Source organism: Pseudomonas sp., from assembly GCF_049653025.1.
In the GTDB taxonomy this organism is placed as follows: domain Bacteria; phylum Pseudomonadota; class Gammaproteobacteria; order Pseudomonadales; family Pseudomonadaceae; genus Aquipseudomonas.
Window position 1 is genome coordinate 170,305 of record NZ_JBASFM010000016.1, and the last position, 57,531, is coordinate 227,835.

50 protein-coding genes and 2 pseudogenes (1 of these 52 only partly in view) are annotated in these 57,531 nt (G+C 60.7%); 35 read left to right on the forward strand and 17 right to left on the reverse strand.

Annotation, left to right across the window (positions count from 1 at the left end; all coding sequences use genetic code 11):
• Both clpA and clpS read right to left on the reverse strand, forming a co-directional pair.
• Positions 1-798, reverse strand: the 5' end (the start) of a protein-coding gene (gene clpA, locus WBK23_RS12605; RefSeq protein ID WP_424484285.1) for an ATP-dependent Clp protease ATP-binding subunit ClpA. The gene continues 1,473 nt to the left of window position 1, outside the view; only the first 798 of its 2,271 coding nucleotides appear in the window; it begins with the start codon at positions 796-798; its stop codon lies beyond the left edge, outside the window.
• A 29-nt stretch (positions 799-827) separates the two neighbouring features.
• Entirely contained in the window at positions 828-1,190 is a 363-nt protein-coding gene (gene clpS, locus WBK23_RS12610) for an ATP-dependent Clp protease adapter ClpS (RefSeq protein WP_424484286.1), read from the reverse strand.
• A 228-nt stretch (positions 1,191-1,418) separates the two neighbouring features.
• On the opposite strand from clpS, the gene cspD reads away from it, so the two are divergent.
• Positions 1,419-1,682: a cold shock domain-containing protein CspD gene (gene cspD / locus WBK23_RS12615; protein ID WP_424484287.1), complete on the forward strand. Its 264-nt coding sequence runs from the start codon at positions 1,419-1,421 to the stop codon at positions 1,680-1,682.
• A gap of 147 nt (positions 1,683-1,829) precedes the next feature.
• Here the strand turns inward: cspD and icd are convergent, their stop codons facing one another.
• The gene (gene icd / locus WBK23_RS12620) at positions 1,830-3,086 is read right to left on the reverse strand and encodes an NADP-dependent isocitrate dehydrogenase (protein WP_424484288.1); all 1,257 of its coding nucleotides are present in this window, start codon (positions 3,084-3,086) and stop codon (positions 1,830-1,832) included.
• 324 nt (positions 3,087-3,410) lie between these two features.
• Between icd and WBK23_RS12625 the strand changes: the two genes are divergently transcribed.
• From WBK23_RS12625 to WBK23_RS12685, 13 genes are all read left to right on the forward strand, one after another.
• The gene (locus tag WBK23_RS12625) at positions 3,411-3,851 is read left to right on the forward strand and encodes an NUDIX hydrolase (RefSeq protein ID WP_424484289.1); all 441 of its coding nucleotides are present in this window, start codon (positions 3,411-3,413) and stop codon (positions 3,849-3,851) included.
• A gap of 60 nt (positions 3,852-3,911) precedes the next feature.
• A complete protein-coding gene (mnmA, locus tag WBK23_RS12630) occupies positions 3,912-5,030 on the forward strand; it encodes a tRNA 2-thiouridine(34) synthase MnmA (RefSeq protein ID WP_424484290.1) in 1,119 nt (372 codons plus the stop codon).
• Positions 5,027-5,647 (forward strand): high frequency lysogenization protein HflD, encoded by a 621-nt coding sequence (gene hflD / locus WBK23_RS12635; protein WP_424484291.1) that lies wholly within the window; start codon positions 5,027-5,029, stop codon positions 5,645-5,647. The genes mnmA and hflD overlap by 4 nt, the downstream gene beginning before the upstream one ends.
• Positions 5,648-5,650: 3 nt before the next feature.
• Complete coding sequence (locus WBK23_RS12640; protein WP_424484292.1) at positions 5,651-6,505, forward strand: DMT family transporter; 855 nt, start codon at positions 5,651-5,653, stop codon at positions 6,503-6,505.
• Between the two features lie 86 nt (positions 6,506-6,591).
• The gene (gene purB, locus WBK23_RS12645; RefSeq protein WP_424484293.1) at positions 6,592-7,962 is read left to right on the forward strand and encodes an adenylosuccinate lyase; all 1,371 of its coding nucleotides are present in this window, start codon (positions 6,592-6,594) and stop codon (positions 7,960-7,962) included.
• 78 nt (positions 7,963-8,040) lie between these two features.
• On the forward strand, positions 8,041-9,207 hold the full coding sequence (locus tag WBK23_RS12650; protein WP_424484294.1) for a JmjC domain-containing protein: 1,167 nt from the start codon (positions 8,041-8,043) through the stop codon (positions 9,205-9,207).
• Positions 9,200-9,625 (forward strand): GNAT family N-acetyltransferase, encoded by a 426-nt coding sequence (locus WBK23_RS12655; RefSeq protein WP_424484295.1) that lies wholly within the window; start codon positions 9,200-9,202, stop codon positions 9,623-9,625. Before WBK23_RS12650 ends, WBK23_RS12655 begins: the two co-directional genes overlap by 8 nt.
• An 8-nt stretch (positions 9,626-9,633) precedes the next feature.
• On the forward strand, positions 9,634-10,275 hold the full coding sequence (locus tag WBK23_RS12660) for a histone acetyltransferase HPA2 (RefSeq protein WP_424484296.1): 642 nt from the start codon (positions 9,634-9,636) through the stop codon (positions 10,273-10,275).
• Positions 10,272-11,081 (forward strand): secretin N-terminal domain-containing protein, encoded by an 810-nt coding sequence (locus WBK23_RS12665; protein WP_424484297.1) that lies wholly within the window; start codon positions 10,272-10,274, stop codon positions 11,079-11,081. The genes WBK23_RS12660 and WBK23_RS12665 overlap by 4 nt, the downstream gene beginning before the upstream one ends.
• A 649-nt stretch (positions 11,082-11,730) precedes the next feature.
• On the forward strand, positions 11,731-13,326 hold the full coding sequence (locus tag WBK23_RS12670) for an isocitrate lyase (RefSeq protein WP_424484298.1): 1,596 nt from the start codon (positions 11,731-11,733) through the stop codon (positions 13,324-13,326).
• A gap of 268 nt (positions 13,327-13,594) precedes the next feature.
• Positions 13,595-15,586 carry a PhoX family protein gene (locus WBK23_RS12675; protein ID WP_424484299.1) on the forward strand — a complete coding sequence of 664 codons (1,992 nt, stop codon included), beginning with the start codon at positions 13,595-13,597 and terminating at the stop codon, positions 15,584-15,586.
• A gap of 261 nt (positions 15,587-15,847) precedes the next feature.
• Positions 15,848-16,336 (forward strand): DUF4442 domain-containing protein, encoded by a 489-nt coding sequence (locus tag WBK23_RS12680; RefSeq protein WP_424484300.1) that lies wholly within the window; start codon positions 15,848-15,850, stop codon positions 16,334-16,336.
• A gap of 68 nt (positions 16,337-16,404) precedes the next feature.
• Positions 16,405-17,031 carry a hypothetical protein gene (locus WBK23_RS12685; RefSeq protein WP_424484301.1) on the forward strand — a complete coding sequence of 209 codons (627 nt, stop codon included), beginning with the start codon at positions 16,405-16,407 and terminating at the stop codon, positions 17,029-17,031.
• 39 nt (positions 17,032-17,070) lie between these two features.
• Here WBK23_RS12685 and WBK23_RS12690 read toward each other — a convergent pair whose 3' ends face one another.
• From WBK23_RS12690 to WBK23_RS12700, 3 genes are all read right to left on the reverse strand, one after another.
• The gene (locus WBK23_RS12690) at positions 17,071-18,465 is read right to left on the reverse strand and encodes a pectin acetylesterase-family hydrolase (protein ID WP_424484302.1); all 1,395 of its coding nucleotides are present in this window, start codon (positions 18,463-18,465) and stop codon (positions 17,071-17,073) included.
• 363 nt (positions 18,466-18,828) lie between these two features.
• A complete protein-coding gene (locus tag WBK23_RS12695; RefSeq protein WP_424484303.1) occupies positions 18,829-20,511 on the reverse strand; it encodes a methyl-accepting chemotaxis protein in 1,683 nt (560 codons plus the stop codon).
• Positions 20,512-20,632: 121 nt separating this feature from the next.
• Positions 20,633-21,952: a Na+/H+ antiporter family protein gene (locus WBK23_RS12700; protein WP_424484304.1), complete on the reverse strand. Its 1,320-nt coding sequence runs from the start codon at positions 21,950-21,952 to the stop codon at positions 20,633-20,635.
• A gap of 496 nt (positions 21,953-22,448) precedes the next feature.
• Here WBK23_RS12700 and WBK23_RS12705 point away from each other — a divergent pair.
• From WBK23_RS12705 to WBK23_RS12715, 3 genes and pseudogenes are all read left to right on the forward strand, one after another.
• Positions 22,449-23,516: pseudogene (locus tag WBK23_RS12705) on the forward strand (HAMP domain-containing protein); the annotation flags it as partial.
• Between the two features lie 345 nt (positions 23,517-23,861).
• Positions 23,862-24,374: pseudogene (locus tag WBK23_RS12710) on the forward strand (methyl-accepting chemotaxis protein); the annotation flags it as partial.
• A gap of 119 nt (positions 24,375-24,493) precedes the next feature.
• Entirely contained in the window at positions 24,494-25,090 is a 597-nt protein-coding gene (locus WBK23_RS12715) for an NADPH-dependent FMN reductase (RefSeq protein WP_424484305.1), read from the forward strand.
• 29 nt (positions 25,091-25,119) lie between these two features.
• Here the strand turns inward: WBK23_RS12715 and WBK23_RS12720 are convergent, their stop codons facing one another.
• The 4 genes from WBK23_RS12720 to WBK23_RS12735 are packed head-to-tail and all read right to left on the reverse strand — an operon-like array spanning position 25,120 to position 27,730.
• Positions 25,120-26,439, reverse strand: a complete 1,320-nt coding sequence (locus WBK23_RS12720; protein ID WP_424484306.1) for a sensor histidine kinase — start codon at positions 26,437-26,439, stop codon at positions 25,120-25,122.
• Positions 26,436-27,104: a response regulator transcription factor gene (locus WBK23_RS12725; protein ID WP_424484307.1), complete on the reverse strand. Its 669-nt coding sequence runs from the start codon at positions 27,102-27,104 to the stop codon at positions 26,436-26,438. The genes WBK23_RS12720 and WBK23_RS12725 overlap by 4 nt, the downstream gene beginning before the upstream one ends.
• Positions 27,105-27,422 (reverse strand): PepSY domain-containing protein, encoded by a 318-nt coding sequence (locus tag WBK23_RS12730; protein ID WP_424484308.1) that lies wholly within the window; start codon positions 27,420-27,422, stop codon positions 27,105-27,107.
• Positions 27,422-27,730 (reverse strand): PepSY domain-containing protein, encoded by a 309-nt coding sequence (locus tag WBK23_RS12735; RefSeq protein ID WP_424484309.1) that lies wholly within the window; start codon positions 27,728-27,730, stop codon positions 27,422-27,424. The genes WBK23_RS12730 and WBK23_RS12735 overlap by 1 nt, the downstream gene beginning before the upstream one ends.
• 193 nt (positions 27,731-27,923) lie before the next feature.
• On the opposite strand from WBK23_RS12735, the gene WBK23_RS12740 reads away from it, so the two are divergent.
• The 5 genes from WBK23_RS12740 (at position 27,924) to WBK23_RS12760 (ending at position 31,082) form a co-directional block, all read left to right on the forward strand.
• The gene (locus tag WBK23_RS12740) at positions 27,924-29,003 is read left to right on the forward strand and encodes a patatin-like phospholipase family protein (protein ID WP_424484310.1); all 1,080 of its coding nucleotides are present in this window, start codon (positions 27,924-27,926) and stop codon (positions 29,001-29,003) included.
• Between the two features lie 49 nt (positions 29,004-29,052).
• A complete protein-coding gene (locus WBK23_RS12745) occupies positions 29,053-29,892 on the forward strand; it encodes a hypothetical protein (RefSeq protein WP_424484311.1) in 840 nt (279 codons plus the stop codon).
• A 189-nt stretch (positions 29,893-30,081) separates the two neighbouring features.
• Entirely contained in the window at positions 30,082-30,351 is a 270-nt protein-coding gene (locus WBK23_RS12750; protein WP_424484312.1) for a hypothetical protein, read from the forward strand.
• A 178-nt stretch (positions 30,352-30,529) separates the two neighbouring features.
• Complete coding sequence (locus tag WBK23_RS12755) at positions 30,530-30,778, forward strand: DUF1272 domain-containing protein (RefSeq protein ID WP_424484313.1); 249 nt, start codon at positions 30,530-30,532, stop codon at positions 30,776-30,778.
• Between the two features lie 88 nt (positions 30,779-30,866).
• Positions 30,867-31,082 (forward strand): DUF2970 domain-containing protein, encoded by a 216-nt coding sequence (locus WBK23_RS12760; RefSeq protein ID WP_424484314.1) that lies wholly within the window; start codon positions 30,867-30,869, stop codon positions 31,080-31,082.
• A 1-nt stretch (position 31,083) separates the two neighbouring features.
• On the opposite strand, the gene WBK23_RS12765 is transcribed toward WBK23_RS12760, so the two are convergent.
• Positions 31,084-32,196: an ABC transporter substrate-binding protein gene (locus tag WBK23_RS12765; protein ID WP_424484315.1), complete on the reverse strand. Its 1,113-nt coding sequence runs from the start codon at positions 32,194-32,196 to the stop codon at positions 31,084-31,086.
• A gap of 115 nt (positions 32,197-32,311) precedes the next feature.
• Here WBK23_RS12765 and pnuC point away from each other — a divergent pair, with 115 nt between their 5' ends.
• The 6 genes from pnuC (at position 32,312) to WBK23_RS12795 (ending at position 37,625) form a co-directional block, all read left to right on the forward strand.
• On the forward strand, positions 32,312-32,878 hold the full coding sequence (pnuC, locus tag WBK23_RS12770; RefSeq protein WP_424484316.1) for a nicotinamide riboside transporter PnuC: 567 nt from the start codon (positions 32,312-32,314) through the stop codon (positions 32,876-32,878).
• A complete protein-coding gene (locus WBK23_RS12775; RefSeq protein ID WP_424484317.1) occupies positions 32,875-33,402 on the forward strand; it encodes an AAA family ATPase in 528 nt (175 codons plus the stop codon). The genes pnuC and WBK23_RS12775 overlap by 4 nt, the downstream gene beginning before the upstream one ends.
• A gap of 163 nt (positions 33,403-33,565) precedes the next feature.
• The gene (locus WBK23_RS12780; protein ID WP_424484318.1) at positions 33,566-35,440 is read left to right on the forward strand and encodes a di-heme-cytochrome C peroxidase; all 1,875 of its coding nucleotides are present in this window, start codon (positions 33,566-33,568) and stop codon (positions 35,438-35,440) included.
• A gap of 58 nt (positions 35,441-35,498) precedes the next feature.
• On the forward strand, positions 35,499-36,632 hold the full coding sequence (locus WBK23_RS12785) for a catalase family protein (protein ID WP_424484319.1): 1,134 nt from the start codon (positions 35,499-35,501) through the stop codon (positions 36,630-36,632).
• 104 nt (positions 36,633-36,736) lie between these two features.
• Positions 36,737-37,093 carry a 6-carboxytetrahydropterin synthase QueD gene (queD, locus tag WBK23_RS12790; RefSeq protein WP_424484320.1) on the forward strand — a complete coding sequence of 119 codons (357 nt, stop codon included), beginning with the start codon at positions 36,737-36,739 and terminating at the stop codon, positions 37,091-37,093.
• Between the two features lie 223 nt (positions 37,094-37,316).
• Positions 37,317-37,625 (forward strand): TRL-like family protein, encoded by a 309-nt coding sequence (locus WBK23_RS12795; protein WP_424484321.1) that lies wholly within the window; start codon positions 37,317-37,319, stop codon positions 37,623-37,625.
• A 54-nt stretch (positions 37,626-37,679) separates the two neighbouring features.
• On the opposite strand, the gene ligA is transcribed toward WBK23_RS12795, so the two are convergent.
• The 4 genes from ligA to WBK23_RS12815 all read right to left on the reverse strand — a co-directional run bounded on the left by ligA (position 37,680) and on the right by WBK23_RS12815 (position 45,277).
• Entirely contained in the window at positions 37,680-40,046 is a 2,367-nt protein-coding gene (ligA, locus tag WBK23_RS12800; protein WP_424484322.1) for an NAD-dependent DNA ligase LigA, read from the reverse strand.
• A gap of 61 nt (positions 40,047-40,107) precedes the next feature.
• Complete coding sequence (zipA, locus tag WBK23_RS12805) at positions 40,108-40,935, reverse strand: cell division protein ZipA (RefSeq protein ID WP_424484323.1); 828 nt, start codon at positions 40,933-40,935, stop codon at positions 40,108-40,110.
• A gap of 181 nt (positions 40,936-41,116) precedes the next feature.
• Positions 41,117-44,605, reverse strand: a complete 3,489-nt coding sequence (smc, locus tag WBK23_RS12810) for a chromosome segregation protein SMC (protein WP_424484324.1) — start codon at positions 44,603-44,605, stop codon at positions 41,117-41,119.
• Between the two features lie 12 nt (positions 44,606-44,617).
• The gene (locus tag WBK23_RS12815) at positions 44,618-45,277 is read right to left on the reverse strand and encodes a GntR family transcriptional regulator (protein ID WP_424484325.1); all 660 of its coding nucleotides are present in this window, start codon (positions 45,275-45,277) and stop codon (positions 44,618-44,620) included.
• Between the two features lie 238 nt (positions 45,278-45,515).
• Here WBK23_RS12815 and WBK23_RS12820 point away from each other — a divergent pair, with 238 nt between their 5' ends.
• The 5 genes from WBK23_RS12820 (at position 45,516) to guaD (ending at position 53,191) form a co-directional block, all read left to right on the forward strand.
• On the forward strand, positions 45,516-46,655 hold the full coding sequence (locus tag WBK23_RS12820) for an alkane 1-monooxygenase (RefSeq protein WP_424484326.1): 1,140 nt from the start codon (positions 45,516-45,518) through the stop codon (positions 46,653-46,655).
• Positions 46,656-46,966: 311 nt separating this feature from the next.
• Complete coding sequence (gene xdhA, locus WBK23_RS12825; protein WP_424484327.1) at positions 46,967-48,406, forward strand: xanthine dehydrogenase small subunit; 1,440 nt, start codon at positions 46,967-46,969, stop codon at positions 48,404-48,406.
• A complete protein-coding gene (gene xdhB / locus WBK23_RS12830; RefSeq protein ID WP_424484328.1) occupies positions 48,399-50,795 on the forward strand; it encodes a xanthine dehydrogenase molybdopterin binding subunit in 2,397 nt (798 codons plus the stop codon). Before xdhA ends, xdhB begins: the two co-directional genes overlap by 8 nt.
• A 199-nt stretch (positions 50,796-50,994) precedes the next feature.
• Positions 50,995-51,831 carry a xanthine dehydrogenase accessory protein XdhC gene (gene xdhC / locus WBK23_RS12835; protein WP_424484329.1) on the forward strand — a complete coding sequence of 279 codons (837 nt, stop codon included), beginning with the start codon at positions 50,995-50,997 and terminating at the stop codon, positions 51,829-51,831.
• A gap of 52 nt (positions 51,832-51,883) precedes the next feature.
• Positions 51,884-53,191 (forward strand): guanine deaminase, encoded by a 1,308-nt coding sequence (guaD, locus tag WBK23_RS12840; RefSeq protein ID WP_424484330.1) that lies wholly within the window; start codon positions 51,884-51,886, stop codon positions 53,189-53,191.
• Positions 53,192-53,267: 76 nt separating this feature from the next.
• On the opposite strand, the gene WBK23_RS12845 is transcribed toward guaD, so the two are convergent.
• Positions 53,268-54,041 (reverse strand): GntR family transcriptional regulator, encoded by a 774-nt coding sequence (locus tag WBK23_RS12845; protein ID WP_424484331.1) that lies wholly within the window; start codon positions 54,039-54,041, stop codon positions 53,268-53,270.
• A 628-nt stretch (positions 54,042-54,669) separates the two neighbouring features.
• On the opposite strand from WBK23_RS12845, the gene WBK23_RS12850 reads away from it, so the two are divergent.
• Entirely contained in the window at positions 54,670-56,019 is a 1,350-nt protein-coding gene (locus WBK23_RS12850) for an NCS2 family permease (RefSeq protein ID WP_424484332.1), read from the forward strand.
• Between the two features lie 69 nt (positions 56,020-56,088).
• Entirely contained in the window at positions 56,089-56,715 is a 627-nt protein-coding gene (locus WBK23_RS12855) for a LysE family translocator (RefSeq protein WP_424484333.1), read from the forward strand.
• A 178-nt stretch (positions 56,716-56,893) separates the two neighbouring features.
• Here WBK23_RS12855 and uraH read toward each other — a convergent pair whose 3' ends face one another.
• Positions 56,894-57,247, reverse strand: coding sequence for a hydroxyisourate hydrolase (uraH, locus tag WBK23_RS12860; RefSeq protein WP_424484334.1), 354 nt, complete (start codon positions 57,245-57,247; stop codon positions 56,894-56,896).
• Between the last annotated feature and the right edge of the window lie 284 nt (positions 57,248-57,531).

Here is a 57,531-nt window from a genome sequence, read left to right on the forward strand (position 1 = left end):
GTCGCCGCGGTATTTGGTACCCGCCAGCAGCGCGCCAAGGTCAAGGGAATAGACCACGCTGTCAGCCAGCAAGTCCGGCACCTGATTATCGACGATGCGCTTGGCCAGGCCTTCGGCAATGGCCGTTTTACCGACACCTGCCTCACCCACCAATAGCGGATTGTTCTTACGCCGACGCGCCAGAATCTGCGCCACCCGCTCGACTTCAAGTTCGCGACCGACCAACGGGTCGATACGGCCCTGGCGAGCCAGTTCGTTCAGATTACTGGCATAAGCATCCAGCGGGTTGCTGGAGCTGGAGGATTCCCCCCCCTCCTCGTCCTGCATCTCCTGTTCGGTTTCCGAGTGGCCGCCGTGGCCCGGCACCTTGGAGATGCCATGGGCGATAAAGTTGACCACATCGATACGCGCGACGCTCTGCTGCTTGAGCAGAAACACCGCCTGACTTTCCTGCTCGCTGAAAATCGCCACCAGCACGTTGGCACCGGTGACTTCACGCTTACCGGAACTCTGTACGTGGAATACCGCGCGCTGTAGAACCCGCTGAAAACCCAGGGTTGGTTGGGTTTCGCGCTCTTCATCATGTTGCGGAATCAGTGGCGTGGTGGAGTCGATAAACTCCTGAAGATCATGGCGCAGCTTGTCCAGATTAGCGCCACAAGCGCGCAACACGCTGGCGGCGGCCTCATTATCCAGTAGCGCCAGTAACAGATGCTCAACCGTCATAAACTCATGACGCTTGGTGCGAGCCTCCTTGAAAGCCAGATTGAGGGTGACTTCGAGCTCTCGATTTAACATAGCTTCACCTCATGCCCAAGCGGCCGGCGTTAACCGTCCTTCTCTATTTCACAGAGTAGCGGATGCTGGCTCTCTCTCGCATATTGATTCACCTGCGTTGCTTTGGTTTCAGCGACATCGCGGGTGAACACTCCGCACACTGCCCGCCCCTCTGTATGGACGGTCAGCATGACTTTGGTCGCAAGCTCTCGGTTCAGGCTGAAAAACACCTCGAGCACTTCGACCACAAAATCCATGGGCGTGTAGTCATCATTAAATAAAACCACTTTATACATAGGCGGGGCCTGCAGAGTGGGCTTGGATTCCTGAACGGCCACGCCGAAGGAATCGTCCTCATGCTCTGCAGGGCGATCCTGATTGAATGTTAGTCGAATCTGGCTACGTGCATGCATGTTGTATGGGTTCGTTAAGGGTCGAATAGTCTGTGCTAGACAGAGTTTGAACGGCTTCGCAGCCAGTTACAGCATTGCCTTGACTATCGGCAAAACGGTGTTACAAACAATGAATACCCGCCGTGGGTATTAAAGGGGTTCCAGCGCTTTGTTCAAACAGTCAGCCAAAGCGTGGAATTGAAGTGGATGATACTCCAGTGATGGAGTCCTTTGCAGAGGGATATCAGCATGGTTAGCGGTAAGGTCAAGTGGTTCAACAACGCCAAAGGCTATGGATTCATCCTGGCCGATGGTCGAGATGAGGACCTGTTCGCCCACTACTCGGCTATCCAGATGGACGGCTATAAAACGCTGAAGGCTGGCCAGCCGGTAAGCTTCGATATTATTCAAGGTCCTAAAGGACTCCACGCCGTAAACATCAGCGCGGCTACCACCGCCAGTGATGCGCCCGCCACGATCAAGCAGCACCAGGACGCAACGGTTGAAGTCTGATTACCTGGGCAATTAATCGCCCACAAAAAAAGGCCGGTCAATTGACCGGCCTTTCTTTTATGGTCTGCCATCCATGGCTACCACCCTACGGGCCGTCGCTATGCGACGTTAAAAATTGCTCCCTGCAATTTTTTGCAGCTGATTTGCTTACATGTGCGAAATCAGCGCATCACCAAACGCCGAGCAAGACAGCAGCTTAGCGCCGTCCATCAGTCGCTCGAAGTCATAGGTCACTGTCTTGGCCGAGATAGCGCCATTGGTGCCTTTGATGATCAGATCGGCTGCTTCAACCCAGCCCATGTGACGCAGCATCATTTCCGCGGAGAGGATCAGCGAACCTGGGTTCACCTGGTCCTTGCCAGCGTACTTAGGTGCGGTGCCGTGGGTGGCTTCGAACATCGCCACGGTGTCGGACAGGTTGGCACCTGGCGCGATACCGATACCGCCCACTTCGGCCGCCAGGGCGTCGGACAAGTAGTCGCCGTTGAGGTTCAGGGTGGCGATCACATCGTATTCGGCCGGGCGCAGCAGAATTTGCTGCAGCATGGCGTCGGCGATGGCGTCTTTAACGATGACGTTCTTGCCAGTGCGTGGGTTCTTGAACTGCATCCAAGGGCCACCGTCGAGCAGGGTTGCGCCGAATTCATCAGCAGCAATCTCGTAGGCCCACTCTTTGAAGGCGCCTTCGGTGAACTTCATGATGTTGCCTTTGTGCACGATGGTCAGCGAGTCGCGGTCGTTATCGACCACATACTGCAGAGCCTTGCGCGCCAGACGCTTGGTGCCTTCTTTGGAAACCGGCTTAACGCCGATGCCGCAGTCCTGGTCGAAACGGATCTTGGTGACGCCCATTTCTTCCTTGAGGAATTTGATGACCTTGTTCGCCTCAGGCGAACCGGCTTTCCACTCGATACCGGCGTAGATGTCTTCCGAGTTCTCACGGAAGATGGTCATGTCGACATCGCCAGGCTTCTTCACCGGGCTTGGCACGCCTTCAAACCAGCGCACTGGGCGCAGGCAAACGTACAGGTCGAGCTGCTGACGCAGAGCAACGTTCAGGGAGCGAATGCCGCCACCAACTGGAGTGGTCAGCGGGCCCTTGATGGAAACGACGTAATCTTTGACCGCATCCAGAGTTTCCTGAGGCAGCCAGGTGTCCTGGTCGTAAACCTGAGTGGCTTTTTCGCCAGCGTAAACTTCCATCCAGGAGATCTTGCGCTCGCCGCCGTAGGCTTTCTGTACGGCAGCATCAACGACTTTGATCATGACCGGGCTGATGTCGACACCGATACCATCACCTTCGATAAAAGGAATGATCGGGTTATTCGGGACGTTCAGAGATGTATCGGCATTAACGGTGATTTTGTCACCGGTGGCTGGCACCTGGATCTTTTGGTATCCCATGCTGGACTCCGTTGTTTTCGTGGTCTGGCATTCAGTCGTGCAGATGGCACGCTGAATAGATCTTTTTGGGTCTCGGAAAGGCGAACTATTTTTGTAGTTTTTCTACAGAAAGTCACGCACTTTATCCACTGGAAACATTGCCCATGCGCATTCTTGCGGGCATCTAGCTAACAACCAGCAACAACTTGTAGTCAAACTACAAGTTCGCTACAAGGCATTTTTAGCAAGCCGATTTCATCCTAGCAGCTCACTGGTTAATTGCCCCGACTATCACTGCCGCACATGGCTGCAGCTACGATCACGCGCCTGCTCAAGGAGTTCCACATGCGCTTTACCCCACACGTCACAGTTGCCACCGTCATCGAAGACCAGGGACGGTTTCTGCTGGTTGAGGAAATGGCCGATAACCGCGCCGTATTTAATCAGCCTGCTGGCCACTTGGAAGCCGACGAAAGTCTGATACAGGCGGCCTTGCGTGAAACTCTTGAAGAGACCGGCTGGGATGTTGAACTGACTGGTGTTACTGGTATTTACCTGTACACCGCGCCGAGCAACGGCATCACCTACCAGCGCGTGTGTTTTGCCGCAAAACCGCTGCAGCAGCGGCCTAACCATCCGCTGGATGACGGCATCATCGGCCCGCGCTGGCTGACCCGTGATGAGCTGGCGACCCAGCCGGAACGTTGGCGCAGTGAGCTGGTGCTGCGCTGCATCGATGACTATTTAAGTGGAGCGTGTTTTCCACTGACGCTTATCCGCGATTAACGGCCGCAGGCCTGTGCCTGCTAGAATCGCGCTCTTTTCAAACCTGTGCCCAGTATCCCCATGTCAGATCCAACTACTCAGCGCGTAATCGTCGGCATGTCCGGCGGCGTCGACTCCTCCGTTTCCGCCCTGCTCCTACTTGAGCAGGGGTATCAGGTCGAAGGCCTGTTTATGAAGAACTGGGACGAAGACGACGGCACCGAATACTGTACGGCCATGGACGACCTGGCCGATGCTCAGGCCGTATGCGACAAGATCGGTATCAAGCTGCACACCGCCAACTTTGCCGCCGAGTACTGGGACAACGTGTTCGAGCACTTTTTGGCTGAATACAAGGCCGGACGCACGCCGAACCCGGACATCCTGTGTAACCGCGAGATCAAGTTCAAAGCCTTTCTCGACTACGCGCTGATGCTCGGTGCCGACCTGATCGCCACCGGCCATTATGTGCGCCGCCGCGATATCGACGGGCGCACCGAACTGCTCAAGGGCCTCGATCCGAATAAGGACCAGAGCTACTTCCTGCACGCGGTCGGCGGCGAGCAGATCGCCAAGACCCTGTTCCCCGTCGGCGAGCTGGAAAAGCCCGCAGTGCGCGCCATCGCCGAGAAATACGCGCTGGCCACGGCGAAGAAGAAGGACTCCACCGGTATCTGCTTTATCGGTGAGCGGCGCTTCAGTGATTTTCTCAAACAGTACCTGCCGGCCATGCCGGGCAACATCGAAACCACCGAAGGCGAAATCATCGGCCACCATCACGGCCTGATGTACCACACCATTGGCCAGCGCCAGGGTTTGGGTATCGGCGGATTGAAAGACGCCAGTGACGAGCCCTGGTATGTCCTGCACAAGGACCTGACGCGCAATGTACTGGTGGTTGGCCAGGGTAATGAACACCCCTGGCTGTTCAGCCGCGCCCTGCTCGCTTCGGAGATTTACTGGGTTAACCCGATTGACCTGAGCACGCCGCGCGAGCTGACGGCCAAGGTGCGTTATCGCCAGAGCGATCAGGCCTGCACGCTGGAGAAAACCGCCAGCGGCTACCGCGCCGTATTCAATGAGCCGCAGCGCGCCGTGACTCCGGGCCAGTCTGTCGTGTTCTACGACGGTGAAATCTGTCTGGGCGGCGGCGTGATTGAAACGGCCGAGCCCTGGACCAGCCGGGATCAGCGCCCATGAATCCGATCCGCGAACAACTGATCGCCCTCGGCGCGGTATTCGAATCGGCCGTATTGGTCGACAAACTGGCACGCACTGGCCAGGTCGGCGAGCCGGCCGTGGCCTGCATGATCAACAGCCTGCTGGTGCGCGACCCGAAGGACACACTGGATGTCTATGGCGGCGACGACCTCAACCTGCGCGACGGCTACCGCGCGCTGGTCAGCGCTCTGGAGCGTGATCCGGGCAGTCTGCAGCGTGATCCACTGCGTTATTCACTGGCCCTGCTGTCGCTGGAGCGCCAGCTGGATAAGCGTGGCGACATGTTGAGCGTCATGGGCAGCCGCCTTGATCAGGTACAGCAGCAGGTCGAGCACTTCGGGCCGACCCATGAAAACGTGATCGCTAACTGCGCCAGCCTGTATCAGGACACCATCAGCACCTTCCGCCAGCGCATTCAGGTGCAAGGCGATATGCGCCACCTGCAACAGACCAACAATGCCGCGAAAATTCGCGCCCTGTTGCTCGCTGGCATTCGCTCAGCGCGCCTGTGGCGTCAGTTGGGCGGCCATCGCTGGCAGATGGTGTTCAGCCGCAGCAAGCTGCTCAAGGACCTCTACCCGCTGCTACGGGCCTGAGTCATGACCACGCGTGCGGTCAAACCCCTGCAGGGAGCGGTGTTGCTGGCGCTTTCTGCACTGCTGTTTTCGCTGATGGGGGTTGGCATCCGCGAGGTCTCGGTCAGCGTCAACAACGAATCGGTGGTGTTTTTTCGCAACCTGGTCGGCGTGCTGTTCTTTTTGCCCTTGATCCTGCTCCGGGGCGTGCAGCCCCTGAAGACCACGCGCCTGAAATCGCACCTGTGGCGCACCACCTATGGCCTGGCGGCGATGTACTGCTTCTTCTACGCCATTGCCCATCTGCCCCTGGCCGACGCCATGCTGTTCACCTACTCGGCCCCGGTGTTCACCCCAATCATCGCCTGGTGGTGGCTGAAAGAACCGCTGAGCAAGCGCATGCTGATCACCACCGGCATCGGCCTAGTCGGCGTATTGCTGGTGGCCAAACCCTCGGCCGCGCTGCTCGACAGCCAGGCGCTGATCGGTCTGGCGGCAAGCATCCTGGCGGCCTTCGCCTTTGTCTCGATTCGCGAGATGAGCGACACCGAACCGGCGTTTCGCATTGTTTTCTATTTTTCCCTGTTCAGCGCGCTGATCTCGGCTGTGCCGCTGGCCTGGGCCTGGCAGCCGATGACGCAACATGAACTGGGGCTCTTGTTGGTGATCGGCCTGCTGGCCACCGCCAGCCAGATCATCATGTCCAAAGCTTACGGCCTGGCTCCGCCCGGCCTGATTGGCCCGTTTGCCTACCTGGCGATTGTGTTTGCCGGGCTGATCGCCTGGCTGCGCTGGGGCGAAACCCCGGATGTGACCTCGTTGATAGGCGCGGCGCTGATTTTCAGCGCCAGCCTGCTGTCGATTGTTCGGCGCGGCTGAACGGTAGTAGGCAATCGCGGCCCGGCCGCCGATTTCATGTATGATATGCGCCCTTTTCAATGCCCGATTGTCCGAGAACGCCTCCCATGCAGCTTTCCTCGCTCACCGCGGTTTCCCCCGTTGATGGCCGCTATGCCGGCAAAACCAGCGCCCTGCGCCCGATTTTCAGCGAATACGGCCTGATCCGTTTCCGCGTACTGGTTGAGGTGCGCTGGTTGCAGCGCCTGGCCGCCCACGAAGGTGTTGCCGAAGTTGCGCCCTTCTCCGCCGAAGCCAACGCCGTACTCAATGAGTTGGCCGACAACTTCGCCGTCGAGCACGCCGAGCGCGTCAAGGAAATCGAGCGCACCACCAACCACGACGTCAAAGCCGTGGAGTACCTGCTCAAGGAACAGGCTGCCAAGCTGCCTGAGCTGGACAAGGTCAGCGAATTTATCCACTTCGCCTGCACCAGTGAGGACATCAACAACCTGTCCCACGCCCTGATGCTGCGTGAAGGCCGCGATGGCGTGCTGCTGCCGCTGATGCGCCAGACCGCCGAAGCCATCCGCGAGCTGGCGATCAAGTTCGCCGACGTGCCGATGCTCTCGCGCACCCACGGTCAGCCGGCATCGCCGACCACCCTGGGCAAGGAACTGGCCAACGTGGTCTACCGCCTGGAGCGGCAGATCGCTCAGGTTGCGGCGGTGCCGCTGCTGGGTAAGATCAATGGTGCCGTGGGCAACTACAACGCCCATCTCTCGGCCTACCCGCAGATCGACTGGGAAGCCAACGCGCGTCAGTTCATCGAAGGTGACCTGGGCCTGCAGTTCAACCCCTACACCACGCAGATCGAGCCGCACGACTATATCGCCGAGCTGTTCGACGCCATCGCCCGCTTCAATACCATCCTGATCGACTTCGATCGCGATATCTGGGGCTATATCTCCCTGGGCTATTTCAAGCAGCGCACCATCGCTGGCGAAATCGGCTCCTCGACCATGCCGCATAAGGTCAACCCGATCGACTTCGAGAACTCCGAAGGCAATCTGGGCATCGCCAACGCGCTGTTCCAGCACCTGGCCAGCAAGCTGCCGATCTCCCGCTGGCAGCGCGACCTGACCGACTCCACCGTGCTGCGCAACCTCGGCGTCGGCTTTGCTCACAGCGTGGTTGCCTACGAGGCAAGCCTCAAGGGAATCAGTAAGTTGGAGCTTAATGCTCAACGTATTGCTGATGACTTGGATGCCTGCTGGGAAGTCCTCGCCGAGCCGATTCAGACCGTGATGCGCCGCTACGCCATCGAGAACCCCTACGAGAAGCTCAAGGAGCTGACCCGCGGCAAGGGCATCAGCCCCGAGGCGCTGCTGAGCTTTATCGACGGCCTGGATATGCCAGCCGCCGCCAAGGCCGAGCTCAAACTCCTGACCCCTGCCAGCTACATCGGCAACGCGGTCGCCCAGGCCAAGCGCATCTAACCGGCAACAGCCTCCCAGACGCCCGGCTGCGCCGGGCGTTTTTATTTATGGGTATTTACTTACTTCAAGGGCTTAGCGATGAATCCTGATACTCCGCTACAACTGCTGGGTGGCCTTACTGCTCGCGAGTTCATGCGTGACTACTGGCAGAAGAAACCCCTGCTGGTACGCCAGGCCATCCCTGGCTTCGAGAGCCCGATTTCGCCGGACGAGCTGGCCGGCCTGGCACTGGAAGAGGAAATCGAGTCGCGCCTAGTCATCGAGCACGGCGAGCGCCCCTGGGAACTGCGCAGCGGCCCGTTTGCCGAGGACGCCTTCGCCGATCTACCGGAACGCGACTGGACCCTGCTGGTGCAGGCCGTCGACCAGTTCGTCCCGGAAGTGGCCGAACTGCTGGAAGAGTTCAAGTTTCTGCCCAAGTGGCGCATCGACGACGTGATGATCAGCTTCGCCGCACCGGGCGGTGGCGTTGGCCCGCACTTCGACAACTACGACGTGTTCCTCTTGCAGGGCTTCGGCCAGCGCCGCTGGCAAGTGGGCCAGATGTGCAATTCCGACAGCCCGCTGCTAGAACACGCGGATCTGAAGATCCTCGCTGAATTCGTTAAAACTGAAGAATGGGTCCTGGAGCCCGGCGACATGCTCTATCTGCCGCCGCTCTTGGCCCACTGTGGTACCGCTGAGGATGACTGTATGACGTATTCCGTAGGCTTTCGTGCGCCAAGCGCCGCTGAAGTCCTGACCCATTTCACCGACTTTCTCGGCCAATTCCTGCCTGACGAAGAGCGCTACAGCGACGCCGACGCGCAGCCGACCAGCGACCCGACGCAGATCCAGCGCGACGCCCTGGATCGTCTCAAGGCTCTGCTCAGCGAACACATGAGCGATGAGCGCCTGCTGATGACCTGGTTCGGCCAGTTTATGACCGAACCCAAGTATCCGGAGCTGATTGCCGGTATCGAGATCGATGAAGAGAACCTTCTCGCCGGCCTCGAAGACGGCGCAGTGCTGGTCCGCAACCCTAGCGCCCGCCTGGCCTGGTCGGAAGTCGGTGACGACCTGGTGCTGTTCGCCAGCGGTCAGAGCCGCCTGCTTTCGGCCAGCCTGCGCGAACTGCTGAAACTGATCTGCTCGGCCGATGCCCTGCATATCGACAACCTCGGCCAATGGTTGGCCGATGACGAAGGGCGTAATTTGGTGGTGGAGCTGGTCAAACAAGGCAGCCTGGAGTTTGCTGATGAGTGAGATTCACGTCCGCCTGGCCGACTGGCAGAAGGACAATACCGATTTGCGGCGTATTCGCGAAAGCGTGTTTATCGCGGAACAAGCGGTACCGCCCGAGCTCGAGTGGGATGCTGAGGATGCCGACGCCGTGCATTTCCTCGCAGAGGAAGGCGACTACCCGATCGGCACCGCCCGCCTGCTGCCCGATGGCCATATCGGCCGGGTGTCGGTACTCAAGGACTGGCGCGGCCTGAACGTGGGTGTAGCGCTGATTCAGGCGGTAATCGCGGAAGCGGAAAAACGCGGCCTGATGCAACAAATGCTCAGCGCTCAGGTGCACGCCACCGCGTTCTATGAAAAGCTCGGGTTTGCCATCGTCAGCGGGGAATACCTGGACGCCGGCATCCCCCATGTGGACATGGTGCGCAGCAGCACCTAGAGGCTGAAATGAACGACGAAAACGCCCCGAGTGAACAACCCGAGAGCCTGGAACCCTTAGAGCTTCCAGACATCGAGTTTGAATCACCGGGGCGTTTTACTGTGCACAACCCGGCCGGCCAGAGCAGCGACAGCCCGCGTGCCGAGCCGGCGCCCTTTGTGCTCGGCGTTCATCCGGATCTGGAGCGTTTCAGCCAACCCGAGGCTGCCCGCGCCCATGCCCTCGCCCTGCTGCAACAAGCGCAGCGCAGCCTGTGCATCTACAGCCATGACCTGGAGCCCTGGCTCTATCACCACAGCAGTGTGCAGGACGCCTGTACCCGTTTTCTCCTAGCCAGCCCGCACAACCAGCTGCGCATCCTGCTGCGCGACCCCGGCCGCGCAGTCAAGGAAGGCCACCGCCTGCTTAGCCTGTCGCGCCGGCTATCGAGCAACCTGCATATCCGCAAGCTGCACCCGGACTACCCCAATGAAGAGTTGGCCTTCCTGCTGGCCGATGACCGCGGCTTGCTGCTGTTGCCCGAAATTGGTCAGGCCAGCGGTTACGCCCTGTACCAGGATCCTGGCCGCAATCGCCAGCGCCGCGCGCAGTTCGATCAAGCCTGGGATACCAGCACCACCGACGCTGATTTACGGAGTTTTCTACTATGAAGGTTCGCGCCCTGCTCGCCGCCGCGCTGTTTAGTTGCAGCCTGTCTCTCAGCGCTGCCACCGAGGTGATCCCGCTGAATTTCCGCACGGCCGATGAAGTGCTGAGCGTGGTGCAATCGGTGCTCGGCCATGAGGGCAAGGTCAATGCCTATGGCAACCAGCTGATCGTCAATGCCGAGCCGGCGAAGATTGCCGAGGTGCGGGCGCTGCTGCAGCAGCTCGACACCGAACCGCGTCGTTTGCTGATCAGCGTCGACACCAATGATTCCGGCTTCCAGTCCGATCGCGGCTACCGTGCCGATGGTTCGATCAGTGCCGGCGATGCCGAGGTGCAGATCGGTCAGGGCGAAATCAATGGCCGCGACCAGGTGCGCATCATTCGCCGCACGACCGACAGCCGTGGTGCCGGCACCCAGCAGGTCCAGGCCACCGAGGGCTACCCGGCGCTGATCCAGGTCGGCCAGAGCGTGCCGCTGACCACCCGTGGCCGTGACCAATACGGCCAGCCCTACAGCAACACCCAGTACCGCGACGTCACCCGCGGCTTTTATGTAACAGCCAGCCTCAGCGGCGAGCTGGTGCATATCAGCATCAGCAGTAACCGCGACCGCCTGAGCCAGTCGCAACCCGGCGCTATCGATGTGCAAAGCACCGATACCCGAGTCACGGGTCGCGTGGGTGAGTGGATCAGCATTGGCGGCGTCAGTGAGCAAAGCCAGAGCCAACAGGGCGACTTTATGCAGCACCGCTCGACCCAGGGCCGCGACGACATGAGCATGCGCGTCAAGGTCGACGTGATGAACTGAGCCGAGCGCTCGATTCATCCCGCGCCTGGCTGCTGCCCGCCGACCATTCATCGCCTTGCGCGGCCCTGCGGCTGCGCAACTTCCTGCGCCACCTCTCGCATCACCCAGGCCAAGTGCCGTAATCCGCCGAATAGAGCCGCAGAAGCTGACTTATCAGTCGCTTCTGGATTTATGTAGTAGTCATTCGAAAAGCACTACAAAATTATTGACGAACACTTTTGGCAGAGGCATCATGGCCCCGCTCCCGCTAATCAGAGGCGCTGAAAAGCCCTCCGAATCGCGCTCCAACTTACCGTCAGAGCCGATTTGCGTTGTAAAGCCCACAAGGCCGTTCGATGAGATTGCGACTGGAACGAAGTTGTCCTGAGGGACGGGGAAGCGTTTAGCAACAGCGCGCAACGAGCACAGCAGGTTGAGTCGTCCAACGGCATCTTTGAGCCGGTAAACGCCAAATGACCCAGTCATTTGCAACAGCTGAAGCCCGCGAACTGTAAGCTCGTCACCCTCCTCCCGGATCAATTCCGTCTCAAGTCGATGTCTCGGCGTTCTGCAGTTGGCTACAACAACCACCAGCAACATTGCTGTTAAAGCATTGGTGTTCAGTGGGGAAGTCGGTGCTCAACCAAACACATACTTTGAAGGATTGACCATGTCAGCTTATCAAAACGACATCAAAGCAGTCGCCGCGCTTAAAGAAGTTGCCGGCAGCAGCTGGAGCGCTATTGACCCTGAGTCCGTGGCCCGCATGCGCGCCCAGAACCGTTTCAAAACCGGTCTGGAAATCGCTCAGTACACCGCCGATATCATGCGCAAAGACATGGCCGAGTACGATGCTGACTCCTCCGTCTACACCCAGTCCCTGGGCTGCTGGCATGGTTTCATCGGTCAGCAGAAGCTGATTTCGATCAAAAAGCACCTGAAGACCACCAACAAGCGCTACCTCTACCTGTCGGGCTGGATGGTTGCTGCTCTGCGTTCGGATTTCGGTCCGCTGCCGGATCAGTCCATGCACGAGAAAACCTCGGTTTCCGGCCTGATCGAAGAGCTGTACACCTTCCTGCGCCAGGCTGACGCCCGTGAGCTGGACCTGCTGTTCAGCGCTCTGGACGCCGCTCGCGCTGCTGGCGACAAAGTCAAAGCAGACGAAATCCAGGCTCAGATCGACGGCTACGAAACTCATGTCGTACCGATCATCGCCGACATCGACGCTGGTTTCGGTAACCCGGAAGCCACCTACCTGCTGGCCAAGAAGATGATCGAAGCGGGTGCTTGCTGCATCCAGATCGAGAACCAGGTTTCCGACGAGAAGCAGTGCGGCCACCAGGACGGTAAAGTCACAGTTCCTCACGCCGACTTCCTGGCCAAGATCAACGCTGTTCGCTACGCATTCCTCGAGCTGGGCATCGACAACGGCGTGATCGTTGCTCGTACCGACTCCCTGGGTGCCGGCCTGACCAAGCAGATCGCTGTGACCAACACCCCGGGCGACCTCGGCGACCAGTACAACTCCTTCCTCGATTGCGAAGAAGTATCCGCTGCCGACCTGAACAACGGCGACGTGGTACTGAACCGCGGTGGCAAGCTGCTGCGTCCTAAGCGTCTGCCGTCCAACCTGTTCCAGTTCCGTGCTGGCACCGGTGAAGCGCGTTGCGTACTGGACAGCATCACCTCGCTGCAGAACGGCGCTGACATGCTGTGGATCGAAACCGAGAAGCCACACGTCGGCCAGATCGCAGAAATGGTTAACGAAATCCGTAAAACCATCCCGAACGCCAAGCTGGTTTACAACAACAGCCCGTCGTTCAACTGGACCCTGAACTTCCGTCAGCAGGTATTCGATGCCTTCGCTGCTGAAGGCAAGGACGTTTCCGCCTACGACCGCACCAAGCTGATGAGCGTCGACTACGACGAAACCGAGCTGGCTCAGGTTGCTGACGAGAAGATCCGTACCTTCCAACGTGATGGTTCCGCCCAGGCTGGTATCTTCCACCACCTGATCACCCTGCCGACCTACCACACCGCCGCGCTGTCCACCGACAACCTGGCCAAAGGGTACTTCGCAGACCAGGGCATGCTGGCCTACGTGAAAGGCGTTCAGCGTCAGGAGATCCGTCAAGGTATCGCCTGCGTTAAGCACCAGAACATGTCCGGTTCCGACATCGGCGACGCTCACAAAGAGTACTTCGCTGGTGAAGCGGCCCTGAAAGCCGGCGGCAAAGACAACACCATGAACCAGTTCAGCTAAGAACCGGTTCACTCAACCGAGGCCACGATCAAGGTTGAGTGTGTTGATAAGAACCCCAGCAGAAATGCTGGGGTTTTTTTATGGCCTGCCATCCATGGCGGCCACCCTTCTGGCCGTCGCTGTGCGACGTTAAAAATGGCTCGCGGCCATTTTTTTGCCTGAAAATCGGCTTTCCTGGCATTTGTGCGCTGCCGCACAGCCGCTGTCATACGCCCGTCGTTTTCCTTGGTTAGCGTCAAGCCCCCGTCGATTAACCCAAGGAGCCTGCATGAGCACTCACAATGACAACCCTGTACTGTTCGGCAATGGCGATGAGTTGCTCAGCAACCATTCCAACAACCCGCACATCAATGAACTGATCAGCCGCCGCCAGGTGCTGGCCGGCAGCGCCGCGCTCGGCACACTGGCCTTTCTCGGCAGTGCCATGCCCAGCCTGGCCGCAGCCGCGGAACCGGCAGCCACTGACCTGGCCAGATCGCACTTCAAGCCGCGCAGCAAACTGCCGTTCAGCGCCGTCGCCACCAACCGCGCCGACAGCATCACAGTACCGGCCGGTTACCGTGCCACGGCCTTTATTCCCTGGGGCACGCCGATTACCGGTGCCTATCCCGCCTACCTGGACGATGGCAGCAACAGTGCCCAGGACCAGGCCGAGCAGTTGGGCATGCACCATGACGGTATGCACTTCTTCCCGATCGATGCACAGCGCGATGGCCGCAAAAGCGACCACGGCCTGCTGGTGCTCAACCACGAATACATCGACGCGCCACTGCTGCACCCCAATGGCCCGACCGTGGTAGCCGGCAAACGCAGCAGCGCCGAAGAAGTGCGCAAGGAGATCAACGCCCACGGCGTGTCTGTGGTGGAAATTCGCCGCGGCCTCGACGGTAACTGGAGTGTCTTGCCAAGCGCGCGCAACCGCCGTATCACAGGGGCCACCCCCATGCAGATCAGCGGCCCGGCACGCGGCCATGCCCTGCTGAAAACCCGTTACAGCCCACAAGGCACGGCGACTCGCGGCACCCTGAACAACTGTTCAAACGGCTTTACGCCCTGGGGCACCTACCTCACCTGCGAGGAAAACTGGGCCGGTTACTTCGCCAGCGCCGACGCCGACATGCCGCGCGAGCTGAGCCGCTATGGCCTGCGCAGCAGCAGCCGTTATGGCTGGGATACCCTGCCGGGCGATGAGTTCGAGCGTTTCAATGCCACGCGCAAGACCACCACGGCCAGCGCCGACTACCGCAACGAACCCAACCACTTCGGCTGGATCGTCGAGATCGATCCGTTCGCCCCGGAGTCGGCCCCGATCAAGCGCACCGCCCTCGGTCGTTTCGCTCACGAAGGCCTGGTGTTCGCCCCGGTAAAACCGGGCCGCCCGGTGGTGTGCTACTCCGGTGATGACTCGCAGAACGAATACATCTACAAATTCGTCAGCCGTGAAAAGTACCGCCCCGGCCGCAGCAATGGCCGTCTGCTCGATCAAGGCACCCTCTTCGTCGCGCGCTTCAATGCCAACGGCAAGGGCGAATGGCTGGCCCTGGATATTCACGACAAGCAGTTCCAGAGCGCCTGCACGGCCGCCGGGGTGAGCTTTGCCGACCAGGGCGAAGTGTTGATCAACACCCGCCTGGCCGCCGATATCGCCGGTGCCACCAAGATGGATCGCCCGGAATGGGGCGCGGTCAACCCGGACAATGGCGAGGTGTATTTCACCCTGACCAACAACACCGCGCGCACCACCGCCGATGCCGCCAACCCGCGCCCGGCAAACGCCTTCGGCCATATCATTCGCTGGCGCGAACTGAGCAAGGATTACGGCGGTCGACGCTTTGCCTGGAGCCTGTTTATGCTGGCCGGCCCGGAAACCGACAGCGTCGGCCCGAACGGCAAGCCATTGACCGCCGACAACCGCCTGGCCAGCCCGGACGGCCTGTGGTTCGACAGCGAAGGTCGCTTGTGGATCCAGACCGACATGAGCGGCAGCCAGCTCAGCAGTGGCCCGTTCGGCAACAATCAGGTACTGGTCGCCGAGCCGCGCACCGGTGAACTGAAACGCTTCCTGGTGGGCCCACTTGGCTGCGAGGTGACGGGTATTACCGCCACCCCGGATTTCCGCACTCTGTTTGTGAATATCCAGCACCCGGGTGAAGGCTCCACCGCCACCAACCTGCTCAGCACCTGGCCAGACGGCCCAGGCAAACGCCCACGCTCGGCCACGGTGGTGATTACCCGCGAGGATGGTCGCCGTCTGCTGTAAGAGACTGTTTATAGTCTGCTGCGCGTCGGCCCTGCTGCGTTGAAAACAGGCTCGGAATGCTCATGTACAACAGTACACTCCGCTTCCTCGCCTGTTTGACCAGCCGGAGGCTGTTACTGGCGTAGCGCCTTGCATGGCTCTAGCTCGCGAGACTCTAAAAAGTCTCTAAGCCGCAGGTAACTCAGTGACCGGCCAAGCCTGGCCGGTCACTTTTCGCTGTGACAGACTCGCACCCTTCCCACCTACAAGAAGAGCGCGTCCATGCCCAGCAACCGCCTGAGCCGTATTGTCAGCAAGATCCATCAACTGCCCAAGGCCCTGCACAGCCCGGCGCTGTCGTTCCTGTTCGGCTCCCAGGTGAAATTTGCCGGCACCGCCAAGGTGCGCGTGCATACGCTGACCGAGCAGCAGGCGATCATGAGCATCGCCAACAAGCGCAAGGTGCAGAACCACATCAACGGTGTACATGCTGCCGCCATGGCCTTGCTGGCCGAATCCGCCACGGGTTTTCTGGTCGGCATGAGTGTGCCGGACGACAAGGTGCCGCTGATCAAAAGCCTCAAGGTCGACTATTTGAAGCGCGCCACCGGCAGCCTGCGCGCCGAAGCCAGCCTGACAGCTGAACAGATTCAAGCCATTCACACCCAGGACAAAGGCGAAGTGCTGGTCGCGGTGACGGTCACCGACGAGGCCGGCATCCAGCCGATCCAGTGCGAAATGCTCTGGGCCTGGGTCAGCAAAAAGCGCTAAGCGCATCCCAGCACCCAGAGCTACTCTGAATACGCCGCAAGCGGCGGCGTGATTCAGGAGCATCGCGGGTGCGCGGAAAACCTCTTCTATTGGGCGGCGGCCTGATCGTTCTGGCCGTTACCAGCACGCTGTACTGGCGCTTGCAGGCCGATACACCGGCCAGTCCTGCTGCCACGGCGACGATGTCTGCGACCAACACCGACAGGCTGGCAGTGCCTGCGCCCAGCAATGCCGAACAGCAAGCGTTGCTGGGCAACCCCGCCGTGCAAGCGCAGGAACAGCGCCTGGCCTTTCATGCGGCTTACCGCGACTTTGTCAGTAATGCGGCCAAGCTGTCGTCGCCGCAGCGTGAAGCGCAAGCACGCGCCCTGAGTGAACAGATCGAAGCCTACGAGCAGCGCAGTGAACTGGCCATGAGCGAATCGTTGCTGCTGCAACTGGGGCTGATCCAGCTCACCGCCAGCGACGAGCAGGAGCAGAAGGAGCAAGCCGCCGCCCTGGTGGCTCGCTATAAAGCCCGCAGCGCTGAGCAGGCCGCCAAAGCCCCCGCACCAAGTGCCGAGTTTCAGCGCTACAAGACCGATGAGAAACGCATCGTCGCCGAGGTCATGAGCATGGACAGCATTCCCGCCGGTTTGAGCCGCGATGAATACCTGCGCCAGCGTCTGCAACAGGCCCGCGAGCAGCATTATTGAGCCTCGGGCGTTGCCTGCGTGGGCAACGCCCGAGTTGCGTCAGAGCAACTGGTCGAGGGTGAAATACAACAGGTTGAACGGTTTGTTGCGATCCGCCGTGTCGCTCAGTTCTGAAGCCTCCAACACCGGGCCGCTGCCATTCATCACGTTATTGATGAAGTCATCCAGTTGCAGGTTCTGCTCCTGAATATCGGCATTGGCGAACTCGATGATGCTGGTGCAATGGCTCTCGTTGACCGCGCGGTACTGCGGAAAGTAACCGCCCACATTCGGTAGATTGGCCAACTCGTCGCGCAGCCGGCCGGTGTCCACCGCCCACTTGGCGTGAATCAGCGCCTCCTTGCTGGCCTGGTCCGGTGCATTGGCGATCTCCGGGTAGAAGCGCTCATAGGAATAGGACGAGTAGTTGAGGTCCTTCCAGAAGTGCGTATGGCCCATGCGATCGCCTGCCAGGTTGCTCGACAGCGCCGGGTAGAGGCTGCCGAGGTTGTTCAGGTTAAGCCCCGGCAAGCGCGACTGCAGATAAGGCAGCGGCCCGGCATCGAGGCCCCAGGCGCTGCGGATAAACCCTTGCAGCGGCAGCGAAGGATAAGCCGTCGTGCCGCCACCGCTGATGGCGCTGAAGACCGGCCCCGAATCGTTGATCAGGAAACTGCGCGTCGGCGCAATATCCTGCCGGGTCGGTGCGTAGTTGGTCAGGCTACCCGCGCCGCCGGCACTGCAACCGGTGGTCAGCATCTGCGTCGGGCGCGGCAGGTTGTCCTTCAGCCAGCCGACCACGGCGCGCATATTGCGCAGGCCATTGTGGTGCCAGATCAATGGTGCCTGCTGGCTTTGCGGGTCCTGGTAGACCGCCACCTTGTCACCGGAATAGATATCGCCGGTGCAGTACGGCACGTAGACCATGTTCCAGTTCTGGGTTTTCACCCGGGTCCAGGGATGCAGGCGTACAACAAAGGGGCTGACCAGGCTGGCTCCCGGGTTGAGCAGGCTCATGTAGTCATTGGGAATGCCGTCGGGGTTGCGCGCGCCGCGAATGCCGCTCTGCCCAGTGCAACTGGCGTAATCCCAGCACGCACCGCCGCCTTCCATATAGATGATGGTGTTGCGGGTATTGGGCACCCGGTTGACGAAGAACTTGTAGGGCGAGCCGTTGCCGCAGACCGCCCCGGTTTGCGGTGCCATCTGCACGGTTTGCCAGGCGTAGTAATTGGCCGGTTTGAAGCCGCTGTCGAAACCGCTCGGGTTGGCCAGCAGTGGGTACGGCCCGAGGCGCTGCGCCGGCGTGACCTTGCTGTCGGCCGCCGGCGCGACCACCAGGTTGCTCAGGGTTTGCCAGAAGTTGTAGTCGCCCTGCTCGGCCTGTACCGGCAGAGCCAAGGCGGAAACCAGCAGCGGCGCGACGCCGCGCCGAAGAGCTATCGCTACAGACATGGTGAGTCCCTCATCTTGTTGTTTTCGATGGGTCCACATACCCGAGCCGTTGTACGAATCCCCTCCAGCTGTCACCCCGAATCAGCCCATCACCCACTGGAGACTGCCCATACACCGCGCCGAAGCAGCAGTAACTGCGCGTACCCAAACGTGTCGCCACCGCTCAACACTCGAGCTGGCCTGGCGATTCATGCACGCTAGTCCAAGAAACTCCGGACAACCATTGGGCTAAATACTGATTGGATATAGCGCGGCACTTTTTAAGCGGTAGACGTTATCTGTCACACGCTCCGCGCCAGTGCTTTTGCAGCGGGCAGAAAAAAGGGAAGCATCGCTTCCCTTTTCACCACTCGCAGACAGGCGCTAGATACGGAACTGCCGCACCAGCGTGCCGAGGCGCTCGCCCAAGGCGGCCAGGTTGCGCGCGGTCTGCGCGCCCTGCTGGGTTTCATCGGCCACGCTGTCGACCGCCACGGCAATTTTGTGCACGCTGCGGTTGATCTCTTCGGCCACGGCGGTCTGCTCCTCGGCGGCGCTGGCGATCTGCGCGTTCATCGCGTTGATGGTGCCAATCAGCTGGGCGATGGCATCCAGCGAGGTACCGGCGCGGTTAGCCTGCTCGCTGGTCACATCGCCGGCATCGCTGGAGCGGCGCATCGAGGTCACCGCATCCTGGGTGCCCTTCTGCAGGCGATCGATCATGCCCTGGATTTCCTGGGTGCTCTGCTGAGTGCGGCTGGCCAGCGCGCGTACCTCATCGGCCACCACGGCAAAGCCGCGCCCCGCTTCACCGGCCCGCGCCGCTTCGATGGCCGCGTTGAGCGCCAGCAGGTTGGTCTGCTCGGCAATCGAGCGGATCACATCGAGCACGCTGACAATCGATGACACGTCTTTTTGCAGGTTATCCAGCGACACGCCGCTGTCGCGGATGTCCTGCACCAGGGTATGGATGCGCTCGATGCTGCCATCAACCACCTGCTTGGCGGCCTGGCCCTCGGTGTCGGTCTTCTGCGCGGCTTCCGCTGCGCCCTGCGCGCTCTGCGCCACTTCATGAGCCGCTGCGGACATTTCGTTGATCGCGGTGGCCACCTGATCGGTCTCCTGGCGCTGACGCTCCATGGCTTCTTCCGAGCGCTGGGCCTGCGTGGCCACCTGGCCAACCAGTTCGGTCAACTGACCCGTCATGCCAACGATCTGCCCGACCAGGCCGTGGATTTTCTCGACAAAGCGGTTGAACGAGCCAGCCAGTTGACCCAGCTCGTCGTCGCCACTGATCGGCAGGCGGCGGGTCAGGTCACCCTCGCCGGCAGCGATGTCATCGAGATTGTCCTTGATCTGCTGCAACGGGCGCAGGAAGGTGTTGCTGAGCACCACGCCGACAATGCCGAACACCACCAGCAGCACGCCGGCGATGATCACGATGCTGGTGATGATGGTGCTGATGCGCTCATCGATCTCGACCTGTACCTGGGCAATCTGCGCTTCGACGCCATCCAGGTTGATGGCGGTGCCCAGGGCCATGTCCCATTTCGGCAGGTAGTAACTGTAGGCCATTTTCGGCACCAGCACCGCGTCATTGGTGGGCAGCGGCGAGCTGTAGTTGACGTAGTAGCTGTTGTTCTTCGCGACATTTACCAGTTCGCGGTTGATGTACACGCCATTCGGGTCACGGCGGTCGGCCAGGCTCTTGCCGACATCCACCGGGCTGTCACCGCGGAATAGGCGCACCACATTGGAATCATGGCCGAAGAAGTAGCCATCCTTGCCGAACTTGATCTTCGACAGCACGGCGATCGCCTGCTCGCGGCTGGCCATGTCACCAGGGCTGGCCTGGTCATAGAGCGCCTGCACCGAGCCAAGGGCGATCTGCACATAGTGCTCCAGCTCGTTGCGGCTCTCGTCCAGCAGGCGCTCGCGGGTTTCGATGATTTCCTGCGCCGCCAAGCTTTGCAGCACCTTGGCCGCTGCGCCGCTGAGTACCACGGCGAACAGCAGCACCGGGATCAGTGCCAGCAGCACTACCTTAGATTTCAATGTAAGACGCATCGGGCAAGTCCTTGCTTAGCGATACAGCGGAATAAAAACGGGGCTACCGGTTTATCGGTAGCCCCGCTGAAAGATTGAATTCGGGCGGCAATACTCAGGCCCTAGGCGCTGCGTACAGCGGTTAAATCACCATAGCTGCTACCCAACCGAATACCAGCAACGGCAGGTTGTAGTGCAGAAAGGTCGGTACCACGCTGTCCCAGATATGGTTGTGCTGGCCGTCGACGTTAAGCCCGGAGGTTGGCCCAAGAGTCGAGTCGGAGGCTGGCGAACCGGCATCGCCCAGCGCGCCGGCGGTGCCGACGATGCACAGAATGGCCAGCGGGCTGAAGCCCAGCTGCATACCCAGCGGCACGAAGATAGCGGCGATGATCGGCACAGTGGAGAACGACGAGCCGATGCCCATGGTCACCAGCAGGCCAACCAGCAGCATCAGCAGCGCGCCAAGGCCCTTGTTATGGCCAATCAGGCTTGCCGAGCTGTCGACCAGGCTCTTGACCTCACCAGTGGCCTTCATCACTTCGGCAAAACCGCCCGCGGCGAGCATGATGAAACCGATCATGGCCATCATTTTCATGCCTTCGGTGAACAGGTCGTCCGCCTCTTTCCAGCGCACCACACCGGAGACCGAGAACAGGATAAAACCGCTCAATGCCCCGAGGATCATCGAGTCCAGCCACAGCTGCACCACGAAGGCCAGCGCAATGGCCGCACCGGCAATCAGCAGGCTCAGCGGGTTGTAGGCCACATCCACACGCTCGGCCTGCTCGATCTTGGTCAGGTCGTAGACACGCTTCTTGCGGTAGCTGAACAGCACGGCCACCAGCAGACCGAACAACATGCCCAGCGCCGGAATCGCCATCGCCTTGGTCACGCTCAGGCCCTGGGTGGGCATGCCTGAACTGGCCACGTTGGCCAGCAGGATGTCATTCAGGAAGATGCTGCCAAAGCCCACCGGCAGGAACATATAAGGCGTGATCAGGCCGAAAGTCAGCACGCAGGCGATCAGCCGGCGGTCCAGTTGCAGTTTGCTCAGCACATACAGCAGCGGCGGCACCAGCAACGGGATAAAGGCGATATGAATCGGCAACACGTTCTGCGAGGCAATCGCCACCAGCAGCAACAGTGCGATCAGCATCCACTTGAGCCAGCCAGCACCCGCGGCTTCCTGCTTGCCGACCAGGGCCAGGGCCTTGTCCGCCAGCGCGTGGGCCAGGCCGGACTTGGCAATCGCCACGGCAAACGCACCCAGCAAGGCGTAGGACAATGCAACTGTCGCACCGCCGCCCAGGCCTTTGTTAAAGGCTGCCAGCGTGCCGTCGATACCCAGGCCACCCAACACGCCACCGGCTACCGCACCGACAATCAGGGCTACCACCACATGCACGCGGCACAAGCTGAGAACCAGCATGATTCCCACTGCCGCAACAACTGCGTTCATCAATTTTCTCCCGCCATAAATAGGTCCGCGAAGGCTTCAGCCCTCTGTGGAAACTGCGCCGGTTCGGCGAAGGGCGCGTACTCTGCACAATGCGCGCTGGCCTGTCAAAACAGCCGTAAATTATTTAATACGGGGCGTCGCTAATTTCGTTTAATCTCGCGACTTGAAGCCGCCGCTGGCCTGCATCTTGCTGCGCTCACCTTAGAGAAAGTACTTAAAGAAAAGCCCCTAACCGCCGATAGGCGCTCTAAGCCTCACCCATAAAAGGTCCTGATTTATGCTGTTCAGCCGCCTCTCCATCCAACTGAAAATCACCCTGCTGGCAGGCCTGTGCTTGCTGGCAATTGTCGCGGTACTGGTCTCGGCTTCGGTGATCCAGGCCTCACGCAGCGCCACCCTGGTCAAACAGGCCAGCAGCAGCATGCTGGAAGAGTCGGCGCGCCTGCGCATGGCCGCGCGCGGCGAGTCGCAGGCACTGCACATGCAGCGTTATTTTATGGACGCCTATCAATATGGCCGCGGGGCCGCGAGCCAGGTGCTGTTTATCCGCGAGCAGGCGGAAAAGCGCTTTCTCGATGCGTTCGACCTGCGCGAAGACCTCAACCGGCAGATCAGCAGCGCGCTCAAAGCCAACCGCAGTCTGCTGGGCATTTATGTGGTGTTCGAGCCCAATGCCCTGGATGGCAAGGACGACCTGTTCGTCGACCAGGACAGCCTCGGCAGCAACGACAAGGGCCGCTTCTCCATTTACTGGTCGCAGGCCGATAACGGTGAGCCGAGCGCCGAGGCCATGAAAGAGGCCGATTTGAGTGACACCACGCCAGGTATCAGCGGTGCGCCCTATAACGCCTGGTACAGCTGCCCGCTGCAGCAGAAAAAGGTCTGCCTGCTCGACCCCTATATTGATGATGCGGACGGGGTGAAAACCCTGATGACCAGCATTGCCTTTCCCCTGGAACAGGGCGGCAAGGTGATTGGCGTGCTCGGCGTGGATATCAGTCTGGCCAGCCTGCAAGAGCTGAGCGCTAGCGCGCACCAGAGCCTGTTCGACGGTGCCGGCCATGTCAGCATCATCAGCCCGGCTGGCCTGCTGGCCGGCCACAGCCGTAACAGCAGCCTGCTCGGCGGCAAACTGGAAAAAGCCTTCACTGAACAGCACCGCGAGATGGTCAGCCTGGTGGCCAGCAACCGTCCGGAAGTTTTGCACTACAAAGGTGCGCTGCAGGTGCTGCAACCGCTGCTGCCGATTCCCGAATCCAAGCCCTGGGGCGTGTTGATGGAGGTGCCGGAGAAGGTTCTGCTGGAGCCGGCCACCCGCCTGGAAGCGGAAATGGATGCGGTGGGGACCCGTAATACGGCCATCTCCCTGGGCCTGGGCCTGGCTGCCGGGGTGATTGGCATTCTGCTGATCTGGCTCACCGCGCTGGGCGTGACTCGGCCGATTCTCGGCGTGGCCGCCATGCTGAAGAATATCGCCAGTGGCGAAGGCGACCTCACCCGCCGCCTGGAATACGCCAAGCAGGATGAACTCGGCGAACTGGCCAGCTGGTTCAACCGTTTCCTCGACAAGCTGCAACCGATCATCGCCGACGTTAAACGCAGCGTGCAGGACGCGCGCAGCACCGCCGACCAGTCCGCGCTGATCGCCAGCCAGACCAGCGACGGCATGCAGCAGCAATACCGCGAGGTCGATCAGGTGGCCACCGCCTTCCAGGAAATGAGCGCCACCGCCCAGGACGTTGCGCATAACGCCGCGCAGGCCGCCGAGGCCGCGCGCACCGCCGACCTGGCCAGCCGTGAAGGCATGAGCGTGATCGGCAAGACCACCTCGACCATCGAACTGCTGGCCAACGAAATGAATGTGGCCATGCAGGAAGTCGAGGGCCTGGCCAATAGCAGCGAGAAGATTGGCTCGGTGCTGGAGGTGATTCGCTCGATCGCCGAACAGACCAATCTGCTGGCCCTCAACGCGGCCATCGAGGCGGCGCGTGCCGGGGAAGCCGGCCGCGGCTTTGCCGTGGTCGCCGATGAGGTGCGTAACCTGGCCAAGCGCACCCAGGATTCGGTCGAGGAAATCCGCCAGGTGATCGAAGGTTTGCAGAATGGCACCAAGGAAGTGGTCAGCACCATGCACAGCAGCCACCGCCAGGCGCAAGGCAGCGTCGAGCAAGTGGAACAGGCGGTGGTCGTGTTGCGCCGCATCAGTGAGGCGGTCAGCGTGATTACCGACATGAACCTGCAGATCGCCAGCGCCGCCGAAGAGCAGAGCTCGGTGGCCGAGGAGATCAACCGCAACGTGGCCTCGATCCGCGATGTCACCGAATCGATTTCCGGCCAGGCCGACGAGTCGGCGAAAATCAGCCAGAACCTCAACAAGCTGGCCAACCACCAGCAGAGCCTGATGGATCAGTTCCGCGTCTAACCTGCCGCGCCATTTTTGATGGCGCAGTTGACGCCATCGGACCGCCACTCTGGCGGCTCCTTCCTTGCTGCGCAGACTGGCCACCGCTAGTCTGCGTTTTTCTTTTTCAGAGGTGCACGATGCTCAATATTGCCTTGGTAGCAGGCTCCAGCCGCAGCAACAGTCAGTCGGGCAAGGTCGCTCGCTTTCTGCAACAGCGCCTGATTCAACAGGGCCATAGCAGCGCGGAACTCTGCCAGGTGATTGACCTCGGGCAGAATCCGCTGCCCCTCTGGCCAGCCGATGACAGCGGCCCCTGGGCGCAATACAGCCAACAGTTGCAGGCCGCCGATGCGCTGGTGGTGATTGCGCCCGAGTGGAATGGCATGGCCTGCCCGGCGATCAAGAACTTCTTTATCTACGCCGGCAAGGTGGAGCTGGCGCACAAGCCCGGGCTGCTGGTCGGCGTCTCGTCCGGCGTCGGTGGTGCCTACCCGATCAGCGAGCTGCGTGCCTCCAGCTACAAGAACTGCCGGCTCTGCTACCTGCCCGAGCACCTGATCGTACGTGGCGTCGAGAACGTGCTGAACAGCCCGAAACCGGCCGGTGACGACGATCAACGCCTCCATGCGCGCATCGACTACGAGCTGGATATTCTGCACAAGTACGCGCAAGCGCTGCGCCCGGTGCGTGCCAGCATCGACATGAGTAATCCAGCCTTTGCCAACGGCATGTAAAACGATAGCGGTGTGAGGGAGTTACCTCTTCACACCCGCTTCAACGGCAGCGTGACGCTGACCTGCAAGCCGCCCAGCGCGCTCTCGCCCAACTGCAGCTGGCCGCCCCAGGCATCGACGATATCGCGCACGATGCCCAGCCCCAAGCCATGCCCGGCGACCTGCTCGTCCAGGCGACTGCCACGGCTGAGCACCTCATCGCGCAGCGCCACCTCGATGCCCGGGCCATCGTCCTCGATCAGCAACTGATAACCCTCGGCAGCGCGTATAACCTGCAGGCACACCTGGCTGTCGGCCCATTTGCAGGCGTTATCCAGCAGGTTACCGAGCAGCTCCAGCAGGTCCTCTCGGTCCCAGGGCAAACGCAGCCCCGGTGCGGCCTGCCAGTCCAACTGCAGGTGCTTGCCATGGATCATCTGCAAGGTCGAGAACAGTTCCGGCAACTCGGTCGCGCAGTCAAAATGCGCGCCGGGCAAGGCCTCACCGGCCAAGCGCGCACGTCCCAGCTCACGCGCCACACGTTGTTCGATCTGCTGCAGTTGCCCGACCAGGCTGTCGCGCAGCTCCGGCAGCTGCTTCAGCTCTTCACGCGAGGCCAGGCTGACCAGCACCGCCAGCGGTGTTTTCAACGCATGACCGAGGTTGCCGAGGGCATTGCGTGAGCGCTTGAGGGTGTCTTCGGTATGTGCCAGCAGGTGGTTGATCTGCGCCACCAGCGGTTCCAGCTCCTGCGGTACCTGCTGGTCCAGCTGAGTCCGCTGGCCCTGCTGCAGCTGCATGATCTGCCGGCGGGTCTGTTCCAGCGGACGCAAGGCGCGGCCGACGATCAGACGCTGAAACAACAGCACCAGCACCAAGGCGGCCAGGCCAAGACCCAGGACGATCTTCTGCACCTGGCTGAAGCTGTTCAGTACGGGGGTGTAGTCACGCGCCACATGAATTGAGATCTGCTGGCCATAGCGTTGGTAGTCAGCGCGGTAGATCAGCCACTGCTGGCCTTGCGGACCGTCGCCCAAGGCCGCTTGCAGGCCTGCCTCGGCGGCGGGCTGCAGATCACGGTCCCACAGCGAGCGTGAACGCCAGGTCTGCTCGGCAAAGTCGATCCGGAAATACAGCCCCGAGTAGGGCCGCCTGAACGCCGCACTGAGGCGTCGCTCATCCAGCTGCAACCCCTTCGGGCCGCGAACCAGCGCGCTCAACAGCGTCTGCGCCTCATCCTGCAGCCCGGCTTGCAGGTAGCCGCGCAGGCTGCGGTCAAACAGCCAGAGGCTGCTCTCCGCCAACAGCAGGCCGATCACCAGCAACAGGCTGACCAGGCCCAGGCTCAGACGGCGCTGGATCGACCTCAAGCCAGATCTCCGCTGAAGCGATAGCCCTGGCCACGACGGGTTTCGATCACCTCGCGGCCGAGCTTGCGGCGCAGGTGGTTGACGTGCACTTCGATGACATTGGAATCGCGCTCGCTTTCGCCGTCGTACAGGTGCTCGGCCAGATGGCTTTTCGAGAGGATCTGCCCGACATGCAGCATAAAGTAGCGCAGCAGGCGGAACTCGGCGGCGGTCAGCTGTACTTCCTCGCCCGCACGGCTGACGCACTGGCGGCCTTCATCCAGCTGCAAACCGGCGGCTTCCAGTTGCGGCTGGTTGGCCAGGCCATGGGCGCGGCGCAGCAGCGACTGGATACGCAGCTGCAGCTCTTCGGGGTGAAAGGGTTTGCTCAGGTAGTCATCGGCACCGGCTTTCAGCCCCTCGATGCGGTCGGCCCAGGAGCCGCGTGCGGTCAGGATCAATACCGGTGTGGCCAGGCCAGCGCCGCGCCACTCCTGCAACACCTGCAACCCCGGCATGCCAGGCAAGCCGAGGTCGAGAATGATCAGGTCATAGGGTTCGGTCGCGCCCTGATAGGCGGCATCGCGGCCATCGGCCAGCCAGTCCACCGCATAGCCCTGACGCCCCAGGCTGGCCAGCAATTCGTCGGCCAGCGGTACATGGTCTTCCACCAGTAACAAACGCATTCAGTCGTCTACCTCGTCCTTAAGTACTGCGCCAGTGACCGCATGCAGTTCCAGCTCGCGGACGATGCCTGCGCTGGTCACCAGTTCGACTTCATAGACCAATTGGCCATCCTCTTCTTCCAGTTCGGCTTCCAGCAGTACCGCGCCGGGATGGCGTTCCAAGGCCACCTGCAGCAACTGCTCGAGGGGCAGAATCAGCCCCTCGCTGCGCATCTTCAGGACCTCGTCCTGATCCAGCTCGCGTGCGCTGCTGCTGAACGTCAGCGCGGCGAGCAATACGGCCAGAACGATCCGCCAAGGCCAGGTGCTGCTGTTCATCAATCGTCTCGTTGGTTCTTCAGGACCTGGCCATTGGTGGCGTCCAGTTCGATATCCCATTGCACACCTTGCGCGTCACGTACTTCAACCTGGTAGATGTAGCGGCCGTATTCTTCTTCCAGTTCGGTGTCTTCGGTCTTGCCGCCTGGGTGTTGCGCCAGAGCCGCGGCATTGAGTTTTTCGAAGGGCTGAATGGTGCCGGCGTCACGCAGTTTGAGTGCTTCATCCGGGCCCAGATCACGGGCTTGTACCAGGCCGGCAGTCAGGGTCAGGGCGGCAGCGGCACATACAGCGGTCAATGCTTTCATGTTCAATTTCCTCGTGGGGTTTGCTTTCGACAGAGTCCAAGTTACTGCACACGACTTAACTCAACCTGAATTTGCTTAAGGCCTTTGTACTCACCGATCAGTCCTAGGCATGCCAGCATCATTCATGCGCTGAAGTGGCTTGGCCTGGGTGCCAGGCGCTCTATAATCGCTGCCCTGCGCGACGGAGGCCAGCATGAGTGCGATTTTAATTAAGTCCCCTGCCCTGACAATTAAAGCCGGCAAACGGGCATTGGCGCGTATTCGCGAGCACGGCCTGCAACCGGCCGATGTCGGCATTCTGCCGGGTGCCGCCGGCGGCCCGAAAGCCTTGGGCATTCAAGGCCTGGACCTGGCCCTGTTCGGCGACTGGCTGTTACGTGCGCCACGTGAGCGTTCGCTGATTGGTGCCTCCATCGGTTCCTGGCGCTTCGCCAGCGCCTGCCTGCCGGATGCCGCCGCCGGCATTCGCCACCTGGGCGAGCTGTATACCGCGCAGCGCTTTAATAAAGGCGTGAACATGGCCGAGGTGTCGCACAGCTGCGGGCTGATGCTCGAGCAGCTGCTGGGCGAACAGGAGGCCAGCATCCTCAGCAACCCGCACTACCGCCTGAATATCGTCGTGGTGAAAAGCCATGGCCTGCTCCAGCACGACCACCGTGGCGCACTCGGCCTCGGCCTGTCGTCGGTGATCGGCAGCAACCTGATCGGCCGCCCGCGCCTGGCCAAACACTTCGAGCGGGTGATCCTGCACGACGCCCGCCTGGCGCCACCGCTGGGCGCGCTGCACGACTTCCCCTCACGCTACCTGCCACTCGATGGCAGTAACCTGCGTCATGCGCTGCTGGCGTCCGGTTCGATTCCCATGATCATGCAAGGAGTGCGCGATATTCCCGGGGCCGGCCCTGGCACTTACCGCGATGGCGGCCTGCTCGACTATCACCTCGACCTGCCCTACAGCGGCGAAGATATCGTGCTCTACCCGCACTTCACCGATAAGGTCATTCCCGGCTGGTTCGACAAGGGCATGCCTTGGCGCCGCGGCGACGGCGGGCGTTTGCAGGATGTTCTGCTGCTCGCCCCATCGCGTGACTACCTGGCGCGCCTGCCGCATGGCAAACTCCCCGACCGCAAGGACTTCAGCCGTTACCTGGGCGACGATGTCGGCCGCGAGCGCTATTGGCGGCGCGCCATGGAAGAGAGCCAGCGCCTCGGCGACGAATTTCTCGAACTGGCCGACAGCGGCCGCCTGAGCGAACGCCTGCAAGCCCTTTAAACACCACGCAGTGGCTGATCAGCCACGCACGCATGACCAAGGATGGCCAATGAAGCTCGCAGTCGCCATTATTCACGGCATCGGCACCCAGACCGACAGCCGTGATACCGAGGGCCAGCACGCCTTTGCGCAAAGCCTGATTGCCGGCCTGCGCCAGCGTCTGGGGGCGGATGCCGAGCAGGTGGCTTTCCAGAGCCTGTACTGGGCCAGCGTGCTGGATAAGCGCCAACTGGCCTTTCTCGAGCAGCTGCGCGACCAGCCGGTGCGCTGGCGCTGGCTGCGGCGCATCGTCACCCTGTTTCTCGGCGATGCCAGCGGTTACCGCAAGGTCAGCCAGGCTTACGACACCACCTATGAAGAAGTGCATCAGTGCCTGCGCAGCGGCCTCAATGCCCTGCGCGCCAAGGTCGCGGCCGACACGCCACTGGTGGTACTGGCGCATTCGCTGGGTGGGCATATCTTCTCCAACTTCGTTTGGGATCAGCAGCGCATCAACAAGGCCGAACAGTGCCCACTGGACCCCTTCCTCGCCCTGGAAACCCTCAGTGGCCTGATCACCTTCGGCTGCAATATCCCGCTGTTCACCTTTGCCTATGACCCGGTCGTGCCGATCCGTTTTCCCGGCCACTGCCTGCCCCAGGCTGTGACCGAGCAGGCGCGCTGGCTCAACCTGTATGCCCCCGCCGACCCATTGGGCTATCCCCTGCGGCCATTACCCAGCTACAAGGCGGTGGTCGCCGAAGATCGTGCCATGCCGGTTGGCCCCTGGTACAAGCGCCACACCCCGCTGAGCCACCTGGAGTACTGGGATGACCGGCACTTCCAGCGCTATATCGCCCGCTACCTGCACCAGCTGCTGAGCGCCTGCAACAGTGCCAAAACGCCGTAATGGGCCGCTGCTGTTAGCCTGAAATCTCGATAAACCGCCTAAAACTGTGATTTATCGGACAAATCCTTGCATTTTTAGGCACGCATGTGACTTAACGGTCAGCTTCGTTCATCAACAGCTATGACTGGCAAGCGTGGGTATCCCGTTTGCCCTTGTGTATTTGGGATCACTTTCGGAGAAACCGACCCCATGAACGCACCGCTGCGTTTTAACGAAGCCCTGCTGATTGCTGACCGCGCCTTTCAACCGTTCCAATGCGTCGCCTGGGCCCCGCAGGATGGCACCGGCAATCTCAGCCTGACTGTGATTGACCGTACCAGCACCCAACTGCTTGGCCGTACCCAACTGTCCAGCAGCATCTACAGCGACCCGGTGCAGTTTGCCGACGTGCTCAAGCAATCCCGCGAGCAGCTCAGCCAACAAGGTTTTGCCCTGGAACCATGGAGCATGCCGGAGTAATCCGCTGCTTTCGCAAGGGCTCTGAGCTGCCGATCGGCCCCTTTTGTCAGAGCCCTCACCTCCGCCCAATCGCCATCCGGCTACGTTGAAACCTGTGGGTTTATTGGTCTTGTTGCCAATAACTGGTTAAGCGCAAACTGCATCCATCGCTTACCAAAACGTCCTATGGGAGTTGACCATGCTGCAACTACGCCCCAACTGTGAATGCTGTGACCGCGATCTGCCGGCCGAGTCGAGCGATGCGCTGATCTGCTCATTCGAGTGCACCTTCTGCCGTGACTGCGCCACCGACAAGCTGCAGGGCATCTGCCCCAACTGCTCTGGCGAACTGCTTGCGCGGCCACGCCGCCCGGCAGCCAAACTGGTCAAAAACCCAGCCTCCAGCGAGCGCATCCACAAGCCTGAGGGTTGCCGGCAAGCCGGCTGATAGGCTCATGCACCGGCTGCGCGGCAACCCTGCGCAGCCGGTCGCCCGATGCGAGCAAAAGCAACTAAGCTGGCTGCAGGAGGTGCCTATGCACGAAGACGAAAACAAACCGCTGACGCTCTGGGAGATGCTGCAAAGCGTTCTGTCTGCGGCGCTTGGGGTGCAGAGCGGGAAAAACCGCAGCCGCGACTTCACCCGCGGCAAGCCAAGCCACTTTATCATCCTCGGGGTGTTGTTTACCGCGGTGTTCGTGCTGGTGATCTTCGGCATCGTCAAACTGGTGCTGCACTTCGCCGGAGTCTGAACTACTGCAACAAGGGTTTGATCGAGAAACCATAGTCCCTAATCTGCGGGTGATACAGGGCACTGAACTGGCGAAAATCCAGGCCATAACCCTTGACCTTGAGGCGCTTCTGCAGCCGCGCAGCCTGCTCGGCATCCAGCAGGCTGAACAGCTGATCGACCCGGTCCTTGCCCCCGCGCGCCGCAAAATCCAGGCCGGCGTGGTAGTCGTGCAGCATCACCATGGCCCAACCGCCCAAGGTGAAATGCCCGCCGACCAGCACATCGAATTGGCCGTCGATACGTGCCTGCAACACCTTGTCCGAGTTATTCAGGGCCGACAGGTGCACATCCTGGCCGGGTTTCTTGCCGAGTTCCCGCGCAGCCTGCAGCACGCCGAAGGCCATTTCATCATTGGCTGACCACAGCAGCTGCGCGTCCGGGTAGCGCGGCAACAACTGCTGCGCCTGCTCATAGGCGCGCTGCTGCTTCCATTCACCGTACACCAGCTGCTGCAACCTGATTTCTGGGTGTTCGGCCAAGGCGCGGTGCAGGCCGGCCTCACGCAAGGTGGAGGACGGCGTATGGCGCACCCCGGCAAACGCCAACATGCTGGCGGGCTGGCCCTTCTGGGTATCGATCAAGGCCTTGGCCATCCAATAGCCGGCTTCTTCGTCATTCGGTATCAGGCTGCCGATCCAGTTCTGGTACTGCTCACGGGAGCCGCCGACAATTTTCTGCTGCTCTGCCGTCAAGGTACTGTGCAAGGCAAACAGCTTAATCGGGCTTTGGGCAAACAGGCGTAGCAACTCGGGGCCGATGTAGCGCTCATTGACGAACACCAGGTAATCCGGCTGCTCCGGGCTGGTCAGCAAGGTACGGGCGATCCCTAGAACGCGCTGCGGATCGCGCTCGGCGTAGATCACCTGCAGTTGCATGCCCAGGTCAGCGGCAGCTGCCTGCATAAAATCGCTGTAACCCACCCAGAACGGCTCGTCGGAAAACCCCGGATTGAGAAACACCACGGACGCCGCAGCCTTGCCGCTATTAACGGGGTTCTGCGGCAAGGCCTGGGCCGACAGACTCAAAGCCAGCAAACACAAGGCACTGACAAGGCTTAACACTGAGCGCAACACGCCATACCTCCTGAAGTGGGCGCGGAGTATATCGGTAAGCGTAGGCGCTTCGTGCTCCGGCGCGGCGCACTCGCTACAATCGCAAACCACCTTTTCCCTTGCTTGCTGGAGTCGCATGTCGATCTTGGAAATTATCGCCTCAGCCCTTGGCGTATGGGCTGTCTGGCTGACGGTGCAACAGAACCGCTGGTGCTGGCCGCTGGGCTTGGTGATGGTGCTGATGTACGGCTGGATCTTCTATGACGGCAAACTGTACTCGAACATGCTCCTGCAAGGCGTATACGCCGCACTGCAGCTGTACGGCTGGTGGCAATGGACGCGTGGCGGCAGCAGCCACAGTGGCGTGCAGGTCAGCCGCCTGAGCAGCACGGGCCTGCTGTTCAGCCTGGGCCTCGGCAGCCTCGGCGCACTGGCCCTGGGCTACTTGATGGCGACCTATACCGACGCGGCCGCGCCCTGGCAGGATGCCGCGCTCAGCGCGTTCAGCCTGGTGGCGCAGGTGTGGATGGCACAGAAGCGTGTCGAATGCTGGCCGTTGTGGATCATTCTCGACCTGCTATTCGTCGCCCTATTTCTGCAACAGGGGCTGTACCTCACCGCCGGTCTGTATGCGCTGTTCACCTTGCTGGCAGTCAACGGCTGGCTGACCTGGCGGCGTGACCGCGCCCTGGGCAACGTATGAAGGTTCTGGTGCTGACCGGCCCGGAGTCCAGCGGCAAAAGCTGGCTGGCCGAGGAAATTCAGTCGGTGTTCGGCGGCCAGTTGGTCGGCGAATACGTGCGGCACTTTATCGAGCAGGAACAGCGCGATACCTGCTACGCCGATATCAGCCGGATTGCCCGTGGTCAGCTTGAGTGGGAAGACAGCGCCCGTGCGGCGCGCCCAGACTTGCTGATTCTCGACACCCACCTGCTGAGCAATATGCTTTGGAGCCAGGCGCTGTTTGGCGACTGCCCGACCTGGATCGAACAGGCCCTGCTTGAACGCGACTACCACCTGCACCTGCTGCTCGACCCGCTTGAAGTGCCCTGGGTCGACGATGGCCAGCGCTGCCAGCCCGAGCTCGCGCAGCGCATCAGCTTCTACAACCAGTGCAAGGACTGGCTGATCCAGCATCAGCAACCACTGCAATGCATCCAGGGCGACTGGACGCAACGCCGCACGCAAACCCTGGAAAGCATCCGGCAGTGGCTGCATACACCCTAGCCACGCATTCGGCAGCAACCCCACGTGCGCTGATTGCTTGCCTGTAACCAACCGCAGTCAAGCTGAACCATGCCAACCGGCAATTAACCTTGACAGACCACTTGCTATAGATGAATTAGCTTGGCATAAACCCTTCAAACAATAACGCTACAAGGAAGTATCGATGCGCATCCTTCGCCGGGTCCTGTACGGGGTTCTTCTGCTGCTGGCCGTGGTTCTGGTCGTGGCTGTCTACTTCATCGCCAATCCGAACCTGCCGGTCTACCAGCAGCCTGAGAAGCTCCACTACCTCGATCAGTGGACGCCAGAAGAGCGCCAGACCTACTACTACACGCCGCAGGGCACTCAGGTGAAAGGCCTGCGCTACGAGTGGTTCAGCGCCCTGGAGCTGCCATTCAGCAGCGCCAAATTCGCCACTCCGGACTACCTCGCGCGCTTTGGCTTTCTGATCGACCCGCAGCAACAGGCGAGCGCGCAGAACCCGGGCAATCTTCCCGTCGGCTTTGCCCAGCATGCCGATGCCGAAAGCGGCGAGCAGTACCTGGATATCAGTTGCGCCGCCTGCCACACCGGCGAGCTGCGTTACAAAGGTCAGTCGGTGCGTATCGATGGCGGCGCGGCGCTGCATTCGCTGGCCTCCACCGTACCCACGGTGCGCGGCGGCAGCTTTGGCCAGTCGCTCGGCATGAGCATGGCCTTTACCTATTACAACCCGCTGAAATTCCGCCGTTTCGCCAAGCAGGTGCTGGGCGACGAATACGAGGCGAAACACACGCAGCTGCGCCGCGACTTCAAGGTGGTGCTCGATCGCCTGCTCGGCACCGCCTTTAACGACTGGCACCGCGGCCTCTACCCGACCGAGGAAGGCTTTGGCCGTACCGACGCATTCGGGCGTATCGCCAACAGCGTCTTCGGCGATGCCATCGACCCAGGCAACTACCGCGTCGCCAACGCACCGGTGAGCTACCCGCAGGTCTGGGATATCTGGAAATTCGACTGGGTGCAGTGGAACGGCTCAGCCATGCAGCCCATGGCGCGTAACGTCGGCGAAGCCCTCGGCGTGGGCGCTACGCTGCGCTTATTGAACAGCAAAGGGCATGGCGTTGCCGAAGCGGATCGCTACGCCTCTAGCGTGCGCTTGCGCGACCTGTACACCCTCGAAGAAACCCTGAAGAAACTCAAACCGCCGACCTGGCCAGAACAGGTTTTGGGCAAGGTTGACCTGGCATTGGCCAGCCAGGGCAAAGCCCTCTTTAGCGAAAACTGCGCTTACTGCCACGCACCTAACCCGAAGAAGCCCGAAGACAGCTTTGCCCCGGCGCGCAACCCCGAATGGCGCATGCGCATCGTGCCGACCACGGAAGTGGGCACCGACCCAACCACCGCGGACAATATTGCCGATCACCGCTTTGACATCAGCAAGCTCGGCTGGACCCCAGCCGAGCTCGGCAAGCTGGACGTGAAGCTGTTTGGCGCAAGCGTGGACGCTATCGACATGCGCAAGATTTCCAGCGCCAAGGCCCTGGCCTATGTCACCGCCTACGTGGAAAACCGCGCCTACCGCGATGCCGGTATCTCCGAGCGTGAGCGCTGGCGCATGGACGGCTTCGGTTTGCCGATCGGCGTGCAGGAGCTGCGCGGTTACAAGGCTCGCCCGCTGGATGGCATCTGGGCCACCCCGCCCTTCCTGCACAACGGCTCGGTGCCCAGCCTGTTCCAGCTGCTATCGCCAGTCTCCGAGCGGCAAACCCAGTTCTGGGTGGGTAATTTCGAGTTCAACCCCAAGCAGGTTGGCTTCCAGAGCGAGAAATTCACCGGCGGCTTCAGCTTCGACACCCAGGTCACCGGCAACAGCAATCGCGGTCATGAGTTCCGCGCCGGCTGCCGCGCAGATGGCGTGATCGGCCGAGCGCTGCAACCCGAAGAGCGCTGGGCACTGATCGAATACCTCAAGGTGCTGGGTAACCCAGCGTTGGAGCAGCAATTGCAGCCGGTAGCCGCCAAGGAATGGACCCCAGGCCCTTCCTGCCAGAACTGATAGGGACACGCGCCTCTTTCTAGAGGCGCGATAACAATAATTCACAGGGATTTATCCAATGCTTAAACGATTTTGGCTGTGGCTTGGCCGCCTGCTCGGCAAACTCTTGTTAGTGCTGCTGGTAGTGGGCCTGGGTGGTTGGGCGATAGGCGCGGCCTACTACGGTTGGAAATTTTCCGGCCCGGTGTCCAGCGAAGAACAGATCCCCGCAGGTGAAGCGGCGCTGACCCAGAGCATCATCGAAGACGCCATCCGCGTGGTCGAACAACACCGTGACAACACCCGCGTACTGCGCGATGCGCACGCCAAAGGGCATGGCTGCGTAAAGGCGCAGGTCACCGTCAGCGCCGATCTCGACAGCAGCCTGCAACAGGGCGTGCTCAGCGAGCCGGGCAAAACCTGGCAGGCCTGGATGCGCCTGTCCAACGGCAACGCCTACCCGCAATTCGACCGCGCTCGCGATGCCCGCGGCATGGCCATCAAGCTGCTCGATGTACCGGGTGAAAAGCTCAGCAAGAACCCACAGCACGCCACTGAGCAAGACTTCGTGATGTTCAATCACCCGACCTTCTTCGTGCGTGACGTGGCCGAATACAAGAGCAACTTCGCCGCGCAAGCCAGCGGGCAGAAAGCCATGGCGTTTTTCCCCAGCTGGAACCCAACAACCTGGGAAATCCGCCACCTGATCATCGCGTTGAAAACCCTTGCCCCTGCGCCGGAAACCCCGGTGGCGACCACCTACAACTCCATTGCGCCGTTCAAGCTGGGTCAGCACAACATCAAGTATCGCGTCATTCCGCAGCCAGAAGCCTGCCCTGGCTACGAGCTGCCAGAGCAGAATCACGACCTGCCCAACTTCCTGCGCAATGCGCTCTATCAGCAACTGTCACTGGACCGCATGCCCGCCTGTTTTGCCTTGCAAGTACAGCGGCAGAACCCCGAGTACTACATGCCCATCGAAGACCCCAGCGTGGAGTGGAGCGAGAGCATCTCGCCGTTCGAAACGGTGGCGACCATCAAGGTACCGGCCCAGGATTTCGACAGCCGCGAGCAGAACCTGGCCTGTGACAATATGTCCTTCAACCCCTGGCACTCGCTCCCCGAGCATCGCCCGATTGGCGGTATCAACCGCCTGAGAAAGGCGGTCTACGAGGCGGTCAGCATTTACCGACTGGAACGCAATCAGCCATAAACTGTATCCAACTCTCGGCGGGACTCGGTTAACAGCGTTTGAACTGGTAACATTCGCGTCTTGATTAGCGCGCTGCTAGCCGCGTACCACCTGAGAGAAATACCGTGGAACTGTTCAAAGAATTTATGTTTGAGGCCGCCCACCTGCTGCCTCACGTCCCGCAGGGTCACAAATGCGGGCGCCTGCACGGCCACTCGTTCAAGGTGGCGGTGTATATCGAAGGCGAAGTCGACCCGTATACCGGCTGGATTCGCGACTTCTCTGAGATCAAGGCGATCTTCAAGCCGCTCTATGAGCAGCTCGATCACAACTACCTGAATGACATTCCTGGCCTGGAAAACCCGACCAGCGAAGTCCTCGCCAAGTGGATCTGGCAGCAGCTCAAGCCTTTACTTCCCGAGCTGTCACGCATTCGTATCCACGAAACCTGCACCAGTGGCTGCGAATACCGCGGCGACTGAATACAACTGCCTGGCTCGCTCAGGCACTGTGTATCTGCAAGCGCGTGCCGTTTTCTCGGGCGACTAATGCCTGAGAAAGCCACCGCAAATCTTCATAAATTTGAAATCGGTTTGAAAAATAACTGTGCGACTTGCGATTAGCCGGGCGCTGCTTTAGTTTGCGCGGGCACTTTGCCTGGATGGGCAAAGCTTCTTACGGATAAGACTTAAAAGGATGCATCACATGTTGAAGAAAATTGCTCTGACTGCTGGCCTGGTTACTCTGCTGAGCGGTTGCGCAACTGGCCTGTCGCCAGTCAGCGTTGGTCTGATCACCGACGTTAAAGGCCCGATCACTGCCACTACCGCCGCTGGCGGCAAGACCGGCACTGCTTGCGCCAGCACCATCATCGGCCTGATCAACAAAGGCGACGCTTCGATTGCTGCCGCCAAGGCCAATGGCAATATCGACACCATCGCTACCGCTGACTACCACACCAAAGGCTTCTACCCGTTCTTCGGCGAAACCTGCGTGAACGTAACCGGTAACTAAGTTGTCGGACTGCCCCCAAACCCAGTTTGGGGGCAGTACAGAAACCCCGCCGTTTTAGAGGCCGTAGCCCGCCAGGGCTGACAAGAACTGCGCCTCATCGATTACCCGCACACCTAGCTCACTGGCCTTTGCCAGCTTCGAGCCCGCTCCCGGCCCGGCCACCACGCAACTGGTTTTCGCCGAAACCGAACCCGCCACCTTGGCCCCTAGACTTTCCAGCTTGTCCTTCGCCAGATCGCGACTCATCACCTCCAGGCTGCCCGTCAGCACCCAGGTCTGCCCGGCCAGCGGCAAGCCTTCAACGACTTTCTTCTCGCTCTGCCAGTGCATGCCGAACTCGCGCAATTGCGCTTCGATCAGATATGCCCGCTCGGCATTGCCCGGGATATCAAAGAAGTCGCGCAAGGACTTGGCGGCTTTTTCATTGAGCCGCTCGACCTGACGCAAGTCGAGCCAGTCGGCCTCGATAATGCCGCTCAATGAACCGAACTTGGCCGCCAGCTTTTCCGCGCCGGTGGCGGCGATAAAGGGGATATTCAGCTTGTCGATAAAGCCGGCCAGCGTGGCGCAGGCCGCAAACTCGGCATGCAAATCGCCCTCCTCCTGCAACTCGATACCGCGTGCCAGCAGCTGCTCGATCACTGTGCGGTTGTGGGAGTCCTCGAAGAAGCTGTGGATCTCGTGGGCCACTTCCAGCCCCACATCCGGCAGGTAAGTCAGTACCTCGGGCAACGCCTGCTTCACGCGCTCCAAGGAAGCCAGCGAGCGGGCCAGTACCTTGGCGGTTTCCTCGCCCACATCGGGAATGCCCAGCGCATAGATAAAACGCGCCAGGCTCGGCTTGCGGCTGTCGGCGATGGCGGCCAGCAGGTTCTTTGTAGACAGCTCGGCAAAGCCTTCCAAACCCACGATCTGCTCGAACTGCAGGGTGTAAAGGTCCGCAGGCGAACCCACCAAGCCCTCGTCCACCAGTTGCTCGACGCTCTTCTCGCCCAGCCCTTCGATATCCATGGCCCGACGCGAGACAAAGTGAATGATCGCCTGTTTGAGCTGTGCGCCGCAGGCCAGACGACCGACGCAGCGGTATACCGAACCCTCGCTAAAGGTTTCCTTACCCTTGCTGCGCTTGACCAGCTGGGTGCGCTCGACGTGCGAGCCACACACCGGGCAGCTTTCGGGAATCTGCACGGGCTTGGCATCCACTGGGCGACGCTCAAGCACCACCTGCACCACCTGCGGAATCACATCGCCAGCGCGGCGGATGATCACCGTATCGCCGATCATCACCCCCAGCCGCGCCACCTCGTCCATATTGTGCAGCGTGGCATTGGACACCGTGACGCCCGCCACTTTCACCGGTTTCAAGCGCGCCACCGGAGTCACCGCACCGGTGCGGCCGACCTGGAACTCGACGTCCAGCAGCTCGGTCAGCTCTTCCAGCGCCGGAAACTTATGCGCAATCGCCCAACGCGGCTCACGGGCGCGAAAGCCCAGCTCGCGCTGATAGGCCAGGTTGTTAACCTTGAACACCACACCATCGATCTCGTAGGCCAGTGAATCACGCCGCTCACCGATGCTGCGGTAGTAAGCCAGGCACTCATCGGCACCTTTGGCCAATTTCAACTTACGGCTGATCGGCATGCCCCAGCCCTTCAACGCCTCGAGAATGCCGATATGGCTATCCGGCAGCTGACCCTGCACTTGGCCAATGCCATAGCAACAGAACTCCAGCGGCCGGCTGGCGGTAATCTTCGAATCAAGCTGGCGCAAGCTACCTGCCGCCGCGTTGCGCGGGTTGGCGAAGGTCTTGCCGCCCTGCTCCAGCTGCCGTGCATTCAGCGCCTCGAAACCGGCCCTGGACATAAACACTTCGCCACGCACCTCCAGCACCGCCGGCCAGCCGCTGCCCTGCAACTTGAGCGGCACATTGCGGATGGTGCGCACATTGACGCTGATGTCTTCGCCGGTGTTGCCGTCGCCGCGAGTCGCGCCGCGTACCAGCAGGCCATCGCGATACAACAGGCTGACAGCCAGGCCATCGAGCTTGGGCTCACAGCTGTATTCGACCTCAGCACCGCCGCCAAACAGATCGCCCGTCGGCAGATCCAGGCCTTCGCGCACCCGACGATCAAAGTCGAGCAAGTCGGCTTCCTCGAAGGCGTTGCCCAGGCTGAGCATCGGCACTTCGTGCTTGACCTCGCCAAACGCTGACAGCGCCATGCTACCGACGCGCTGGGTCGGCGAATCGGCCGTTACCAGTTGTGGATGTTCGGCTTCCAGGGCTTTCAGCTCATGGAACAGGCGATCGTACTCGGCGTCCGGAATGCTCGGCTCATCGAGCACGTGATAGCGATAGTTATGCCCATCCAGTTCGGCACGCAGTTGCAGAATGCGCTGGGCGGCAATCGAGGAGTCGGTCATTGCGGTGTGCTCTCAAACGAAAAGAGCAGCCTTGGCTGCTCTTTCTATTTCATTGGTTAATTCAGCGCTTATTGGTCAACTGCTTGCGCTCATATTCAACGATGCGCTGACGGTAGTGTTCGATAGTTTGCGCGGTCATTACGCTGCGCTGGTCATCTTTCAACTCGCCATTGAGTTCATGGGCCAGTTTGCGCGCCGCGGCAACCATTACATCGAAAGCTTGCTTGGGATGACGCGGCCCCGGCAGACCGAGGAAGAAACTCACCGCACGGGTGCTGAAGCCCTCGATATCGTCCAGGTCAAAGGTGCCAGGCTTCAGTGCGTTGGCCATGGAGAACAGCACTTCACCATTACCAGCCATGCTTTCGTGGCGGTGGAAGATATCCATCTCGCCAAAACGCAAGCCACTTTCCAGAATGTTCTGCAGCAACGCCGGCCCCATAAAGCCTTCATCACCACGGGCGATCACGTTGATCACCAGCACTTCTTCAACCGGCGGCAACTCTTTAGTGCTTTCTTTGCTTTGGCTTGCGGGCTTACCCACCACCTCGTCATCAACCGGGTTGAGCAGCGTCGGTACCGGCTCATCCTGGCCCAGGTTCAAGTCACCCTGTTGCGGTTCGCCGGAACGGCGGCGGTTCAGCTCACGCGCGCTCAATGACGGCAGGTCTTCTTCATCAAAAGCAGGCTCATGACTGCGGTCAATCACGCGCGGCGGGCTAAGCAGATCAGGATCGCTGTCCTCGTCCGGAATATTGGCAAAACTGCGGTCAAGCTTGAACTTGAGCTTGCCCTTACCACCGCGCATCCGCCGCCAACCATCAAACAGGATGCCGGCAATCACAATAATGCCGATGACAATCAGCCATTCGCGCAGACCGAATTCCATGAAATACCTTAACCCCTAATAAAAATATGATGAAAAAAGGCCGTCCTGACCCTTTTGCTAATTCTTTTACGCGACGCCAACCCTATGTTCTGACAGGTCTTTCCCTGATTAAAGCATCACGACTAATAACATTGCGCATTAAGCTAGCACGACGAAAGATAACTTTACACCGCCTCGCGCACTAGGATTCCACCAGTGCCAACGCTTCCTCCACATCCACCGCGACCAAACGCGAACAACCGGGCTCGTGCATGGTCACGCCCATCAACTGATCGGCCATTTCCATGGCGATTTTGTTGTGGGTGATATAGATAAACTGCACCGTTTCCGACATCTCTTTGACCAGCCGCGCATAGCGGCCGACGTTGGCGTCATCCAGCGGCGCATCTACCTCGTCGAGCATGCAGAACGGCGCCGGATTCAGTTTGAAGATGGCGAAGACCAGAGCCAGAGCGGTCAGCGCCTTCTCCCCACCGGAGAGCAAATGAATGGTGCTGTTCTTCTTGCCGGGCGGGCGCGCCATGATGGTCACACCGGTATCCAGCAAATCTTCGCCGGTCAGTTCCAGATAAGCGTTGCCACCACCGAATACTTTCGGGAATAGCGCCTGTAGGCCACCATTGATCTGATCGAAGGTCTCCTTGAAACGGTTACGCGTCTCTTTGTCGATCTTGCGGATAACGTTTTCCAGGGTATCCAGCGCTTCCACTAGGTCGGCATTCTGCGCATCCAGGTAGCGTTTGCGCTCGGACTGCTGCTGGTATTCGTCAATAGCGGCGAGGTTGATCGGGCCCAGGCGCTGGATCCGCGCGGCCAGACGCTCCAGCTCTTCTTCCCAGGCCTTCTCGGTGGCCTCCGCCGGCAAACTCGCCAGTACGCCGTGCAGGTCGTAATTGTCTTCCAGTAGCTGATCCTGCAAGGCCTTGCGCCGCACGGTTAGGGATTGCCAATCCATGCGCTGCTGTTCCAGCTGGCTGCGCAGCAATTGCGACTGCTGTTCGGCCTGGGTGCGACGTTTCTCCGCATCACGCAGCTCGCGGTCGGCATCTTCCAGGGCCAGACGCGCCAGTTTCAGCTCGTCCTCGACCGCCATGCGCTTATCCAGCAACTCTTCCAGTTTCAGGCGCAGCTCTTCCAGCGGTGCTTCGCCCTCTTCCAGGTTGAGATTGAGCTGTTCGCGCTTCTCGTGCAGGCGCTCGGCCTGCAGCTCCAGGCGCTCCAAGGCCTGACGAGTGGAATCGTGTTGCGCTCGCAGCGAGCCCAGGCGCACCGCCAACTGATGCGCATGGTCTTTATGCTGGCGAGCTTCCTGGCGCACCCGATCGAGCCGCTCGCGCAGCGCATCGCGGTTGGCCAGCAGGCTTTCGCGTTGCTCGTTGTCGGTGGCCATGGCGTCCAGTGCATCCTGCAGCAGTAAGCGCGACTCACCCAGCTGTTCATGTTCGATTTCGCGCTGTTCGGCCAGCTCCAGCAGCTCGCTGTCCAGGCGACTGCGGCGCAGAGTCAGCTGCTCGACCTTGGCCTGACCGGCCGACAGCTGCGCCTTCAGTTCACCCAGGCGGCGAGCCTGTTCCTGCAACTGACGGCGCTGCTGTTCCCTCAACTCTTCCTGCAGGCCCTGACTTTCGCGCAGTTGCAGCAAACGTTCATCGAGCGACGCCAGGGCGGCTTCACGCTCTTCACACTCCAGGCCCAGGCGCTCGATTTCCTGGCCGCGGGCCAATACACCGCTTTCCGCTTCGCTGGCGCGGCGCACCCGCAGAAAATGCCGGCCGACCCAATAGCCGTCGCGACTGATCAGGCTTTCGCCGTCACCCAGACTCATCCGCGCAGCCAGCGCCTCATCGAGGCTGGCTACCGGCTTGACCCTGGCCAGCCAGGGAGCCAGATCGACGTTGGCCTCGACCTTATCCAGCAGGCTGCCAGCCACCCGCGCGCCGCCCTTGCTTGGGCTGGCCAGACGCAAATCGCCCTGGGTTAATCCTGCGAAATCCAAACCACTGAAATCGTCCAGCAGCACCGCCTGCAAGTCAGCACCCAGCACGGTTTCCACCGCCAGCTCCCAACCCGCTTCAACCCGTAGACCCTCAGCCAGACATGGGCGCTCGCTCAGCTGCTGCTCGCGCAGCCAATCGCCTGCGCCCTTGCCCGGGTCCAGCGCGGCTTGCTGCAAGGCCTCCAGCGAGGCCAGGCGGCCATTCAGGCGCTGCAGTTCGCCCTGGGCCTGCTGCTGGGCCTGACCGGCCTGCTGCAGGTCATTGCGCAGCTGTTGCAAGCGCTCGGCCTGCTGCTCTTCTGCCAGTTGCAGGTCTTCGATGCTCAGTTCACTGGCGGCGATCTGCTCGCCCAGCTCGAGAATGGCCGCATCTTCCGGGTCGGCGGCCAGTTGCTGCAGCTCATCGCTCAGGCGGCGCTGGCGCTCGGCCAGGCGTTCCAGGCTCTGCTCCAGCTGCTGAATGCGCGACTGCTGCACCTCGGCCTGACGACGCGGCTCGGCGCTGCGCTGGTTGAAGCCATCCCACTGTTCCTGCCAGCCGTGCATGGCGCTTTCGGAGTCTTCCAGCCCGGCGGCGGACTCCTCCGCTGCAGCGGCGGTCAGCTCCTGCTCGGGCAGGAGCATTTCCAGCTCTTCACCCAGGGTCGCCAACAACGTACGGTCGTGACCCAGGTGCGATTCGGTTTCCAGGCGCGCGCGCTCGGCTTCGTTGAGGTCATCCTGCAACTGGCGCAGGCGCTGCTGGCCGTGCTGGATGCTCTGTTCGATACGCGCGATATCGCCGCCCACCGAGTAGAAGCGGCCCTGCACCAGATTGAAGCGCTCGCTCAGCTCGTGATGGCCATCGCGCAGGCGCTCGATGCTGGCGTCGGCATTGCGCTGCTCGGCGACCAGCGCCTCGAAACTGACCTCCTGGTTGCTGATCACCGCCTCACGGCTACCCACCTGCTCATTCAGCGCCTGCCAACGCAGGGCAGTGAGCTGGGCCTTGAGCTGACGTTCCTCGGCCTTGTATTCCTGATACTTCTCCGCCGACTGGGCCTGACGGTGCAGGCGATCGAGTTGGCGCTCCAGTTCTTCACGCAGGTCGGTCAGGCGTGCCAGGTTTTCGTGGGTACGGCGGATGCGGTTCTCGGTCTCGCGGCGACGCTCCTTGTACTTGGAGATGCCGGCGGCTTCCTCGATAAAGTTGCGCAGGTCTTCGGGCTTGGCTTCGATCAGCTTGCTGATCATGCCCTGCTCGATAATCGAATAGCTGCGCGGCCCCAGACCGGTGCCGAGGAAGATGTCGGTAATGTCGCGGCGCCGGCACTTGGTGCCGTTGAGGAAATAGGTGTTCTGGCTGTCGCGGGTGACCCGGCGGCGGATCGAGATTTCGTTATAGCCCGCGTATTCACCGGTCAGGGTGCCGTCGGAGTTGTCGAAGATCAGCTCGATGGAGGCCTGGGTCACCGGTTTGCGGGTATTGGAGCCATTGAAGATGACGTCGGTCATCGACTCGCCACGGAGGTTCTTCGCCGAACTCTCGCCCATCACCCAGCGCACGGCGTCGATGATGTTCGACTTGCCGCAGCCATTGGGCCCGACCACCGCCGCCATATTACTGGGGAAGCTCACCGTGGTCGGGTCGACGAAGGATTTGAAACCCGCGAGCTTGATGCACTTGAGCCGCATGAACAGCCTTCCTTAGGATTCAGCCAAGGCTGCCAGCACCAACTGGCAGTTGTGCTCGCCGTAGCCCAGCAGCACCTGGCGAATGGCCTGATGATCGCGGGCGATAATGGCCTGCAGCAGCTGGGCAAAGGTGTTGAGGAACTGACTCATCTCGCCTTTGCGCCGCTCCAGCGCCAAATGGTACGTGCGGCTGATGGCGGGCAGCAGGTTCTCCACGGTTTCCTGCAGATAGGGATTATTGGAGAACGGGAAGGCGGCACGCATGATGTCGAAACTGCTTTCGACAAAAGCGTTGATATCTTCGCGCTGCAGGCTGTCCTGCAGGCGCTGCTGAATCACCAGGAAGGGCCCGAGATCAGCCTCGACCTGCCAGCTGTCGGCCACCGACTTGCCCAGCAGGATGTACAGCTCCATGACCAGGGCATACAGGCTTTTGACGTTATGCGGCGTCAGTTCTGCCACCTGCGCTCCGCGACGCGGCGGAATCACGATCAGATGGCGACGCTCAAGAATCAGCAGTGCTTCACGCACCGATCCCCGGCTGACATTCAGCGCCTGGGTGACTTTCTGTTCCTGAATCCGCTCACGCGCCTTCAACTCACCACGAATGATGCGTTCGGCAAGGTGATGGGCGATCTGCTCAGCGAGGCTATCCGGTGCCTTGAACGTCATGATGATCCTTAGGCTCTATCTGACCTATTGGAGGGGCTGAAAGCGGCTAAACCCGCGCCAGGCTTGGCTTGGGCGATCAAATGCCGGGCGCGAGTGTAACACAGGGTGTTACCGGGCCAAGGGCACTGTGGCACTGCTTTCAAACCAAAAGGTGGGCCGTCAGGGGATGGTCATCAACACAGATTGTCCTACAATCCTACCAATGCTTTTATCCAACAATAATAAGTACGGAGCCACCATGTTCGAACGCCTGCCTTCCAACTGGATGCTTGTGATTAAAAGCATCGGCTACTGGTTGTGGTTGATCCCGGTTCTGGGGATCCCACTGAGCTATTACTGGTCATTAAATAGCCAATACGCTAACGCCTGGCCGTGGCTGGTGGTGCTGGTGGTGTTTGGCGTTATTCCTTTGCTGGATTTCATCATCGGCCGCGATCCGGCCAACCCCGATGAAGCCGTGCAGGTGCCGCAAATGGAGCAGCAAGGCTATTACCGCCTGCTCAGCCTGCTCACCGTGCCGGCCCTGCTCGGCATGCTCGGCTGGTCTGGTTGGGTATTTATCAATTACGAGGCCTGGAGCTGGGTTGGTCAGTTGGGCTGGGTGCTGTCCGTCGGCACGGTGACTGGCGCCATAGGCATCACCGTGGCCCATGAGTTTATCCATAAGGATCCGCAGTTGGAGCAGAACGCCGGCGGCCTGCTGCTAGCAGCCGTGTGCTACGGCGGTTTCAAGATCGAGCATGTGCGCGGCCACCATGTACACGTATCGACCCCGGAAGACGCCAGCTCCTCGCGTTACGGCCAGAGCCTGTATGCCTTTCTGCCGAACGCCTATGTGCACAACTTCCTCAACGCCTGGAAGCTCGAAGCCGAACGGCTGAAGCGCAAGAACCTGCCCGCCCTGCACTGGCGCAATGAGCTGATTGGCTGGTACGCGATCAGCGCGTTGTTCCTGCTCGGTTTCAGCCTGGCCTTCGGCTGGCTCGGCGCACTGTTCTTTATTGCGCAGTCGGTGGTCGCCTTTACCCTGCTGGAAATCGTCAACTACGTGGAACATTACGGCCTGCACCGGCGCAAGCTGGAAAATGGCCGCTATGAACGCACCAATCCGACACACTCGTGGAACAGCAATTTCCTCCTGACCAACCTGTTTCTCTTCCACCTGCAGCGCCACTCCGACCATCACGCTTACGCCAAACGCCGCTACCAGGTGCTGCGCCACTTCGACGACAGCCCGCAGCTGCCCAATGGTTACGCCGGCATGATCGTCCTGGCGCTGTTTCCGCCGCTGTGGCGTGCGGTGATGGACCCGCGAGTTCGTGCCTACTACGCCGGTGAAGAGCATCAACTGACCGATTCGCAGCTGACCCACTCCTAAGCGCAGTCGCCGCAACAAAAAAACGCCAAGGGTCAGCACCCTTGGCGTTTTTTTTGTTTGCTGGACTCTATGTTTCCGCAACACATGCCTGGCACAAAAACGGCTAGCGTTTAACTGAGCCACAGGGCTTTTCGCGCTCATAACTGAATCGTATGACAATCGCCTGACCAAAGAGTCAAATATTTGTTGACCCTAAAGTCAGAAAACTCTAGATTTGCCCCATGCCAAGCCGTGTGGAAACGCTGTGCTGCCCTGCGCAGTCGTTTCAGCAGAGCCTGATACGAGAACAATAAAGTGCCTGGAGGTCGTCCTTGATCCAGTTTTTACTCAACCGGGAGCTGCGTACTGAGCATGCCCTCGACCCTAACGTCACCGTGCTCAACTACCTGCGTGAGCATGTCGGCAAATCCGGAACCAAAGAAGGCTGTGCCTCCGGCGATTGCGGTGCCTGCACCGTGGTGGTGGGTGAACTCGATGGCGAGCGCGTGCGTTATCGCACCCTCAACTCCTGCCTGACCTTCGTCTCCTCCTTGCACGGCAAGCAGCTGATTACGGTCGAAGACCTCAAACACCAAGGCCAACTGCACAGCGTGCAACAGGCCATGGTCGACTGTCATGGTTCACAATGCGGCTTCTGCACCCCCGGTTTTGTCATGTCGCTGTTCGCCCTGCAGAAGAACAGCAGCGGCTTCGACAAGGCTGACACCATGGAAGCCCTGGCCGGCAACCTCTGCCGTTGCACCGGCTACCGCCCAATCATCGACGCCGCCGAGCAGGCCTGCTGCCAGAAGCAGCCGGACCAGTTCGACGCCGCCGAAGCGCAGACCGTCGCTCAACTGAAAGCCATCGCCCCACAAGACACCGCCGAGCTCAACAGCGGCGACAAACGCTGCCTGTTGCCGCTGACCGTCGCCGACCTGGCCGACATCTATGCCGCCAACCCGGAAGCGCGCCTGCTCGCAGGCGGCACCGACCTGGCCCTGGAAGTCACCCAGTTCCACCGCGAGCTGCCGGTGATGATCTACGTCGGCCATATCGAAGCGATGAAACGCGTCGAAGTGACCGCTGAAAGCATCGAAATCGGCGCAGCCACCGCGCTGTCCGACTGCTATGAAGCGCTCGCCCAGGACTACCCGGACTTCGGCGAGCTGCTGCACCGTTTCGCCTCCCTGCAGATCCGCAACCAGGGCACCCTGGGCGGCAATATCGGCAACGCCTCGCCAATTGGCGACGCCCCGCCGCTGCTGATCGCCCTCGGCGCACAGATCGTGCTGCGCAAAGGCAACACCAGCCGCACCCTGCCGATCGAAGACTACTTCCTCGACTACAAGGTTACTGCGCGTCAGGAAGCCGAATTTATCGAGAAGATCATCGTGCCGCGCCATCAGGCCAGCCAGGCGTTCCGCGCCTACAAGGTGTCCAAGCGCCTGGATGATGATATTTCCGCCGTGTGCGCCGCCTTCAACCTGGTGGTCGAAGATGGCGTAGTGCAAAGCGCGCGCATCGCCTTTGGCGGCATGGCTGCCATCCCGAAACGCGCCGCTGCCTGTGAAGCCGCGCTGCAGGGGTCAGCCTGGTATCCGGGTGTGATCGAACGCGCCTGCGCCGCCCTGGCCGAGGACTTCACCCCACTGAGTGATTTCCGCGCCAGCAAGGAATACCGCCTGCTCACCGCACAGAACCTGCTGCGCAAATTCTTCCTCGAGCTGCAGGCTCCAGAAGTCGAAACCCGGGTGACCGCTTATGTCTAACCATCATGTAGCCAAAAGCCAGGCCGAACTGGCCAAACTGTTCCGCGCCGATATCACCACCGGTGTCGGCAAGAGCGTCAAGCATGAGAGCGCGGACAAACACGTGTCCGGCGAAGCCATCTACGTCGACGACCGCCTGGAATTCCCCAATCAGCTGCACGTCTATGCCCGCATGAGCGACCGCGCCCACGCGCGCATCGTCAGCATCGATACCAGCCCCTGCTACCAGTTCCCGGGCGTGGCTATCGCCATCACCAAGGATGACGTACCCGGCCAGCTGGATATCGGCCCGGTGGTCGCCGGTGATCCGCTGCTGGCGGACGGCAAGGTCGAGTACGTTGGCCAGGTGGTCATCGCCGTCGGTGCCGACAGCCTGGAAACCGCACGCAAGGCGGCCATGGCCGCGATCATCGAATACGAAGACCTCGAGCCGGTACTGGACGTGGTCGATGCACTGCGCAAGAAGCATTTCGTCCTCGACAGCCATCAGCACAAGATCGGCAACTCCGCGGCCGAACTGGCCAGCGCGCCGCGCCGTCTGCAAGGCAGCCTGCATATTGGCGGCCAGGAACACTTCTACCTGGAAACCCAGATTTCCTCGGTGATGCCGACTGAAGACGGCGGCATGATCGTCTACACCTCGACGCAGAACGCCACCGAAGTGCAGAAGCTGGTGGCCGAAGTGCTCGGCGTGCCGATGCACAAGATCGTCATCGACATGCGCCGCATGGGTGGCGGTTTCGGCGGCAAGGAAACCCAGGCCGCCGGCCCGGCGTGTCTCTGTGCGGTGATCGCCCACCTCACCGGCCGGCCGACCAAGATGCGCCTGCCGCGTGTTGAAGACATGCAGATCACCGGCAAGCGCCACCCCTTCTATGTCGAGTACGACGTCGGCTTCGACGACAACGGCCTGCTGCACGGCATCGAGATCGAACTGGCCGGCAACTGCGGCTATTCGCCCGACCTGTCCGGCTCGATCGTCGACCGTGCGATGTTCCACTCCGACAACGCCTACTTCCTCGGCAACGCCACCATCAATGGTCACCGTTGCAAGACCAACACCGCGTCGAACACCGCCTACCGCGGCTTCGGTGGCCCGCAAGGCATGGTCGCCATCGAGGAGATCATGGATGCGATCGCCCGCAGCCTGGGCAAAGACCCGCTGGAAGTGCGCAAGACCAACTACTACGGCAAGGAAGACCGCAACGTCACCCACTACTACCAGACGGTTGAGCACAACGTTATCCACGAGATGACCGCCGAGCTGGAAGAAAGCAGTGACTACGCCAAACGCCGCGAAGAAATCCGTGCGTTCAACGCCAAGAGCCCGGTGTTGAAGAAAGGCCTGGCGCTGACCCCGGTCAAGTTCGGCATCAGCTTTACCGCCACCTTCCTCAACCAGGCCGGCGCGCTGATTCATATCTACACCGACGGTTCGATCCACCTGAACCACGGCGGCACCGAGATGGGCCAAGGCCTCAACACCAAGGTGGCGCAGATCGTCGCCGAAGTGTTCCAGGTGGACATCTCGCGCATCCAGATCACCGCGACCAACACCGACAAGGTACCCAACACCTCGCCGACTGCCGCCTCCTCGGGCACCGACCTGAACGGCATGGCCGCCAAGAACGCCGCCGAGACCATCAGGCAGCGCCTGGTCGACTTCCTGGTGCGCGAGTACAAGGTCACCCCGGAAGACGTCGAATTCCGTAACGGCCAGGTGCGTGTACGCGATCTGTTCCTGAGCTTCGAGGAAGTGATTCAGAAGGCCTATTTCAACCAGGTGTCGCTGTCCAGCACCGGCTTCTACCGCACGCCGAAAATCTTCTACAACCGCGACAAGGCCGCCGGCCGGCCGTTCTACTACTTCGCCTACGGTGCCGCCTGTTCCGAAGTAATAGTCGACACCCTGACCGGTGAGTACAAGATGCTGCGCACCGACATCCTGCACGACGTCGGTGCCTCGCTGAACCCGGCCATCGACATCGGCCAGGTCGAAGGTGCCTTCGTCCAGGGCATGGGCTGGCTGACCACCGAAGAACTGGTGTGGAACAACAAAGGCAAGCTGGTCACCAATGGTCCCGCTGGCTACAAGATCCCGGCCATCGCCGATATGCCGCTGGACCTGCGGGTCAAACTGGTGGAAAACCGCAAGAACCCGGAAGACACCGTATTCCACTCCAAGGCCGTGGGTGAGCCGCCGTTTATGCTCGGCATCGCTACCTGGTGCGCGATCAAGGACGCCGTGGCCAGCCTGGCCGACTACCGCGCACAGCCACAGATCGATGCCCCCGCCACGCCGGAGCGCGTGCTCTGGGGTGTGGAGCAGATGAAGGAACTGCAGCAAAGTGCCAAACCTGCTGTCGCAACAGAGGCAGAACCGGCCTAAAGCCGTTGGGCGGATACCGGTACGAGCCTTCGAGCCGGCATCCGCCCCATGCAAGACCAGGGTGAACAACAATGACAAAACACACCGAAGCGAAAACCCAGACACCACGGCCGATTCCAGTACCCATACTGGACCCATCGCCAAGCAACTGGCGGCTGCCGCGCCCGGGGCAACTGCCACCCACCTGGAGGCTGAGCAAATGAGCTGGATCAGCGCCCTCGCCGAACTGCAGCAGCAAGGTCAGCCTTGCGTGCTGGTGACCATCATCGAAGAGCGCGGCTCAACCCCGCGCAACGCCGGCTCGAAAATGGTGGTCACCGCTGACCGCATCTTCGAGACCGTCGGCGGTGGTCACCTGGAATACAAGGCGATGGAGCTGGCCCGCGACATGCTCAGCAGCCGCAGCCAGGACACCCGCCTGGAACGTTTCAGCCTGGGGGCCAGCCTCGGCCAGTGCTGCGGTGGTGCCACTGTATTGCTGTTCGAACCCATGGGCCAGCCGCAGGCGCAGATTGCCGTATTCGGTGCCGGCCATGTCGGCCGCGCCTTGGTGCCTCTGCTCGCCAGCCTGCCCTGCAAGGTGCGCTGGATCGACTCGCGGGAAAACGAGTTTCCCGAGCAGATCCCGGTCGGGGTCGACAAAGTGGTGAACGACGAGGTGATCGACGAGATCGAGCGCATGCCCGCCGGCAGCTACTTTATCGTCATGACCCACAACCATCAGCTCGACCTGGAACTGACTGCGGCCATCCTCAAACGCAACGATTTTGCCTACTACGGCCTGATCGGCTCGCAAACCAAGCGCGCCAAGTTCGAACACCGCCTGCGCGATCGCGGCTTCAGCCCTGAAGTCATGCAACGCATGCGCTGCCCCATGGGCCTGGCGGAAGTCAAAGGCAAGTTGCCAGTGGAAATCGCCGTGTCCATCGCCGGTGAAGTGATTGCCACCTACAACGCCACCTTTGGCCTGGACGTGAAAAAGGGCGAAACCAGCGTCGCCAAACTGCTACCCGTCAGCCGCCGCAGCAACTCCTGAATTCTTTGTCAGTCGCTGCCGTCTTTAAACTCAACGCCTTATCGAGATCAGCATGAGTACCAGCACCGCAAAAGCTTACCGCGCCTCCATTCTGCACAGCATCGCCGACCCCGCCGTGGTCGGCGTCGAGCAGTCCTATGAGTATTTCGAAGACGGTGTGCTGGTCGTCGAAAACGGCCAGGTTGTCCGAGTCGGCCATGCCGCCGACCTGCTGCCGACACTCAAGAGTGTCGAGATCAAGCACTACGCCAATGCCCTGATTACCCCCGGCTTTATCGACACCCATATCCACTATCCACAGACCGGGATGATCGCCTCCTACGGCGAGCAGCTGCTGGACTGGCTGAACACCTACACCTTCCCAACCGAACAGCAGTTCGCCGACAAGGCCCACGCCAGTGATGTGGCCGGCATCTTCCTCAAGGAGCTGCTGCGTAACGGCACCACCACCGCCCTGGTGTTCGGCACCGTGCACAAGCAATCGGTAGACGCCTTCTTCGAGGCCGCCGAGGCGCTGAACCTGCGCATGATCGCCGGCAAGGTGTTGATGGACCGTAACGCCCCGGATTACCTGACCGACACCCCCGAGTCCGGCTACGCCGACAGCAAGGAACTGATCGAGCGCTGGCACGGCAAGGGCCGCCTGCACTACGCGGTGACCCCGCGCTTCGCCCCGACCAGCACTCCGGAGCAACTGACCCTGGCCGGCAAGCTGCTGGGCGAGTACCCGGACCTGTATATGCACACCCACCTGTCTGAGAACCTCAAGGAAATCGAATGGGTCAAGGCGCTGTTCCCCGAGCGCAAGGGCTACCTGGATGTGTACGACCACTACCAGCTGATCGGCGCACGCTCGGTGTTCGCCCACGGCGTGCACCTGTGCGACGACGAGTGCAAGCTCCTGGCCGAAACCGGCTCGGCGGTGGCCTTCTGCCCGACCTCCAACCTGTTCCTCGGCAGCGGCCTGTTCGATCTGAACAAGCTGGAAGAGCACGGCGTGCGCGTCGGCCTGGGTACCGACGTGGGTGCCGGCACCAGTTTCAGCCAGCTGCAATCGCTGAACGAGGCGTACAAAGTCATGCAGCTGCAAGGCAAGAAGCTCGACCCGTTCAAGTCGCTGTACCTGGCCACCCTCGGCGGTGCCCATGCGCTGTACCTGGACGACAAGATCGGTAACTTCGAGGGCGGCAAAGACGCCGACTTCGTGGTACTCGACTACAACGCCACGCCGCTGATCAGCTACCGCATGCAGCAGGCCAAGACCCTGGACGAGAAACTGTTCGCCCTGACCATGCTTGGCGACGATCGTGCGGTTAAGGAAACCTTCGCCGCCGGCGAATCGGTACACCGCCGCAGCTGATAAGCCGCACAGCCGAGGCCTAACGCCTCGGCCAATAAAAAGCCCCGCAATGCGGGGCTTTTTATTGCAGCGCCGTTTAACGGCTAGCGGCGTTGCGCCCGGCGGCTTTCTTCTTGGTGCCTGGCAGCAAGTGCGAGAACACCGCGTGCAGGTCATCGGAGGCGGTTTCGCCGTCCAGGTTGAGCTTGGCATCCACGCTGTCCATGTGGCGCATCATCAGGTCCACCGCCACCTCGACGTTGCCGGCCTCGATGGCATCGATCACCTGATCGTGCTCCACGTCCGAGCAGTGCGTGCGGCTGTTGCTTTCATACAGCGCGATGATCAGCGAGGTCTGCGAAATCAGGCTGCGCAGAAAGCCCAGCAGGGTCAGATTGCCAGCAGCTTCCGCCAGTTTCAGGTGGAATTCACCGGACAGGCGAATGCCGGTGCCGCGGTCGCCGCGGGCAAAGCATTCACGCTCATCGATGATCATCTGACGCAAACCGGCAATCTGCTCCGCCGTGGCGTTCTTGCAGGCCAGCTCGGTGATCGCACGCTCGATCATGCGTCTGACGAAGAAGATCTGCCGCGACTCTTCCGCGCCTGGGCTTGCAACCACTGCGCCGCGATTGGGCCGTAGCAGCACTACGCCCTCGTGGGCCAGGCGCGACAGGGCGCGGCGGATGATGGTGCGGCTGACGCCGAAAATCTCGCCCAATGCCTCTTCGCTGAGCTTGGTGCCAGGAGCCAGGCGCTGCTCGAGAATGGCATCGAAGATATGCGCGTAAACGACATCGTCCTGAGTCCCGCTGCGAGTGCTCTTGCCTTCGCGCGTCTGCTTCTTAAGGGGCTGCAATTGTTCGTTCATTGTGGCTCGCATACTCAAAGTTTCGGCGGTTGCTAACGCAACTCTACTGCCTGTTACCCACCCTCTGGCAAGCAGTAAGTCAGTGGAAATACACAAATAAAGGCCTACGTATTGTACACAATCTGACCAGCGCGTACACATTCAACAGTGCATAACGGCCGATCCAGCGGGTATTTCGACGCACTCCAGGTTGAACACGTCCGCCAAATATTCAGGAACGGAACAATTTATTTCTTCTATGTAGCATTTTTCTTGTGCAGAAATCTGCTTAGTCGCGCCGCGAGCGAAATCACCTGGCAGCGCAGTAACCCGCTTATTCGCCACATAAAACCCCGAGACAGGCGCAGATTGCCGGTGTTATGGCCTTGTGGGGCGAGCGTCCTGCGCTGGCATCAGAAAAACTGCGTGTTGCGTATAGATGAAAAAGCCGAGCACATACGGAATTTTAACCAGAAACATTATTTGCTTTTTTTGTATACAACATCATAATCGGCCTCAGTGTGATTTCTTGACCGACAAGTCAGCTAACATGCCAGTAACCCCCTAGACACACCACCTACCTCAGAGAGTCGAGCAGTGCGCAGCACAGACTCTGGGTGGCACACAACAAGAGATGAGGAGTACCCCTGTGGAAAGCGCTAAACAAGAACAACACGCAACCTATGCCGTAAGCCCCCCAGGCACCGGCCTGCTTGAACGCCTATTCAAGCTCAGCCAGCACCGCACCACGATAAAGACTGAGCTGGCCGCCGGCCTGACCACCTTTATCACCATGGCCTACATCATCTTCGTTAACCCCAACATCATGGCCGATGCCGGTATCGACCACGGTGCGGCCTTCGTCGCCACCTGCCTGGCAGCTGCGGTCGGCTGTTTCCTGATGGGCCTGTACGCCAACTGGCCGGTTGGCCTGGCACCGGGCATGGGTCTTAATGCCTTCTTCACTTACACCGTGGTCGGCGAAATGGGCTACAGCTGGGAAACCGCGCTCGGCGCAGTATTCCTGTCTGGCGTGCTGTTTATGATCCTGACCTTCTCACGCATTCGCGAATGGCTGCTCAACAGCATCCCCAGCAGCTTGCGTTTCGCCATGGGCGCGGGGGTCGGCTTGTTCCTCGGCCTGATCGGCCTGAAAACCGCCGGTATCGTGGTCGCCAGCCCGGCAACCCTGATCAAGCTGGGTGACCTGACCACCGCGGGCCCTCTGCTGGCGGCCATCTGCTTCCTGATGATTGCCATCCTTGAATACCACCGCGTATTCGGCGGCATCCTGATCAGCATCCTCACCGTCACCCTCGCGGGTCTGGGTCTGGGTATGGTCGAGTACGGCGGCCTGTTCTCCATGCCACCGAGCCTGGCACCCACCTGGCTGGCAATGGACGTCGCCGGTGCCTTCGAAGTGGGCATGATCAGCGTGATCCTGGCCTTCCTCTTCGTGCACATGTTCGACACCGCCGGCACCCTGATGGGCGTGGCACAACGCGCCAAGCTGGTGGATGAAGACGGTCATATCGAAAACCTGAGCAAGGCGATGAAAGCCGACAGTACCTCCAGCGCACTGGGTGCCCTGGTCGGCTGCCCGCCTGTAACCAGCTACGTAGAAAGCGCCGCTGGTGTTGCCGCCGGTGGCCGTACCGGCCTGACTGCGGTGACCGTGGGCGTGCTGTTTATCGCGGCGATGTTCTTCGCCCCGCTGGCCGGCATGATCCCCGCCTATGCCACTGCCGGCGCACTGATCTATGTCGCGATGCTGATGATGAGCGGCATGGCTCACATCGACTGGGAAGACCACACCAACACCATCCCGGCCATTATCACTGTGGTGATGATGCCGCTGACCTTCTCGGTTACCGATGGTCTGGCTCTGGGCTTTATCACCTTCGTGGCCCTGAAACTGTTTACTGGCCGCTATAAAGAAATCACCGTCAGCCTTTACGCGCTGGCAGCGATTTGCCTGGCCAAGTTCATCTTCCTGTAAGGTTTACTGGCTAGCACCCGAGCCCCGGCGCGCTGCGTTGGGGCTTTTGCATATGTGGAGTAATGAGCAATGAGTCTGGAAACCTGGCTGCTGTTCAGCAGCGCCGCCTTGATCGTGATCCTGATCCCCGGGCCCCTGTCGCTGCTGATGGTCAGCAACAGCCTGAACTACGGCCTGCGCCGCTCGGCCCCGGCGTTTCTGGGTGGTGTCTCGGCGTCCATCTGCTTGCTCAGCGCCTCGGCACTGGGCCTGGGCGCACTGTTGCTGGCGTCCGAGCAGCTGTTCAGCCTGCTGAAGATTGTCGGCGCACTCTATCTGTTCTACCTCGCCTGGCAGAGCTGGCAGGAATCACGCAAGGCTGCGAGGCCAGTGACCGCCGAGGAACAACCGGTCAACCCGAGCTTTCGCAGCATGTTCTGGAAGGCCTTCGGCCTGGGGGCCAGCAACCCCAAGGACATCCTGTTCTTTGCCGCCTTCCTACCGCAGTTCATCAGCGCCGAACAGCCAATGCTCAGCCAACTGCTGGTGATGATCGCCACCTGGGCGGTGCTTGATCTGGCCTGCAAGCTGTTCTACGGCCTCAGCGCCCAGGGCGCGGCACGCTACCTGCGTTCCGGCAAGGGCCACGTGTGGTTCAACCGGGTCAGCGCTGCGCTATTTGGCGGTGCCGGCGCGGCCTCGCTGCTAAGCCGCTAGCCCCTAGCCAAACACCCAAAGCGCCTGAACGCACACCACTCTCAGGCGCTCTCCCTCCCCTGTAGAACGGTAAATATCCGAGCGCACCTTGGCCTGGCTAAATTACAGGCAAAAAAAAGCCCGCAGTGTGTACGGGCTAAGACTCTTAAATGGAGTCAGAGGGTGACAAGCATTCGGTTCAGCTACCGCGGTAGGTGGAGTAGCTGTAAGGGGAGATCAGCAAGGGGACGTGGTAGTGCTCCTGGCCGGCATCGATACCGAAGCGCAGCACCACTACATCCAGAAAGGCCTGTTCAGGCAGCACTACACCGCGCGCGCGGTAATAGTCGCCGGCATGGAAATGCAGCTGATAGACACCGCTGCGGTAATCGTCACCCTGCAACACCGGGGCATCGCAGCGCCCGTCGTGGTTGGTGACTACGCTGTTAAGCAGCTCCAGCTGTGCGCCTTCTACCCGGAACAGCTCGATTTTCAGGGCGCTGCCTGGGCAGCCGTGTGCAGCATCCAGTACGTGTGTGGTCAATCGTCCCATGGCTTCTGGGCATCTACGCGGACAAACCGGCGCAGACACCGCACCTCCTCTACTTTTATTGAATTCGGCAGATTAATCAGGCTGTGCAGCCTCGACTGATGCTCAGCATAGCATGTTGAAATCAAAAAATAAGACAGTTTTCAAATAAACTGTACACAATTACTAAGTGATTTTATTCAGGCAGTGCGCCATTTCAGAGCAGACAAATGCTCAGCAGTGCTTGCCAATGCTCGGCCTCAGCAGAAACAACTGACGCCCTAGGCAGTTTTCGCATAAAGGCAGAA

Coding starts and splice junctions, on each gene's coding strand:
- WBK23_RS12760 (WP_424484314.1), top strand. CDS start 30,867: ATGCACGAAGACGAAAACAAACCGCTGACGCTCTGGGAGATGCTGCAA.
- purB (WP_424484293.1), top strand. CDS start 6,592: ATGCAGCTTTCCTCGCTCACCGCGGTTTCCCCCGTTGATGGCCGCTAT.
- smc (WP_424484324.1), bottom strand. CDS start 44,605: ATGCGGCTCAAGTGCATCAAGCTCGCGGGTTTCAAATCCTTCGTCGAC.
- icd (WP_424484288.1), bottom strand. CDS start 3,086: ATGGGATACCAAAAGATCCAGGTGCCAGCCACCGGTGACAAAATCACC.
- xdhC (WP_424484329.1), top strand. CDS start 50,995: ATGAGCTGGATCAGCGCCCTCGCCGAACTGCAGCAGCAAGGTCAGCCT.
- WBK23_RS12680 (WP_424484300.1), top strand. CDS start 15,848: ATGCCCAGCAACCGCCTGAGCCGTATTGTCAGCAAGATCCATCAACTG.
- WBK23_RS12665 (WP_424484297.1), top strand. CDS start 10,272: ATGAAGGTTCGCGCCCTGCTCGCCGCCGCGCTGTTTAGTTGCAGCCTG.
- WBK23_RS12845 (WP_424484331.1), bottom strand. CDS start 54,041: ATGAACGAACAATTGCAGCCCCTTAAGAAGCAGACGCGCGAAGGCAAG.
- WBK23_RS12735 (WP_424484309.1), bottom strand. CDS start 27,730: ATGAAAGCATTGACCGCTGTATGTGCCGCTGCCGCCCTGACCCTGACT.
- WBK23_RS12815 (WP_424484325.1), bottom strand. CDS start 45,277: ATGACGTTCAAGGCACCGGATAGCCTCGCTGAGCAGATCGCCCATCAC.
- mnmA (WP_424484290.1), top strand. CDS start 3,912: ATGTCAGATCCAACTACTCAGCGCGTAATCGTCGGCATGTCCGGCGGC.
- WBK23_RS12675 (WP_424484299.1), top strand. CDS start 13,595: ATGAGCACTCACAATGACAACCCTGTACTGTTCGGCAATGGCGATGAG.
- WBK23_RS12755 (WP_424484313.1), top strand. CDS start 30,530: ATGCTGCAACTACGCCCCAACTGTGAATGCTGTGACCGCGATCTGCCG.
- WBK23_RS12785 (WP_424484319.1), top strand. CDS start 35,499: ATGCTTAAACGATTTTGGCTGTGGCTTGGCCGCCTGCTCGGCAAACTC.
- ligA (WP_424484322.1), bottom strand. CDS start 40,046: ATGACCGACTCCTCGATTGCCGCCCAGCGCATTCTGCAACTGCGTGCC.
- WBK23_RS12820 (WP_424484326.1), top strand. CDS start 45,516: ATGTTCGAACGCCTGCCTTCCAACTGGATGCTTGTGATTAAAAGCATC.
- uraH (WP_424484334.1), bottom strand. CDS start 57,247: ATGGGACGATTGACCACACACGTACTGGATGCTGCACACGGCTGCCCA.
- WBK23_RS12695 (WP_424484303.1), bottom strand. CDS start 20,511: ATGCGTCTTACATTGAAATCTAAGGTAGTGCTGCTGGCACTGATCCCG.
- guaD (WP_424484330.1), top strand. CDS start 51,884: ATGAGTACCAGCACCGCAAAAGCTTACCGCGCCTCCATTCTGCACAGC.
- WBK23_RS12780 (WP_424484318.1), top strand. CDS start 33,566: ATGCGCATCCTTCGCCGGGTCCTGTACGGGGTTCTTCTGCTGCTGGCC.
- WBK23_RS12690 (WP_424484302.1), bottom strand. CDS start 18,465: ATGTCTGTAGCGATAGCTCTTCGGCGCGGCGTCGCGCCGCTGCTGGTT.
- cspD (WP_424484287.1), top strand. CDS start 1,419: ATGGTTAGCGGTAAGGTCAAGTGGTTCAACAACGCCAAAGGCTATGGA.
- WBK23_RS12740 (WP_424484310.1), top strand. CDS start 27,924: ATGAGTGCGATTTTAATTAAGTCCCCTGCCCTGACAATTAAAGCCGGC.
- clpS (WP_424484286.1), bottom strand. CDS start 1,190: ATGCATGCACGTAGCCAGATTCGACTAACATTCAATCAGGATCGCCCT.
- WBK23_RS12730 (WP_424484308.1), bottom strand. CDS start 27,422: ATGAACAGCAGCACCTGGCCTTGGCGGATCGTTCTGGCCGTATTGCTC.
- WBK23_RS12640 (WP_424484292.1), top strand. CDS start 5,651: ATGACCACGCGTGCGGTCAAACCCCTGCAGGGAGCGGTGTTGCTGGCG.
- WBK23_RS12775 (WP_424484317.1), top strand. CDS start 32,875: ATGAAGGTTCTGGTGCTGACCGGCCCGGAGTCCAGCGGCAAAAGCTGG.
- WBK23_RS12725 (WP_424484307.1), bottom strand. CDS start 27,104: ATGCGTTTGTTACTGGTGGAAGACCATGTACCGCTGGCCGACGAATTG.
- WBK23_RS12795 (WP_424484321.1), top strand. CDS start 37,317: ATGTTGAAGAAAATTGCTCTGACTGCTGGCCTGGTTACTCTGCTGAGC.
- WBK23_RS12650 (WP_424484294.1), top strand. CDS start 8,041: ATGAATCCTGATACTCCGCTACAACTGCTGGGTGGCCTTACTGCTCGC.
- WBK23_RS12750 (WP_424484312.1), top strand. CDS start 30,082: ATGAACGCACCGCTGCGTTTTAACGAAGCCCTGCTGATTGCTGACCGC.
- pnuC (WP_424484316.1), top strand. CDS start 32,312: ATGTCGATCTTGGAAATTATCGCCTCAGCCCTTGGCGTATGGGCTGTC.
- WBK23_RS12655 (WP_424484295.1), top strand. CDS start 9,200: ATGAGTGAGATTCACGTCCGCCTGGCCGACTGGCAGAAGGACAATACC.
- WBK23_RS12700 (WP_424484304.1), bottom strand. CDS start 21,952: ATGAACGCAGTTGTTGCGGCAGTGGGAATCATGCTGGTTCTCAGCTTG.
- WBK23_RS12745 (WP_424484311.1), top strand. CDS start 29,053: ATGAAGCTCGCAGTCGCCATTATTCACGGCATCGGCACCCAGACCGAC.
- hflD (WP_424484291.1), top strand. CDS start 5,027: ATGAATCCGATCCGCGAACAACTGATCGCCCTCGGCGCGGTATTCGAA.
- WBK23_RS12625 (WP_424484289.1), top strand. CDS start 3,411: ATGCGCTTTACCCCACACGTCACAGTTGCCACCGTCATCGAAGACCAG.
- WBK23_RS12670 (WP_424484298.1), top strand. CDS start 11,731: ATGTCAGCTTATCAAAACGACATCAAAGCAGTCGCCGCGCTTAAAGAA.
- WBK23_RS12855 (WP_424484333.1), top strand. CDS start 56,089: ATGAGTCTGGAAACCTGGCTGCTGTTCAGCAGCGCCGCCTTGATCGTG.
- WBK23_RS12660 (WP_424484296.1), top strand. CDS start 9,634: ATGAACGACGAAAACGCCCCGAGTGAACAACCCGAGAGCCTGGAACCC.
- xdhB (WP_424484328.1), top strand. CDS start 48,399: ATGTCTAACCATCATGTAGCCAAAAGCCAGGCCGAACTGGCCAAACTG.
- zipA (WP_424484323.1), bottom strand. CDS start 40,935: ATGGAATTCGGTCTGCGCGAATGGCTGATTGTCATCGGCATTATTGTG.
- WBK23_RS12715 (WP_424484305.1), top strand. CDS start 24,494: ATGCTCAATATTGCCTTGGTAGCAGGCTCCAGCCGCAGCAACAGTCAG.